A 57,671-nucleotide genomic window follows, 5' to 3' on the forward strand; every position below is an offset into this window, starting at 1 on the left:
ACAACCACCCTACCGGATGCCCTCAAACTCCTATGGGATCAAACACCAAGGAATCTGCACCGGCCTCGCCCAACCGCACCGTCACACCACTGGCACCGGTAAAGCGTTCCTCGAGCAGCAGCGTGGAGAGCGGATTTTCCAGCTGGCGCCGCAACACCCGTCGCAGTGGCCTCGCCCCGTACTCGGGTTCATAGCCCTGACGGGCCATGGCCTCGGCGACTGCATCATCCACAAGAAGAGCAAGACCCTGCTCGGCCAACAGGGCGGCGAGATCTTGCAGTTGCAACTGAACAATGCGCACCAGATCAGCCACCTCCAAGGGGCGGAAACGAATCACCTCATCGATACGGTTCAGGAATTCAGGCCGGAACTGACTCGACAGCGCTGCATCCACCTGCTGTTGAAGGGCTGACTCGTCCGTGGATCCCGAGCGGGCATGTTCCAGGATCGCCGGGCTGGCCAGGTTGCTCGTCATGACGACCACGGTGTGGCGGAAATCGACGGTGCGGCCCTGGGAATCGGTGAGTCGGCCGTCATCCAGCACCTGGAGCAGCAGGTTGAATACATCGGGATGCGCCTTCTCCACTTCATCGAGGAGCAGCACCGCATAGGGACGACGCCGCACAGCCTCAGTGAGCTGCCCGCCTTCCTCATAGCCGACATAACCGGGAGGAGCACCGATCAGCCGAGCCACGGCGTTGCGCTCCATGAACTCACTCATGTCGAGGCGAACCAGCGCCTCCTCTTCATCGAACAACGACGCTGCAAGCGCCTTGGCCAGCTCGGTCTTGCCCACGCCGGTCGGCCCGAGGAATAGGAACGATCCCACCGGGCGACGCGGATCCTTCATGCCAGCACGGGCACGGCGAATGGCAGCGGCAACGGCGATCACCGCCTCGCCCTGGCCAATCACCCGTTCGGCGAGATGGGCGTCCAGTTGCAGCAGCTTGCGGCGCTCACCCGCCAGCAGCCGCTGCACAGGGATCCCGGTCCAGCGGGCCACAAGATCAGCGATGTCACCGGCCTCCACCTGCTCGCGCAGCAGAGCAGTTCCGGAGGTCTGCGCCTCCGCCTGGGACGCCTCCAGTTCATCCCGACGCTGCTGCACCCGATGCAACTGGTCGTACTGCAACCGGGCCGCCTCCTCGAGGTCGCCATCCCGCTCGGCTTCAGCGATGGCATGGCGCAGGTCTTCATCCTGCTGAAGCAGCTGACCGAGTTCCTCCAGCTGACCGCGCTCCTGCTGCCAGCGACGCCGCAGATCGTCCAATCGCGTCGACACTTCAAGCCGGTTGCGCTGCAACTGAATCCGCTCCGATTCAGGCGCTTGCTCAGCAGCGAGCAATGCCAGTTCAACGCGGCGCAGATCTGCCTCGGCTTCCTCCACCACCTGCGGCTTGGAGGTGACCTCCATCTTCAGTTGAGCTGCCGCTTCATCGATCAAATCAATGGCTTTGTCCGGCAGACAGCGGTCGCTGATGTAGCGATCGGCGAGACGGTTGGCCGCCTGAATGGCTTCATCGGTGATCGTGACACCGTGATGAAGCTCGTAGCGCTCCTTCAAGCCCCGCAGAATCTCGAGGCTCAACTCCAGATCCGGCTCCCGGATCACCACCTGCTGAAAGCGACGGTTGAGGGCCGGATCCTTCTCCACGGTGAGCCTGTAATCCTCCGGAGTTGTGGCGCCGATACAACGCAGATCACCACGGGCGAGAGCTGGTTTCAACAGGCTGCCGGCATCGGTGCTGCTGCGATCGCTGCCGACAACGGTGTGCAACTCATCAATGAACAACACCACGCCGGAATCGGAGCCGCTGACCTCCTCAAGCACCGACCGCAGGCGTTCTTCGAACTGGCCACGGAACTTGGCGCCGGCGATCAGGGCCCCGAGATCGAGCGCCACCAGACGCAGGCCCTGGAGAGATTCCGGCACTTCACCCGCCACGATCCGCTGCGCCAGCAGCTCCGCAATCGCTGTTTTGCCAACGCCGGGTTCACCGATGAGTACCGGGTTGTTTTTGCTCCGGCGTGAGAGCACTTTGATCAGATTGCGAATCTCCGCATCGCGACCGATCACCGGATCAAGGCTGCCTGCTTCAGCCTCTTCCGTGAGGTCACGCCCGTAGGACTCCAACGCCGTGGGGGGCTCCTGTACCTGCAAGGGAGCCTCAGGGGCAGAGGGAGGCTCAAGGGGATCCGTCTGACGAGGCGGGGCTGACGGCGCTGCGGCTGCTGCTTCGCGCCCCCCACGGGAGGAGGACGGAACACGAGCCACCCGTTGACGGAGCGGCTCCTCTTTCGGGGACGTCGGCCTTGGCCGCTCCGGTGGAGGAGATGAAACCCCACCATCAACCCCCTTTTGGAGCAGCAGCTCCAGCTGATCGGCCGACAGCCCCAGCCCAGCGAACAATTCAGCTCCGATCCGCGGGTCGGCACCGATGGCCATCAACAGTTCCGACACATCGATGCAGGCACTGTTCCAGCGCCGACGGATGGCATCAGCCTCATCCAGCAGCTGCTCGAGGTCATCGCCGATGAACAACTCGTCGCCACGCCCGGACGGTTGATCGGCCAGCACATCCTCCAGCCGATCCAGCAAAAGATCACTGGCTAGAGGCAAAGCCTCCACCCAACGCCGAAAGGAGGGGTCGGTGAACAGCACCTGGATCAGATGCTCCACATCCAACTGCTCATGACGCCAGCGTCGGGCGACGTCCTGACCACTTAGCAGCAGATCCCAGGCTGAATCGCTGAAGCGATCCGGCTCATGGGTGAGGCTGCCGTTCAACGCTTGGGATGAGGTCATCCGGTTCAGACGGGGGCTTTGGAGGACAACTCGATCAATTCCACCTTGTAGCCATCCGGATCCTCAACAAAGGCGATGACGGTGGTGCCGTGCTTCATCGGGCCAGGTTCCCGCACCACGCGTCCTCCCTTGTCGGCAATACCGGCACAGGTGCTGCGGATGTCGTCCACCCCAAGGGCGATATGGCCATAGGCATCGCCCAGGGCGTAACTCTCGGTGTCCCAGTTGTGGGTGAGTTCCAGAACCGTGTGGTTCTCCTCTGATCCATAGCCGACAAAAGCCAGGGTGAAGCGCCCGCTGGGGTAATCCTTTCGACGCAGAAGCTGCATGCCCAGGACTTCGGTGTAGAAGCTCAAAGACCGCTCCAGATCAGCGACCCGAAGCATGGTGTGAAGCATCCGCATGGGAGAGCGTCGTGCAGCGAGAACCTGCCGTCATTCTGGCCAGGTATGGCGCGTCACAACAGGGGAGAGAGGGGCGACTCATAAGATCCCCGGGTTAAGCGTGCGTCCCAACGTGATCGATTCCCTCGACCTCGTCATCGACACCATCGTGGCCCGAGAGGTGCTCGATTCCCGCGGCAACCCAACGGTTGAAGCCGAGGTGCTTCTCGAAGGAGGTGCCATGGGACGGGCCATCGTTCCCAGCGGTGCCAGCACCGGCGCGCACGAAGCCCACGAGCTGCGTGATGGCGGCGACCGCTACATGGGCAAGGGTGTGAGCCAGGCCGTGAATCACATCGAGGAGCGGATCGCACCAGCCCTCTGTGGCCTTTCCGCCCTGGATCAGGCGGCCGTGGACGCCGCGATGCTGGAGCTGGACGGAAGCGACAACAAATCCAACCTCGGGGCCAACTCGATCCTGGCGGTGAGCATGGCCACCGCCCGCGCCGCCGCCAACGGTCTGGGAATTCCCCTCTACCGCTATCTCGGCGGCCCGATGGCCAACCTGCTGCCGGTGCCGTTGATGAACGTGATCAACGGTGGCGCCCATGCCGCCAACAGCCTGGATTTCCAGGAATTCATGCTGGTTCCCCATGGTGCTCCGAGCTTCCGCGAAGCGCTGCGCATGGGCACCGAGGTGTTCCACACGCTCAAGAAACTGCTCAGCGACAAGGGCATGAGCACCGCCGTTGGCGATGAAGGCGGTTTCGCCCCCAATCTCGGCAACGTGGAAGCTGGCGAAATCCTGGTGGAAGCCATCAGCAAGGCGGGCTACAAGCCCGGCGATCAGATCTCCCTTGCCCTGGACGTGGCCAGCACCGAATTCTTCGAAAACGGGCGCTATGCCTTCGATGGCGGCAGTTACACCAGCGCCGAGATGGTGGGCCAACTCGAGCAATTGGTGGATAAATTCCCGATCGTTTCGATCGAGGACGGCCTGGCGGAAGACGACTGGGATGGCTGGAAGCTGCTGACCGAACGCCTCGGCCGCAAGGTGCAGCTGGTGGGTGACGACCTGTTCGTCACCAACACCAAGCGTCTGCAGCAGGGCATCGACAGCTCCACAGCTAACTCGATCCTGATCAAGGTGAACCAGATCGGTTCGCTCACCGAAACCCTTCAGGCCATCGATTTGGCGGGCCGCTCCGGCTACACCAGCGTGATCAGCCACCGCAGTGGCGAAACCGAAGACACCACCATCGCCGACCTCTCCGTCGCCACCCGCGCGGGACAGATCAAGACCGGCTCCCTCAGCCGCAGCGAGCGGGTCGCGAAGTACAACCAACTACTCCGCATTGAAGACGAACTGGGAAGCCAGGCCGTCTACGCCGGCGCTGTTGGCCAAGGTCCCCGCGGCAAGGCCTGATCTCAGGCCCCCAAGAGAGATTCAACGGTTGGAACCGGGCAACTGCTCCAACCGTTGATCGCGACGGATCTTGACCTGCATTCGGAACCAGCCCAACCCCACCGGTAAGGAGGCAACAGCCGGAAGAATTGACCAAAGCGGACGGGCACTCGCACCAACAATGGCTGTGGCCAAAGCCAGGCATCCGAGCAACACCGATTGGCCGATCGACTGCTGGGCCAGGGCCATCCGACGGAACTGACGATCCGATTCCCCCAAACGCACCTGGAGCTGCAGATCCCCCTGCTCAAGGCGTTCAAGACTTTCATCAAGACGTCTTGGGAAAGCAGCAGCACGGCTGCTGAGAGCACCGACCTGACGGCCAAGTTCATTGAACAGATCGTTGCTGCCGGAGCCGCTTGAGGTCATGAGTGGAAGGAGGTAAGGCTTGGCAATCGCAACCAAGCTAAAAGCGGGATCCAGGCTGCGGCCAACACCCTCGAAGGTGGACAGCGCTCGCATCACAAAAATGAGTTCGACCGGCAGACGGAAGGGCTGCCCATAGACCAAGTCGTAGAGATCGCCAGAGAGTTTGTCGATCGCATTGGCTGTGAACGGTGGGGTCAGGGCCTCCTGCAGCATCAGCCGCACAAGACGACGGACCGGACCCACATCGATGCCTCCGGAGATCACTCCGGCAGCCTGCATTTCCTCCACCAGAGCTGCTGAATCCCTTGCGGCAGCAGCGCGAACCATGGCCCCGAGGCGTCGACGCAAGCCGTCCGACAACAGGCCCATCATTCCGAAGTCGTAGTAAATGAGAGCGCCATCGCTGGCAACGGCAAGGTTGCCGGGATGGGGGTCGGCGTGAAAGAAACCAAAGCGCACCAACTGCTTGAGATAGCTGGCCGCGCCCACCTCAGCCACTTTGACTGGATCAATACCGGCCTCAATCAACTCCGCACGATCATTGACCTTGATACCTGGCAAATAGTCGAGACAAAGAACACGGCGGGTGCTCAACTCCCAGATCACAGCGGGGATCCTGATCCGCTCATCATCCAGAAATTGTTGACGAAAACGCGCTGCATACTGGGCCTCGACGCGAAAATCGAGCTCACGCAACAGGACACGTCGACATTCCCGTGCCATTGCCGGCCAATCGCGACCACGCCCCCAACTGGGATGGCGTTGCAGCACAGCCGCCACCTGCTGCATGACCTCAAGGTCAAGACGAAAAAGTCGATCCAACCCAGGCCGCTGCACCTTGAGCACCACCTGCCGGCCACTGCGCAGACTGGCGCGGTGCACCTGAGCCAAAGAGGCAGCACCAAGGGGCTCTGGGTCGAGGTCAATGACCTCTGCACAGCGCTGACCAAGCTCTTCTTCGAGCACGGTCTGCACCTGATCAAAACTGAAGGCCGGAACGCTGTCCTGCAGAGCCGCCAGTTCGGCCACCCAGCCCGCCGGGAGAATATCTGGCCTGGCGGACAGCAGCTGCCCAAGCTTGATGAAGGCTGAACCCAGAGACAGCAGCTCGGTCGTCAACCAGCGAGCTCGACCTTGCTGGCGGCGAGCGCGACGCTCCGCAGTAACGCCACCGCGATAGGTCCAGGATTGAGCATCCCACCAAAGCAGCAGCAGCAAGGTCAGGACAGAGCGCCAGATCCGAAGCGCTCGCAGCAGTCCGAGCATCAGGGGCGTGCCTCGATCACTTGGCTCAGATCAGACACCGTGGCCCGGAGACGGTCGATCACCGCTTGAGGCGTCTCCGACGGTTCCGCGGACGACGTCCCATCAGTGCTCCCCATGGCCTGATCACCCCGTTCAATCCGTTCCGCCTCTGCAAGCACCTCGTCCTGAAATAAATCCCATTCCTGACGCAGCCGTTGTGGGGCATCTTGCGCCAACACCGCCAGCTCAGCCGCCGCATCCGCAAAGCCGTGGCCCAGGCGCGCGCTGATGCGATTCACGGTGGCGCGAATCAAGGCCTCCGAGGAACCCATGAACCGAGTGCAGACAGTCTCAACTGTGGCAGATCCGACAGGAGATCAGGGCTGGGGAGGAATCACAGGGTCGATGGATTCAAAAAAGGCTTCGGCGCCAGGGGGAACCACAACAGGTTCCGGATCAGCCACCAACACCGGTGAATCCTCGGCAGGGAAAACAGCTGCAGGGACAACAACCGCAGGAACAACGTCGGTGGCTTCAGGACCAACAACTGGCTCAGCATTCCTGTCGTCCGGCCCCTGCTCTTGAGCTGTGGATGGCTCCGCCTCGTCTGCTTCGGGCACCTCCGGCTGAAGATCTGGCGCGATGGATTGAGGGTCAGACCAGGCCGGAGCCGTCCACACGGGTGGTTGAGGCGTCTGCAGAGCGACATCAGGTTTGATCGCTGTCTTCACCTCTGGTTGGGGCGGTCGGCTCGCAGCCTTGGCAGCTTCGAGGGCAGTGACATCCACTTCCAAAGAAGCGTCGTCACCACCAAACCGGGTGCGGAGCTGCTGCAGGGAATCCCCCGGAAAAGCGAGCTCGGCGAAAGCCTCGGGGCTCGAATCTTCAGCATTGGTCTGAAGCGTCAGCACCCGATGGGTGATGCCATACCCGAGGGCAAAGCAACAACCCGCCACAAGAGGACCCAACCAGGCTGGGGCCTTGGTCGCGACGGGAGCGTCGGGGGAGCTGCTCTGGTCCACACGTGGTTCCAACTCGCAGCCGAATTGTGACAGGGATACAGAACGAACGCTCGACGACCTGGGGGCCTGGACTTATGCAGCAAAACTCCAATGCCTAAGGCAAAACCTTGACCCTGGTAATGTCAAGTAAATAATGAGACCCTGAAAAAGAATTGATTATTTCTAACAGCCATAAGTTTGTTTTCGTCAAAACAAATAAAACAGCTGGCTCCTCTTTCGAAGGATTACTTTCTCACTATTTAAATACTGGCGATTGGGTCACTAGAGCTCAAAAACAAGAAGAGCAGCATCGAGCCGCAGCCATCATCGCAAACAAAATCAATTATTTAAATGGAAAGAACGCCAGACCAGGCATCAAAGTCAAACAACACGCACGCCTCATCGCCGCCCACAAAAAATTTCCCGAATCAAAAGAATATTTTAGCTTTGGCATCTTGCGAAATCCCTTCAATCGACTGATATCATCGTTCCGATGGAGAAAGGGTAAACAAATTCAACAAATCCTGGGGAAAAAGTCTAATCCTTTACGCCAACAAGACCTGTTAAAAGAAAAGTTTCTCGCTCATATCACCAACGACCAGGGAGACCTCAACACTAGAGGGGTCAATCTGCTTTTCGGAATCAACAAGGACGGAACCACATGGGGTGTTGACCATGTCTTCAAATTGGAAGACCTTCAAAGCGCCAAGAAAATCCTCCATGATCAATTAGGAATTGCAATCGATTTAAATAAAATGCCAAGATTCAAGGAAAATACCGTAAAAATACCTTCAGAAATAAATCTTTGGGACCAAGAAACAATCAAAGCCGCAACGAAGATGTTTTCGTGGGAATTTGCAAATTTAGACTATCCAACCACTCCTTCATAAACCCAAAAGCAACTTCGCCTTGAAAGGCTACAGACGAAGAATTTCTTTACGTTCAGACACGGAATACACAGAACTCACTCTCCTTTGTCGAATGAACATTCATTCCGACAAGGCCATTAAATAGCTCAATCATGATCTCATTGCAAAATACCGGGTGACAATAACGCAATAACTTCATCCCCTACAGCATCGGAAATTGACGTTAGATGAATTGAACAGCAAACAAAACAGTCATTGCTTGTTTTGATCAACAGGAGGCGTAACCACCCCTTTTTTAATTCATAGCAACGACTGTAGATGAGACAAACAGGCTTGAACTAAGTCGTGTAGTCGGCGTTGATGCGCACATATTGATCTGACAGATCACAGCCCCAAGCCTGACTGGATCCGGAACCATCACCCAGTGAAAGGCGTATCAGAACATCCTTCTGCCTCAACACGTCACTGGCGGCTTGCCGATCAAACTCCAAAGGCTGCCCCCCCGCCATGAGCTGATGGGAGCCAATCCACAAGGCAACCGCTTCAGGATCGAAGGTCACGCCGGAGCGACCTGCTGCCGCCACAATCCGCCCCCAATTCGGATCCCGCCCATGAATCGCGGTCTTCACAAGGGACGATCCACAGACTGTGCGCGCCACTTGCAACGCCGCGGCCTCATCCACAGCTCCCTCGACCTGCACTTCAATCAAACAGGTCGCCCCTTCACCATCCCGAGCAATCGCCTGGGCCAACTGCTGCATCGCATGCGTGAGACCCTGCTCCAAGGCGGGATGGTGTTGCTCCGCCAGCGGGTCTCCAGCCGCAAAGGCCAGCACCGTGTCGTTGGTGCTGGTATCACCATCCACCGTGATGGCATTGAAGGATCGCTGCACCGCACGCCGCACCATCCCCTGCCAGATGCAGGCGTCGACTCCGGCATCGCAGCTGAAGAAACCAAGCATGGTGGCCATATCGGGATGAATCATTCCCGAACCTTTCGCCATGCCGCCAATGCGGACCCGCTGTCCACCAAGGTCGGCCTCCAAGGCCACCTGCTTGTCGACCAAATCAGTGGTGAGAATGGCCTGGGCTGCCGCACCACCTCCGTCTTCGCCCAAGGCATCGATCAGCGGACCAAGTCCGGCCAGCAAAGTTGGCATCAGGATCGGCACACCGATCACTCCCGTGGAGCAGATCAACACTGACTCCGGATCCAAGCCCAGGTGATCGGCAAGCACCTGGGTGGCGCGCTGACTGTCCACCAGGCCGCGATCACCTGTACAGGCGTTGGCCTGCCCGGAATTGATCAACACCGCACGGGCTCGACCGCCGCTGCTGGAGAGGCGATCACTGCAAAGATCAACACAGGCCGCTCGAACCACCGACCTGGTGAAGGTGCCAGCACAGACCGCCAATGCCGGAGCGAGAAGCATGGCCAGATCGCGCCTGCCCGAGGGCTTGAGGCCTGCGACGATGCCCGCCGCCTCGAACCCATCCGGTGCCGTGACACCACCCTGGATCGATTGCCAAGACATAGCCATCGCCACCGCTAACAAGCCGCGAGACACTGAGTGCATCCTGCTCCGACACCATGGCGCCTGGCGAGCAGTTCTCGCAACGACGCATCGGGCTCACCGGCGGAATTGCAAGCGGCAAAAGCTGCGTGGGCCGTTGGCTGGCTGACGAAGGTTTGCCTGTTCTCGACGCCGATCAATACGCCAGGGACGTCCTCAAACCTCAAAGCACAGCCACGACGCTCGTTCTCGAGCGCTATGGACAACGCGTCCGTAACGCCGAGGGGAACGGAATCGACAGAGACGCCTTGGGCCAGATCGTCTTCAACGACACGGGGGAACGCCGCTGGCTGGAGCAGCTGATTCATCCCGCCGTGCAGCAACGATTTGACGTCGCCTTGGACGATTTGAAAGAGGCGCCAGCCGTGGTGCTGATGATCCCGTTGTTGTTCGAATCGGGTTTGGAGTCGCTCTGCAGTGAAATCTGGCTTGTGGACTGCACTGCCCCCCAGCAGCTGGAGCGGCTCATGAACCGTGATGGGATGAATCGGGATGCAGCTTTGGCACGGATTGACGCGCAATGGCCTCTCAGCCGCAAACGCGACTTAGCAGACCACGTGATCACCAATTCGGGCCAACCAGGGGCCTGGGAACAACAGGCAAGAGCACTGCTTCAGATGAGCCCCGCAGCCGGACTGTGATCAGGGTCACAAACTTGAGAGACCGGGATCAACTCCAACAGCGACGACTGCGCGGAAGGTGAAGTCAGCTCGTGCAACGGGCCACTTAACAAGCACTTCATCACCATGTCTTTCAACACCGTCGCCGCCGCATGCCTGGCCCTTGGCGCCTCCGTGATGTCGCTGGCGGCTCCTGCTCACGCCTACTGACAGCCGCGATCTGACAGCCGCTAACTGACACCTAACGGCAGTCCTGGATATGGATCAGGGCTGCTTGATTCCAAACCAAAGAGAACAACATTTACGCCCATTCGAAATGAGGCTTATCCCAAACAATCTTCAACCAATTGCACTCATCCTACTGAGTTGCTTTTTGGCATCAAACTCTGCTGCTGCAGACGACAAACGCATTCACATCCAAGCCAGGAGCACATCAACAATGGTGCAATTTTGCAGCACTGGAGAGACCTGCCAATTCATCCAATTTTCCGCCATCAGCCCCAAGGAGACCAGACAGCAGGAGACCAAACCAACACAAGAGCCAGACCACAACTCCAACCTCATTGAGCACATCAACATTCAACTTTTTGGCTTCTAAGCAACCCCCAATTATCTCAACTTCACTCCAAAAACCATGACCTTTCCACGCCTTTTGCTGGCCATTCTTCTGCTCAGCCCAGCCCTCAATCTTCCAGCCCCTGCACGGGCACAGACCGACTCGATGGCACCAAAGCGCGCCCTCAATCTGGCGCGCGACGCAGCGATTCGCATGAATGGCGGCCTCAGCAACTATCGACCAGGTCGCTGCATGTACCAGGGAATTACCAACAATCCGTGCCTTGCTCAGCGGGATGCCACAGGATTCATCTTCCACTTCCCAGGCGGACAACCCGGCTGGCAGGAAGCCGGGATGCCACCGAGTCAAGTCACCGTGCTGCGCATTGCCCCTGATGGACGGTCAATCACGCAAACCATTCACAACGGATCTCTCACCCATGCCGCAAGCGCGGGGCTGATGCATTGAATCAACCGTTCCGCCCGAATTCGGAGCGGAACCATTTTGTGATCACCCATTTGTGCCCCGCCTCCACGGGAAGGGCTTCATGCAGGGTGAAGGGATTGGGGGTTCCATCGGCCTGGAGATTATTCCAGGCCAATGCCATGCCAGGAACGGGCGTAAACGAACGACCCAGGCGACGGAACAGCGTCTCTCCACCACGTTCAACAGCGTTGAGGTAAACCATCAACGTCCATGTGCGTTGCCCACCACTGTCGGTGTGGGTTGCGTATTCCTCCGTCCCCGGAGAAAACCAATCTGTGTGTTCTTTGAAGTACTCACCTGGGTCATAGCGCTGCCCTTGGATGGGTTCCGACAGGCGCGGATCCACCCCGAACAGCGCCGAAAACCGCCGATCGAGGCTGGCAGCAAGCTCCGGATTGTTCTGACGCAGATGGCAGGTGCGGCTGGTGCGGTAATCGCTGGTTCCACGGGTCACCGTCGATGGCTGCAGTGACGCATTGATAGCTTCGATCACCGCCTCGCATTCCTCGTGGCTGAGCAGTGCAGGTAACTCATACACCTGGGCAAGGGACGTATCCAGACGCCAGGCGCGCGGCCGATGGTCAGGACGGGTAAGGGGAGACTCGAACCAGGCGAGCCAATCGGCCGTGGGTGCACCCGTCGCCGCCAGACCTTGGGATGACGACTGGAGAACAGCCGCAATCGCATCGCGTGGAAAACCCTGATCGAGGGCCCGCTGCATTAACCCTTCGGGATCACAGCCACGATCCCTGTTCTGCAGCAACCACTCCTTCCAGGCGTCGGGAATGGCTGCCGCTCCGCTCATCAACCCTTGAGTTTCTTGCTGAGAATCTGGTTGGCCAGCTTGGGATCGGCCTTACCACCAGTCTTCTTCATCAATTGTCCGACGAAGAAGCCCTGCAACTTGGTCTTGCCGCCTCGGAAGGCCTCCACCTCATCAGGATGGGCCGTCAGCAGCTCGTCCACGATGGCCTCAATCGCAGCCGGATCACTGATCATGCCGAGGCCGCGCTCATCGACGATCGCCTTGGGAGACCCCCCCTTTTCCAGAAGCTCCGGCAGGATCTCCTTGGCAATCTTGCCGCTGATCTTGCCCCCATCGATTAGTTGCACCATCTCCGCCAGCTGGTCCGGCCGGAACGGCAATTCGGCATAGCAAAGCCGGTTGCTGTTCACATAGGCGGCGATATCGCCGGTGATCCAGTTCGCTGCAAGCTTGGCGTCGGCACCGGCGTTCACAACGGCTTCGAAGTAATCCGCCATCGGCCGCTCATCGGTGAGCACCCGTGCGTCGTACTGGGATAGACCGAGATCATCGGCATAGCGATGCCGCTTGGCCGCCGGCAGCTCTGGCAATTCAGAGCGCCACGACTCCCGCTGATCGGCCTTCACCTCAATCGGGCCGAGGTCAGGATCCGGGAAGTAGCGGTAATCACTGGCTCCCTCTTTGCTGCGCATGCTCTTGGTGAGCTGCTTGCCTTCATCCCAGAGCCGCGTCTCCTGCACGATCGGCTCGCCAGTCTCGTAGGCCTTGATCTGGCGTTTGATCTCGTAGTCACACGCCTTTTGGATGGCGGAAAACGAGTTCATGTTCTTGATCTCCACCTTCGTGCCGAAGGGGGCATCCGGACCCCGACGCACAGAGATGTTCACGTCACAACGCAGGGATCCCTCCTGCATGTTGCCGTCGCTCACACCCAGATAGCGCATGATCCGGCGAATCTCCGAGGCATACTCAGCAGCCTCACGACCGGTGCGCAAATCCGGCTTGCTGACAATCTCCGCCAGGGCCACTCCGGCGCGGTTGTAATCCACCAAGGAATGGGTAGATCCTGCCAGGCGGTCGCTGCCGGCATGCACCAACTTGCCAGCGTCTTCCTCCATATGAAGGCGCTCGATCCCGATCGTTTTCAGGTAGGTGTCTTTTCCCTTTTCGGCCACTTCCACCTCAATCCAGCCCTCCTCGGCGATCGGCTGGTCGTACTGGGAGATCTGATAGTTCTTCGGGAGATCGGGATAGAAATACTGCTTGCGGTCGAACTTGCTGTGTTCCGCAATATTGAGGTTCAGCGCCATCGCCGCCTTGACCGCGTACTCGAGCACCTTCTGATTCAGCACAGGGAGCGTGCCTGGAAGGCCGCAGACCACCGGATCAATGTGGGTGTTGGGGTCATCGCCAAATGTGGTCGATGCCGCCGTGAAAATTTTGCTGTCCGTTCCCAGCTGAACGTGGGTCTCGAGACCGATCACGGCCTCCCAGGCCAGTTGAGTTGCTGCGTCGGCCATGCGCCCGTGGTGTGAAGCAATCTCGGGATCCTATGGAATCAGGCCCGAGCCGATCAGGATGGGTGTTGTTGCCTGGCCGGCATGGATCCCGCAACACAAGAGCCAGAAGCGATCAATCGCAGGCTGCGGAATCTGCTCCAGACCCATCTGAAGCTGCTGGACCCTGAGCTTCTCCACCCGGATCCTGATGCCGTTCTGATTGAACAGGGCGAGATCGCCGACTCCCTGCTCCTGGTGCAACAGGGCCGCCTCGCCGTCGAAATCCAGCAGACCGGCCATGCATCCAGAGTCATCGCTGAAGTGGGTGCTGGAGCGGTCCTGGGAGAAATGGCGCTTTTCGGAATCGGGGAGCCCCGCCACGGTGCGCGGGTCCGTGTGCTGGATACCAGCACGGAAATCCTGCGCTTCTCGCGGGAGGCGCTGCACGGAGCCGTGCTCTTCGACGCCGAACTCGCGGCCGAAATGCTGCTCATGAGCAGTGAACGCTGCCGCAACAGCAACCGGATGATCAACCTCTTGCTGGATGGCATTGATGCCACAACCCGCGGCGATGCCTCGGCACTGACGCACATCTGCAGCAGCCTCCGCAATGGGCCTGACAGCATGGGGGAAGCGGCGGCTCAGCTGGAGCAGCTGCTGAAGCACACAGATCCACCACGCCAGGAGAGTTGAGCCAGCCATGACTCCTGCAGACCATCCAGCCACGCTTGTGCTGGGGGGTGGCTTGATGGGCCTGGCGGTGGCCCATCAGTTGGCCCGTCGCGGACAGCACGTGACCGTGATCAGCCGCCGCCGCAGCGAAGCGGCCGGATTTGTGGCTGCCGGCATGCTGGCTCCTCATGCCGAAGGCCTCAGCGGCACCCTGCTGCAGCTCGGCCAGGCCAGCCTGGAGCAGATTCCACGCTGGGTGGCGCAGATTGAACGAGACAGCGGTCTTGGCTGCGGCCTGCGCACCAGCGGCATTGTGGTGCCGTTCCGAACAGCGGCAGAGCGCGACGCTTACCCCACAGCCCACCTAGGGCAAACCTTGGACCGCGCCGGCCTGGAACAGGAGATCCCGGACTTAGGTCCGGAGTGGACCACTGGATTGCTGTTCGAACAGGACGGGCAGATCGACAACCGCCGGCAACTGATGCGGGCGCTGGAGCGCGCCTGTGTCTCCCTGGGCGTGCAGTTCATGGAAGGCGCCGAGGTGTTGAACCTGCTCCAAGGGGAGCGTGGGCAACTCAGTGGTGTCGCACTGCGCAGTGCGGAGGGGGAGCAGCAGCAGCTGCACTGCCGACAAGCGGTGCTCTGCAGTGGTGCTTGGAGCCAACAACTGGTGCCACAACTCCCTGTGTTCCCGGTGAAAGGCCAGATGCTCTCGCTGCAAGGCCCGCGGGACGCCCTGAAGCGGGTGATCTTTGGCCCAGGCACGTACCTCGTCCCCCGAGAGGACGGATTGATCGTGGTGGGTGCCACAAGTGAACGGGATGCAGCCTTCGCCGAAGGACTGACCCCCGATGGGCAAAAGCAACTCCAACAGGGCATTGCAGCGTTGCTACCGATCGCAACCGGCTGGCCACCAATGGAACGCTGGTGGGGCTTCCGGCCCTGCACGCCGGATGAAGGGCCTCTGCTTGGCCCTGGCCCGATCCCTGGCTTATGGCTGGCCTGCGGACATCACCGCAATGGGGTGCTGCTTGCGGCGATCACTGCAGAGCTCACAGCCTCCAGCCTGCAGGACGCCCCCCTACCAGCAGACAACGTCGCCCTGCTCAAGAACTTTCACTGGAGCCGATTTTGAGGTTCAACGAGCGCCTGCGCGATGGCCTGATCCAGGGCGGCATCGTCGGCGCCGCAGCTCTGCTCCTGGGGGGACTGGCCACAACCGGGATCAGCGAATCGATCGATCTGCTGCTCTACGACGCCGTCATCAGCCTCAGGGCCACTGACTCCGCCCAACGGCACCCGGTGACCATCGCTGGAATCGATGAGGGAGACATCAGCCACTACGGATGGCCCATCGACGATGCCGTGCTGTGTCGCGCCATCAGCAATGCAGTAGAAGCCAAGGCCAGTGCGATTGGCCTTGATCTCTATCGCGACCAAGGCATCGGGGAGCAACAAACGTGCCTCCGCGCGTTGATCCAACGACACCCCAAGGTCGTTGCCATCTTCAATGCAGCAGAGGGCATCCAAGCTCCTCCAGGCACACCGCCTGAGCAGCAGGCGTTCAATGACCTGGTGGTGGATGCCGATGGCGTGATCCGGCGCGACCTGGTCCATGTGAGCGGGCAAGACGACGCCACCGTGAGCCTGCCGGTTCGTCTGGTGGAGACATCGAATCTTCAACCCGACCTTCTCGATGCCCTGAGGTCTCCGCAGAGGGCCGAACGGCTCGGGCCCTGGCTGCTACCGCATTCCGGGGGCTACCGAGACCTTGATGCCGCGGGCTATCAGCGGCTGCTTCCGTTTCAACAACCCGGCAGCTTCCGCACCATCAGCCTGCGGGCTCTGGCCAATGGAGAGGCCAAAACAATGGAGCAGCTGAGGGGTGAGATCGTGCTGATGGGCAGCACAGCCCCCAGCCTCCGTGATCTGTTCGAGATTCCGCAGAGCCGCTTCATCCGAACAGAACGTCAACTCCGCATGCCCGGCGTCGAGGTGCATGCGCTGCGGGTCGCAGCACTTCTGAATGGCCTGAGTGAGCCGTGGTCGCTCAAAACGCTGCCGCCTTGGAGCGATCGTGGCCTGGAACTGCTCGCGATCCTGACCGGGATCTACCTCGGCGAAAGCTTCCGCAAGCTTCGGCAAAGCATCACGGTCACCGCTGTCCTCACCGCAGCAGTGGCGAGCAGCGGCATCGCCTTGCTCTGGATGCAGGGGCTATGGATCGGCCTCACCCTTCCGGTGATCTCACTACCCGTCATGGCGGGGGTGGGTTGGCTGCGACGCGGTGCCCTGCATCAAAGGCAGAAACAACAAATCGAACGGCTCTTGGGGCAAACCACTTCCCCTGCAGTCGCCTCTCAGTTGTGGGATCAACGCGACGCGCTGCTGCGCGATGGTCAATTTGAAGGCAAACAGGTGGACGCCACCGTGTTGTTCACAGACACGCAGGATTTCACCAGCATTTCGGAACAGCTCGCCCCCGCCGATCTCCTGCTGTGGCTCAATCGCGGCATGGCCCTGCTGGTGAAAGAAATCACCGACCACGGCGGCATCATTAACAAGTTCACCGGCGATGGTCTCCTGGCGGTGTTCGGTGCACCGATCAGCCAGGGCAAGGCCGTGGATGCTCGTCACGCGATTGATGCTGCCCTGGCGATTGCCGCTCGGCTTGAGCAACTCAACCGTGAACTCAGCAGGGAAGAGGCACCCCCCATGCGCATTCGGATCGGCATCCATTCAGGCCCACTCATCGCCGGCTCGATGGGCAGCAGCACACGGCTGGAATACACCGTGATGGGAGACACGGTGAACTGCGCATCGCGGCTGGAAAGCCTGGCCCGGGTGCCCAGCGACCATGTCTGCCGCACGCTGTTCAGTCGGCAAACTCTGCAGCAGTGTGCGAACGATGACCTGATCTGGCACTCGGTAGGTCGGTTTCATGTGAAAGGACGCCAACAGGTCGTGGACGTGCTCGAACTAAACGGCGTGAAACCCGGTACAGCCTTCAGAACAGGCAACGCACCGGCAGACGATCCGGCCAAGAGCTGAGATCCAGAGGCGCAAGGTTGAAGTCCTGAATCAACCGCGCTTTGGCAACGGAGCCGTCACATCGGTTGGCAAGTGCCTTCAGTCGTTCCTGAAGGCTCAGATCCACCGGCGTGGGCTCAGCCAACAGCAAGGTGATGGCCGGTGGAGCATCAAAGCCCCCATCCCAGCTCAGGGGATCCACGCCAGAGTTTGGCTCGAGGCACTGGTAGCTGGATTCCCAGACGACTCCATCGGCCAACGGCGCACGGAACAGCGTGACCCCGACCGGCGAAGGATCGAGACGAATGCGTTGCACGCGATTCTTGGCACCGGCAACAGTGCCCGCTGAGGCCAGGCGTCGCAGATCCATGAGCAACGGCTTTGGAGTCTGGGTCGGACCCTGCAAAGTCCCCAGCAAGCGTTCAACATCCGGAGCAAAAACGCTGTTCTGCGGCACGAGGTGAATCAACAAGCGTGCGGTGCACTCACCACGCGTTCCACCCCCCACTCGGCGCCCCGGAAAACTGGAACGGAGCTGGGGACTGGCCGCTGCAGGGAGCACCGCTCCCAGCATCAGGACGCTTAACAACCGCTTCAGCAGACCGGAACAGCCCATGACGCCCGCACACCAAGACAACCCTTCTTTCAGGATCGGTCGTCATCCAAGGGAGGGGCTGTCTCTTGTAACCAAAGCCTTACAAATTCAGCCACACCCGACATTCAGAGCTAATCGAAGAAGACGTGCTGCCTCTGACCATGCTCAACAGGTTGACAACCCTTTCACTGGCAGTTGCCTTGGGATCTGGCTTGCTGGTGAGTGGCGGCCCGAGCCACGGTCAAACCTCTCCCGAGTTGACCAAGAAAGTGCTGCAGATGGAACGGGATCGCGAAAAGGAATTTGAGGATTACTTCGGCGAAGACCTTGCCTCGGTCAGCAAAACCGCTGATGAAACCGCCGCCGACCTGGAACGCCTCAGTGCCGAGACCGGCACCCGCTCAGCCCTGCTGTACGTGATTCCGCGGAAGACCCATCTGCACCTGGTGCTGATCCCCCCCAGCGGGACACCAATCGTGAAGGACTTTTACGACGTCACCGACCCGGAGCTCTTCGCCGTCTCTGGACAGTTTCACAAGGGCATCCTGCGGATGGATGCGGCCCAGAGCCAAACCAGCGGCCAACAGCTTTATGACTGGATCATCAAGCCCTATGAGCAGGAGCTGGCTGCTGCCGAGATCGATCTGCTGCTGTTCTGCCTCGGCGACGGGGTCAAGGATCTAGCCCTACCGGCCCTATCGAACGACGGCACCTATCTGATCGAGACCTATGCCATGGCGCGGATCCCCGCGTTCAACCTGATTGAGACGAACTACAAGCCGTTCAAGAGCGGCCAACTGCTGGCCATGGGAGCCAGTCAATTTCAGGATCCATCGATTCCAGCCTTACCAGGCACAAAGAAGGAAATCGCCGGGCTCAGCAAAAGCCTTAGCTCCACAGGCCAAGGCCAATGGGGCGTCACCCGTCTGGAGAACCAGGCCTTCACGCAAACACGGATCAACCAAAACCTGTCGAAGCAACCCTTCTCGGCACTGCACGTGAGCACCCACGCGCAATTCCAACCCGGCAAGGTCGAAGCCTCCTACATCCAACTGTGGGATCAGAAACTGACACTCAAGGCCCTCAATGCGATCGACTGGGACCAATCCAAAGCGGATCTGATCGTTCTCAGTGCCTGTCAAACCGCTCTGGGAGACACCGATGCTGCCAATGGCTTTGCAGGACTCGCCCTCAAGGCTGGCGTTCCATCCGCCATCGGCACGCTTTGGTCGATCAACGATCAATCGACCACAAATTTGATGAAGGCCTTCTACAGCGAACTGCCCGAAAGCCGGACCAAAGCACAGGCCCTTCAATCAGCCCAAGTGGCGGCAATCCGCGGTTCTGGCAGCTCAATCGCCATGAAATCTCCCTACTACTGGGCAGGCTTCAGCCTGATCAGCACACCGTGGTGAGCGGATCAGGCTGAAGCGGTCGGTCCCCTCAGGACTCGACGCGCCAAGTCTGGTCGGAAGGGGTCCAATCGTTCAGCTCAGAGGCATCGAACCAAAGACCAATTTCAAACGCAGCGGTTTCGGCGGCATCGGACCCATGGATGACATTGCGGCCGATGTTGATGGCCAGGTCGCCGCGAATGGTGCCGGGCTCGGCCTCGAGGGGCTTGGTGGCACCGATCAGCTTGCGGGCACTGGCGATGACGCCATCGCCTTCCCAGACCATGGCCACGACAGGGCCAGATGTGATGAAGTCGACGAGGCCAGCAAAGAAGGGACGCTCCTTGTGGACGCCGTAATGCTGTTCAGCGAGGGCACGGCTGGGGGTGATCTGCTTCAGACCCACAAGCTTGAATCCCTTGCGCTCAAAGCGGCCGAGGATCTCGCCCACCAGACCACGCTGGACGCCGTCGGGCTTAATGGCGATGAACGTGCGTTCGGCCATGGATTGGTGTGAATGAAAAGCGCCGCCATCGTCAGTGCTGGCCACCCCGCTTGGCAAGCACCAACGATGGGAATCGCATGGGATGTCCCTAGATTCCAAACAATCTCTTCAGGCAAACGCAGGTGTCAGACAGCGAACACTGGTCGATTCAGGACAGTGCTGCGTTGTATGGCCTTGACCGCTGGGGCGATCCGTACTTCTCGATCAACGGCCGCGGGCATGTCAGTGTTCAGCCACAGGGGGAGCGTGGCGGCAGCCTGGATCTGGTGGATCTTGTGGCCGAACTGCGCGGTCGAAATCTCGGTTTGCCACTTCTGATTCGTTTCGACGACATCCTGGAAGACCGGTTGGAGCGCCTGCACGCCGCCTTTGAACGCGCGATCGCGCAGTACGACTACCGCGGTCGTTACCAAGGGGTCTTCCCCGTCAAGTGCAACCAGCAGCGGCATGTGGTGGAGGAGCTGGTGAGCTGTGGCCACCGCTGGAACTTCGGACTCGAAGCAGGAAGCAAGGCCGAGCTTCTGATTGCCCTCTCGTTGCTGGATGACCCGGAGGCACTGCTGATCTGCAACGGCTACAAGGATCGGCTTTACATCGAGACAGCGATTCTGGCGCGCCGCTTGGGACGCCAACCAGTGGTCGTGATCGAACAACCCGATGAGGTCGACCGCATCATCGAAGCCAGCCGCAGCCTTGAGGCCGCTCCCTACATCGGCGTGCGCGCCAAGTTGTCGAGCCGCAGCACCGGGCGATGGGGCAGTTCCGTGGGAGACAAGGCCAAATTTGGACTGTCCATCCCCGATCTGCTGGCCACTGTTGAACGCCTGAAGCAACACGATCTGCTGCAGGATCTGCGGTTGCTCCATTTCCACATCGGCAGCCAGATCAACGACATCGCTGTGCTGAAGGACGCGCTGCAGGAAGCCGGCCAGATCTACGTGGAGCTGACACGGCTCGGTGCGCCGATGGGATTTCTCGACGTCGGTGGGGGCCTGGGCATCGACTATGACGGCAGCCGCACCGCGTCGGCCGCCTCAACGAACTATTCCCTGCAGAACTACGCCAACGATGTGGTGGCCACGGTGCGGGAGTGCTGTGAACCGAATGGGGTTGCGGTACCCACCCTGGTGAGCGAAAGCGGGCGAGCCATTGCCAGCCATTTCTCGCTGCTGGTGTTCGACGTGCTGGGAAGCAGTGCACTGCCTGCTTCCGTTCCCAGCCACCGCAACGATGAACCTCTCACCGTTCGCAATCTGCGGGAGACCCTGGCCACGATCCAGGAGCTCTCAAGCTCAGCGGAGGCCGAATTGGTTCGACTGCAAGAGGCTTGGAACGATGCACTGAAGTTCAAACAGGACGCCCTCGCAGCGTTCCGACTCGGCTACATGGGGCTGCGCGACCGCGCGACAGCAGAGCAACTGACCTGGGCCTGCGCCGATGCGATCGCCAGCCGACTTCCAGCGGATCAGACCGTGCCCGAGGAGCTGTCTGCCCTCCGTGGAGCCTTGGCCGGGACGTATTACGCCAACTTTTCGATCTTCAGGTCAGCGCCTGACACCTGGGCCATCGACCAACTCTTCCCCGTCCTGCCGATTCAGAAGCTCGAGCAACGCCCGAGCCGCCTGGCCAGCCTGGCCGACCTCACCTGCGATTCCGACGGGCGCCTCGATCGCTTCATCGGTGAAGGTCAGCCCAAAACCCTTCTGGAGCTGCACGCTTTGGAAGGCGACGAGCCCTATTTGATTGCCCTCTTCCTCAGCGGCGCGTACCAGGAGGTGATGGGCAACCTCCACAACCTGTTCGGCACCACCAACGCTGTTCACATCCGTCTCAGTCCTGGAGGCAGCTACCGCATCGATCATGTGGTCCGTGGCGACACCAATGCCGATGTGCTCGAGGCCATGGAGCACGATCCGCGCGCGTTGCTGGAACGGCTGCGGGTGGCTGCAGAGGCAGCCATCAACAACGGAAAGCTCCGCATCGACGAATCACGACGTCTTCTCGATCATCTGGAGAGCAGCCTGCGCCAGACCACCTACCTTCAAGACTGAGGCAACAGGCCCCGTTTCACGAGGGGCTGAAGGTCGGCGAGCTGCAAAGCCCCCTCGTCTGTAACCGTCACCGTTGCCCGCGTCCGCAGTTTGCTGAGCGTTCTTGAGGCTGTTTCCCGGGCCAGACCTGCAACAAGTGCAATTTCCTTCTGAGCCAATGGTGGGATGACAGCAGTGGGCTGCGCGTCAGGGCCGGTTTTGCGCGCCAGATACGCCAAGGTGTCGAGCAATCGTGTTGTGGCGTCAGCGCTCTGCAAGGCGAAGCGCTGATTTAAATCCCTCAATCGCGACGCCTCAAGGCGTGCCAAGGCCAGAGCAAAACCAGCCTCACGCTGCAGGAGCGATGCAAAGGGTGCTGCACGCAACTTCACCAGATGAAGCGGCGTCAGAGCGACGACGTCGGCGGAGCGAACTGCTCCATCCAGTGCTGCCATTTCGCCGAAGACATCGCCCGAACCAAGGAGAGACATCACCACTTCATCTCCATCCGCGGTGTAGGTGCGCACCTTCGCCAAACCGGAGCGGAGCAGAAACAAAGACTCGCCCCAGTCCTGCTCCATCACAATTAACTGCTCTGCCTGATGGGTGGTTTCACGGTGGCGATCCAGCAGCTGCTCCAGCTGTTCGATCGCCAAATCGCTGAACAGAGGCATCAACTTCAGGTCAGCCGAGGTCAACGCAGACAAAGGACAACTCCACGAGAGCTCGTCCAATCAGCTTGCTGTGAATCAAAGCCCCTGGCTAGGGCAACGACACCAATGAAACAGCTGATTGAGACCAAGGCTCTTAAGGTCCGTTTAATTCCTTATCGCAGATGGATCGCAACGCCCTGATCGAGGCCCTGCAAGACGAGGGCAACCTGAAGCATTCCTTCAGCACCAAAGAGATTGCGAGCCTGGCGGAACATTTGACGATCGAGGAGATCCCCAAAGAAACCATCTTGATGAAAAAGGGCGAGCCCTCAGACAGCATGGTGTTCATTCTTGATGGACTGGTACAGATTCTTGACGGCAAACGACAAATTGCAATCGAAAAAAAAGGAGCATTTATTGGCGAAAGCCTTTTCTCAGACGAGGCGACACGCGGAGCAGATGTTGAAACGATAGAACCAACAACAGTTGGGCGATTTTCATTCTTCAACTTCAACGCTTTTCTCGATAAAAACCAACCTCTCGCCCTGAAATACCGTGAATACTTCAGGGCGATAGGACGCGCACGTGATGAACAGCTTTTAGCAGAAAGCTACAACGACAAACGCAAATATCTTGCCCTGATAGCGCACAACAACATGAAGGCAAGTTTGATGGAATTCTGCAGCATTCACACCAAAAAGCTTGAGAAATTTCCCTTGATTGCAACCGGCACCACCGGCAGCATGCTCTACGCCAAAACAGGCCTCTCTCTAAGCAAAAAGGTGGCGTCTGGCCCTCTGGGTGGAGATCAGGCGGTTGGCACGCTGATCTCAACAAAGAATATTTGCGGGGTGATCTTTTTCAGGGATCCACTGTCTGCTCACCCCCACCATGCCGACATCGAAGCCCTGGGACGCCTCTGCGATGTATATCAGATCCCCTTTGCCACCAATCCCCAAAGTGGAGAAGCCATTCTCGACTACCTCCTCTCAGGCAAATCCGAATATGAATTGATCCCCAATCATGTTCTTGAAGCCTATGTTCAAGGGCAGAGAAAGGTTGTTGAAGCCGGCTGAGCCAATTCCACTGTTCAACCCGATCAAAAATCGGAGCGCAGTGAGATCAAGCCAAAAACGGCGATGGGATCCGGCCAGCCTTTCACTACATGGGAGCCCAAGTCATGCACCACAACATCCTCGGCGATCAGATCTCTGACATCTCCACTCATCAGAACCGGATAGTTCGGGAATTGCCTTGTGAGAGATTCCAGCCGGCTGGCCAGATTCACTGCTGCACCAATCACGGTGTACTCCAGTCGATGGCTTGATCCGAGATTGCCAGCAATCACTTCACCACAGTGGATGCCAATTCCCTGACGAAGCGGCTCCACCCCCTCCTGTTCCAGTTCTCGATTGAGAGTCTCAAGATTGGCCTGCATGGCCAGAGCGGCCCGTACTGCCGCGAGAGCCTCAGCTCGATCGCCCCGATGCACGGGGACCCCAAATTCCGCCATCAGGGCATCTCCGATGAATTTGTCCAACAACCCCTGCTCCTGCAAAACCGGAGCCGCAATCGCCTCGAAGTAGCGATTCAACAAACCAAACAGGGCCTCCGCATCCATCACATTGCTGCGGGCCGTGAATCCCACCAAATCGGTGAACAACACCACACAGCGCTCGCGACGACCTCCAAGACGTGTCCAACTGTCCTGCCCCGAGCGCAGCATGTCGCGCATGAGATTCGGTGACACCCGACGGGACAGCACCGAATGCAGAAATCTGCGTTGCGCGCTTTCCCTCTGAAACTGATCCCCCGCTCTGAGACTTCCCGCGACCAACGGCATCAGCATCAAGGCTGCCCCAGGCAGCCAGAGGCCGTTGAACCACGCCACAACAACGAACCCCGTGGCGAGAGCCTCCAGAGCAGCGGTCGTGATCGCTGTCCCGAGGGCAGTCGATGGAGAAGCGATGCGCCACTGACACAACAGCAACCAGATCACCATCAACGCCACCAGATGAGAGACATCAGGTGATCGAAAGCCGCGGCCGCTCTGCAAACCGGCAATGGCGGACAACAAAACCTCGGAGCCACTTTGCTGTCCAAAAGGCGTCTCCAGCTGATCGCCCAGGGATGGCGCCGTAGAGCCGAAAATCACGGTCTTGTCACGCCAGCTGTCGTCCGAAAGCGTCCCCACCGCCCAGGCGGGGATCACGGGAACGTGGCCACTGGGACCCAGAAAATCAATGCCATCGTCTCCTGGCGAGGACGCCACCCCCGCCGCCAAGTGCGCCAGAGGTCGCGGATGAGGCTCGGGGAATGCACTGAGCATCCCTTTGAGGCGAGCCAGCCCTGGAACAGCCTGCACAACCCCGAAGGCATTCATCGAAAACGCCGACAGGCCGACGGGATAGCTCGCATCCCAGGGACGTCGCAGTTGAACCTGCTCGAAACCATCCAACTGCTGACGCACCAGCGAGGCACTCAACACAATCCGGTCTTGCCACGGTTGCAGTGCGTCTTGAAACGCGCGGTCGTCGCTTAGTCCAAAACTGCTTGGCCCGACATGGACGATGTTGAAGACAACACGGCGGGCACCCTTACGGAGGACCGCACGGGCCAGCTCTGCCTGCAGGGCACGCGGCCAAGGCCACGGGCCGAAATCGGACAACTGCGGATCCAGAGACGCCTCGTCAATGCCCAGCAGCACCACGTCATCAGGAGGCTGAATCGGGCCACGCCACTGAAAGAGGAGCTGCCGGCCTGTGGCGTCCAACCGCGTCAGCAACGGCAGCAAGGCCAGGGGCAACAGCAGTGAAGCCCGCCAAAGAGACGCAACAAGATGCCGTCGGATCAAACGTCTCAACGGGCTGGAGCCGTAACCCCCAGTTCCCGCTCAATATCAGGCAACGTCTCCAAGGGGGTCGAGAAACCGTTGATCAGAAGGCTCTTCTGGAGGCGTCGCTCCGCGTCCTGCCTGGAAATCGGCTGAGGGGGCTCCCAATCGAACGCCTGCGCATCCTGTGCACGCGACCGGGGACTGCGGGATCCGTCTCGACCTGGCGTCGACGGCGTCACGACACCACTGCGCTGCCCCAAAGCGGCTTCAAGACCATCCAAGCGCCCACTGACTTCGACCAGTTGGCGCTTCAGATCCAACAGAAGCTGCTGACCGCTCTTCAACGTGAAACGTCGTCCATTGCTGGTCTTCACCTGCACCGTGCCTTCCCAGCTGAACACTTTGAACTGCTGATCCGTAAACTCCAGGAAAACAGTGGTCCCCTGAATCGAGGCGGTGGCCAAACGAGTTTTGATCGTGAAGGGATTGAGACGGGGCGTCCCTGGCTTGATCCAGCCAATGATGGACCCCTTCAACAGTTCGACGTTAGACGAACCCAGGCGCAACTGGGCATCGCCCCCCATCCGGAACTGACGACCGTTGCCCAACATCACCTGCATACGACCAGGCTTGGTGGTGCGCAACAAGGTGTTCGTCTTCAGCGACTGACCGGAGCGGGCCTTGATCTCTAAAGCGCCTGGCAGCTTGACGAAGGCAGGACCAGACGGAACCTCAACAATGCGCGGCTGCGCAGCACGGGACGGCTGCAACCAAAGGGCGCTACTTAGGAGCAGTAAGGCACTGGCTTGAACAAAAACTGCTTGTTTTGACACCTGCAGCCAACATTTGTTCAAGGTTGGCAGCGTGTCACTAATCGCGCCACCAGACGAGAGGGAAAAGAACGACACGCCGCCGTTGGTTGCCGAGTGAAAAAGCTGGAGTCAGATTACAAGCATTCAGTGTCGTCACACGCATGGCCTACGAGAACGTTCTGGCGAATCCAAATGCATTCGACTTTGACGTTCAACAACTCGGGGATCCGACGCACATCAATCCAAGCAGCCACGAAGTTTTTATCAACGACGCAGAGAGAATTATTTTTTCCAGCCAAATCGAGAACCTGAATCATCAACTCAAAACATGCGAAAAACTACCTGCCTTCGAAAAAGGAGGTGCACGACAAAAAATCTTCCACGATCCGAAATCAACTCGCGCTGCAATCATCACCTGCGGAGGCCTCTGTCCTGGGTTAAACAATGTGATCAAGGGGCTGGTAAATGAACTCGAAAAGGACTACGGAGTTGAAAACATTCTCGGCATACGTTATGGATACAAGGGGCTAACCAAGGCATCGAAACATGAACCGATGCAATTAAACTCCTCAGTGGTTGATCAAATTCATAAACAGGGAGGAACCATTCTGGGGTCATCACGGGGCAATCAGGATCCAGAGGCCATGGTGGACGAGCTTCAGAGGAGAAACATCAATCTCCTGTTCTGCATTGGCGGAGATGGGACGCTCAAGGGAGCTCAAGCAATCGCAGAAGCTGCCAACAAACGCCAAGCCAACATCAGCATTATCGGCGTACCAAAAACTATCGACAATGATCTTGGCTTTGTCGAAAAAACCTTCGGCTTCGAAACCTCTGTACAGGTGGCCTCTGAAATCATCACGTCGGCCCACCACGAAGCGGAAGGCGCTGAAAATGGTATAGGCATCGTGAAGCTGATGGGGCGTGACTCTGGCTTCATAAGCGCCACAGCATCGCTAGCAAATTCGGTTGTAGATTTCTGCCTCATTCCGGAGACTCCTTTTCAGTTCGATGGACCCGACGGCATTTGCACAGCCATTCATTGCAGACTCAAACAAAACAACCACGTGGTAATTGTTGTCGCAGAGGGCGCAGGTCAAGAGCTTTTTAAAAATAGCAAAAAAATGATCGATGCATCCGGCAACGTCCTCAAGGAGGACATTGGAGAATTGCTTAAGCAGGAAATCACGGCCCACTTCAAACAAAAGAATATTCCTATCAGCATCAAGTACTTTGATCCGAGCTATCACATCCGGAGTGTTTCAGCAAATGCAGCTGATGCGGTGTATTGCCACCTACTTGCCGAATACGCTGTTCATGCTGGCATGAGCGGAAAAACCAATCTTGTGATTGGCTACTGGAACAATTTCTTTACCCATGTTCCTATTCACTTGGCAACAAAAGAGCGGCGAATGGTTGACCTTGATAGCGCCTTATGGCGCGGCGTCATCAGCTCAACTCAGCAGGACAAAGCATCTCTCCAGCAAGTAGATTTCTTGCCATAGGGAAATCATTGATTATTAGAAGGTAACTCCAGGAAAAAATATATACCCAAAACAAGCTGAGATTAGTTCTCACCCAAAGCCCGCAAGATCGAAAAACGTTCTGCCATGACCATGAGATTCGCTCAAAATGAGATGAAACGGGTCAGTGGACCATGAACCTGGCACTTCAATGGCTGTGCACGATCGCTGCGCCCTTGGCAGGACTGTTGATCAAGCGAATCTGCCAACGATTTGGCGTACCGCTTTTTCCGTGGCGCATACCCTGGATCGCACTGCTGGCATCCACGACGGAACAGTCCATCCAAGCCCTCCAGATTCCAATCTCAGCAGGCATTGATGCCAGCATCATCAGCGGCATTCTCTCTTCGATTGCCATCAGCCGTTGCCTGGTTTGGCTGATCCTCGAACTGCTGCCCACACTTCGAATCTTGCCATCCAGCCCAAAGATTCTGCGAGATGTGATTTTCATCATCGGGAGCATGCTCCTGATCGCACTCAACCTGAAGGAACAGGCCCGTATCGACCTGGTGGGCCTGGTCACAACGTCGGCAGTCCTCACGGCTGTTCTTGGATTAGCAGCACAGGATCCGCTCAAAGACCTCATCGGAGGATTAAGCCTTCAACTGGAGCAGGTGATCCGGGAAGGAGACTGGGTCGAAATCGATGGACAGATTGGACGCGTTGCATCGATCAGCTGGAGAGACACAGAAATCAACAGCCTCCACGGCTCAAAACTGACGTTCCCTCATACCAGTTCCAACTCCAGCACGATCAAAAATTTCACGAGCAATGGAGCCCACGGCAACCGTTTAATTGTCGGCCTTGACTACAACATGCCGCCAGACATTGCCAAGAAATTAATGCAAAAAATATCCGACAATCACCCCCTGGTTCTTCGCAAACCAGCCTGCATCATCAGAATCAGATCATTCGAAGAGAGCTGCATCAACTACGAATGGATTAATTGGCAAGAAGACTATGGCCAGAGTCGTGCGCTTCGAGGCGACCTGCAAGAACAGCTTTGGTATGCACTTCAACGCGAAGGCTTTAGCTTCCCCTTCAGCGTTCGGGATGTGCGGCTGAGCAAAAACAGCCAACCACCCAAATCCATGCATACCAATAAAGCAAAATTACTTAAAGCAGCAGGCAAACTTCTCCAGAAAAATCCACTGTTTTCCATTCTTTCTGATCAACAAATCCAAAAGATGATGGAGATGAGCTCACTATGCTCATATGGACCTGGAGAAATTATCGTCACTGAAAATGAAAGCGGCAACTCGCTTTTCATGCTGATCGATGGACATGTATCCATCAGGAAGCCAGCAATCGCACAAAACAACTCAGAAATAGCTCGGCTTAAAAGCGGCGATATTTTCGGAGAAATGACTGTTTTCGCAGGCACTCCACGCAGCGCAACTATTCAAAGTATTTGCAAAGTCGATCTGCTTGAAATAGACCGACAAGCCATCGCCGAATTAATTGAAGAAAAACCTGGCTTGATTGAAACCTTTGGTCAGATGATCAGTACTCGACAAGCCCAGCTGGACCAATTGAGTATCACACCACAACCTTCAGCGAGTCGTGATGTGGTGAGACGAATGAAAGCCCTCTTTCAAAATCTGATCTCTTAATGCAGCACCTCAACGCAGGAGCGGTCGTTGTTCAAATGGCCCGAAGCGTTTGCTCCAATTCGGCTTGAGCGGCCTGCAGAGCATCAGCTAGAGCCGCGCCATCCCGACCACCGGCCTGAGCCAGGTTCGGGCGGCCACCACCACCGCCGCCACAGCGCTTGGCGATTCCGCCAATGAACTTGCCGGCCTGAAGCTTGGCGGCGATCACCTGCTTGCCGAAGGCCGCCACCAGAATCACTTTGCCCAGGTCGCCGGGATCAGGCAAACCGCCGATCACTACAGCAGCGCCATCCCCCAGCTGATCCGCCAGGCTCTGGGCGGCTCCCTGCAAACCTGCGCCATCGACCCCGTCGAGGCGTTCCACCAGCAGCTGGAAGTCACCCACCGCCTCGGCCTTGGCGGCCAAAGCTCCTGCCTTGGCCACCGCCAGTTCCGCCTGAGCCGCCGCCAGGGCCTTGCCAGTGGCCTTGAGCTCTTCTTGCAAAGCGGCAACACGATCAACGATCTCAGCGGGCTGGGCCTTGAAGCGATCCCCCAGCTGCTTCACCACCGCATCGCGCTCGTTCAAATAAGCGAGCACGGCTGGGCCCGCAACGGCTTCGATCCGGCGAATACCAGCAGCGACGCCACTTTCCGCCACGATCTTGAACAGACCGATCTCTGCGGTGTTGGCGACGTGGGTGCCACCACAGAGCTCCATGGACACACCGGGAACGTCAACGACGCGAACCACATCGGCGTACTTCTCCCCAAACATCGCCACGGCACCGGCCGCCTTGGCCTGATCAATCGCCATCTCCTGCACATCAAGCCCATGGGCTTCGGCGATCCAAGCGTTGATCAGTGCTTCGATCTGCAGCAACTGCTCCGCCGTCACCGCCTTGGGGCAGTGAAAGTCAAAGCGCAGTCGATCGAAATCCACCAGCGAGCCGGCCTGACCGATTCCCGGATCCACCACCTGCTTGAGCGCAGCCTGCAGAAGATGGGTGGCCGTGTGATTCGCCTGGGCCCGGCGCCGGCAGGCGCGATCCACCTGAGCTGTCACGGTCTCACCCAAGGAGAGCTCACCGCGTTCCACCCGCCCGGCATGCACGAACACATCACGGCTGCGGCTCACCGACTCAACCCGCACGATCAGGTCTGTACCGGCCAGCACCCCGCAATCGCCCACCTGGCCACCGCCTTCTCCATAGAACGGTGTGGTGTCGAGCACCACCTGAACAGCATCACCCGCCTTTGCGGTGGTGGCGGGTTCGCCATTCACCACCAACGCCTGCACGCAGGAGGAGTGGTCGAGGGCCTCATACCCCCGGAAACAAGTAGACGCCTGATCCTTCACCACCTGATCGATCGCATCCTGAAGCGTGAGATCAATGCTCACCGCCGCCGCCTTGGCCCGCTGACGCTGTTCTTCCATCGCCGCCTCGAAGCCATCGAGGTCAACGACCAAGCCCTGCTCCTCAGCAATTTCCTGGGTGAGCTCCAGGGGGAAGCCATAGGTGTCGTAGAGCTCAAAAGCCTGGGCGCCGCTGATCTGCTTCGGCTTGGAGGCCAGCACCTCCGCCAGCAGCTTCTCGCCACGCTCGAGGGTCTCAAGGAAGCGAGCTTCCTCTCGCTGGAGTTCGGCCAGAATCACCTCTTGCCTCTCAATCACGCTGGGGTGGGCCCCCTTGAGCAGGGCAATCGCCGCTTCCCCCATGGTGACCAGGAAGGGTTTGTCGATGCCCAGGAGGCGACCATGGCGCACCACCCGGCGCAGTAGGCGTCGAAGGATGTAGCCGCGGCCGAGGTTGCTGGCGGTGACGCCATCACAGATCAGCTGCGTCACAGCCCGGCTGTGATCACCGATCACCTTCAACGACGTCTTGCCCTTGTCGTCGAGCTGGTGGTAGTCGACCTCCGCCAGGTCCGCGGCTGCTTTGATCAGCGGAAAGATCAGGTCGGTTTCGTAGTTGTTGGGAACCTTCTGCAAGATCTGGGCCATCCGCTCCAGCCCCATGCCGGTGTCGATGTTGCGGTTGGCCAACGGCGTGAGGGTGCCCTCAGCGTCGCGGTTGTACTGCATGAACACCAAGTTGTAGAACTCGATGAAGCGGTCGTCGTCCTCGAGATCGATCCCCTCATCGCCCAGCTCCGGCTTGAAGTCGTAGTAGATCTCCGAGCAGGGACCACAGGGCCCGGTGGGACCGGACGCCCAGAAGTTGTCGGCCTCGTCCATACGGATGATCCGCTTGGGGTTCACCCCCACCACATCGCGCCAGATCTGCTCGGCTTCGTCGTCCTCACGGAAGACACTCACCACCAAGTTCTTGGGGTCGATGCCGTAAACACCGGTGCTGAGCTCCCAGGCCCACTCAATCGCCTGCTGCTTGAAGTAATCCCCAAAGGAGAAGTTGCCGAGCATCTCGAAAAAGGTGTGATGCCGGGCCGTGCGCCCCACGTTCTCGATGTCGTTGGTGCGGATGCACTTCTGTGAACTGGTGGCCCGGGGCGCCGGTCTCTCCTGCTGGCCGAGGAAGACAGGCTTAAAGGGCAGCATCCCCGCAATGGTGAGCAACACCGTTGGGTCATCCGGAATCAACGAGGCGCTGGCCATCCGCTTGTGGCCGCGCTCGGCATAAAAGTTCAGGAAAGCCTCACGGATCTCCTCACCGCTGCGCGGTGCAGACGCTGCAGAAGACGACGATGCGGCGGCGACCATGACAGGAAAGGGGGATCCTGCCGTCATGATCGCCTTTGAACCGCCGGCGCCCGTGGCCGTTCCACCCAATGATCCTGAGATTCGCCAGCGACTGAGACTGCAGTCGATCGGCTGGGCTCTCGCTGCCGGCATCAGCGCTGGCCTGCTGAGCTTGCCCTGGGGTTTGGAAGCCGCCGTGCGCTCCGGCGGATGCGGTCTGTTTTACGGACTGCTGGCCTTCCACCTGCAACGGGTGGACCCCGATGACGGGCATCTGCAAGCGGGTCTGGTGGGGGCGGTCTGCGGGCTGCGCAGCCTCGGGATGCCGCTACCCCTTGACAACTGGCAGGTCGATGACCTGGCATTATTACTACTGGAGCTTTTTCAGGCCTGGCTGCCGTTGATCGGCAGTGCTCTCCTGCTCCACGGCACCCTCCGCTTCCTGCCCGCGTCGCGGCCATGAGCCTGCTGCACGCCACCTGGCTTCCCGCCATCCGTACCTCCAGCAGTTCCGGTCAACCGGCACTGCTCGTTTGGGCTGACACCTGGCGGGTGGCCACCCCGGAAGGCCCAGGCCTCACCCCGGCGCTGCATCCCTTCACCCTCAGCCACGACGATCTCAAGGCCTGGCTCAGCGAACGCGACCTGCTGCCGGGAGGCAGCATCGATGCCACGGCTTGTCTCACCCTGCCGAGCCGCACGGTGAAGCCGCGCAAAAGCCGAAGCAAAACCGCTGAGCCAGCACCGGAACAACCGGGCTGGACCGGGCTGCCGATGCAGGCCGGCGAGCCCATCCCGAAGCAGGTCGAATGGTGGCCCTGGCAGGTGCAGGGTCTTGCGGTGGAACCATCCGCGGCCACGGAGTGGCTGTCCCGGTTGCCGCTGTCCGGGACCAACCCTGACCTGGCCGATGAACTGCGCTGGTGGAGCCATCTGCAGCGCTGGGCCCTGAGCCTGGTGGCTCGCGGGCGCTGGATCCCTCAGATGGAACTAAGCAAAGGCGAGGGGTATCCCCACCGGGCCCGTTGGGTGCCGTTGCTGAACCGAGAAGAGGACAGGCGCCGGCTGGAGGATCTTGCGGCAAGCCTGCCGCTGGTGGCCACCTGTGCCTTGCCCTGGCGCGAACCACTGGGGCGCCGGAGCAACCGCACCACCCGGCTACGGCCGGAGGCGATGCGGGCCGCCAACCCCGTGGCCAGCTGCCGGCCCCGCAGCGGACGCCTGCGGGTGGCGACCCTGCTGGAAGATCTGGTGGACGCGCAGCTGCGCAAGGACTTTGAGCCCTCCACTGATGGCCTTGATCCACTGCTGACGCTCTGGCAAGAGGCCCTGGGGTCGGAGACCGGAGTGATCGAGATCGGTGATGAAGAGGCCGAACGACTGGCCACCGCCAGCAATCACTGGCGGGAAGGCATCGCTGGCGGATTCGCCGCCGCTCGCACCTGCCTTGAGCTGCACACCCCTCCGGATGGGGAGGATCTCTGGGAACTGCGCTTCGGGCTGCAGGCGGAGGCCGACCCAAGCCTGAAGCTTCCTGCCGCCGCGGCCTGGGCCTCGGGTGCCGAGATGCTGCAACTGGGTGAGATCCAGGTGGATCAACCCGGCGAAGTGTTGCTGGAGGGTCTGGGACGGGCACTCACGGTGTTCCCGCCCATCGAGCGGGGCCTGGAGAGCGCCACACCGGACACGATGCAGCTGACCCCGGCGGAGGCTTTCGTGCTGGTGCGCACGGCCGCCCGACAGCTGCGGGATGCCGGTGTGGGTGTGGAACTGCCCCCCAGCCTCTCCGGGGGTCTGGCCAGCCGGCTGGGTCTGGCGATCAAGGCGGAACTGCCGGAACGATCCCGGGGCTTCACCCTCGGTGAGTGTCTGGATTGGGAGTGGGATCTGATGATCGGCGGGGTGACGCTCACCCTGCGCGAACTGGAGCGACTGAGCGGCAAGCGCAGCCCCCTGGTTCGGCACAAGGGGGCCTGGATCGAACTTCGGCCCAATGACCTCAAAAATGCCGAACGGTTCTGTGCCGCAAAACCGGAACTGAGCCTCGACGATGCGCTGCGGCTCACGGGAACGGAAGGGGAGCTGATGATGCGGATGCCGGTGCATCGTTTTGATGCAGGCCCACGGCTTCAGTCGGTGCTGGAGCAGTACCACCAGCAGAAGGCCCCTGATCCGTTACCGGCCCCGGAGGGGTTCAGCGGCCAGTTGCGGCCTTATCAGGAGCGGGGCCTGGGCTGGCTGGCCTTCCTGCACCGCTTTGACCAGGGGGCCTGCCTGGCCGACGACATGGGACTGGGCAAAACGATCCAGCTGCTGGCCTTCCTGCAACACCTCAAAGCGGAGCAGGAACTGAAACGCCCGGTGCTGCTGGTGGCCCCCACATCGGTGCTCACCAACTGGCGACGAGAGGCGGAATCGTTCACGCCGGAATTAGCCGTAATCGAGCACTACGGTCCGCGCCGACCCTCCACCCCCGTCGAACTCAAGAAGGCGTTGAAGGACGTGGATCTGGTGCTCACCAGCTACGGCCTGCTGCAACGGGACAGCGAATTGCTGGAGACCCAGGACTGGCAAGGGGTGGTGATTGATGAAGCCCAGGCGATCAAGAACCCCGGCGCCAAGCAAAGCCAGGCAGCCAGGGATCTGGCCCGCTCCGGCCGCAGCAAGAGCAACCGCTTCCGCATCGCCCTCACCGGCACGCCGGTGGAAAACCGTGTCAGCGAACTGTGGGCGTTGATGGACTTCCTCAACCCCAAGGTGCTGGGGGAAGAAGACTTCTTCCGCCAGCGCTACCGCATGCCGATCGAGCGCTACGGCGACATGTCGTCACTCCGGGACCTCAAAGGCCGTGTAGGCCCGTTCATCCTGCGCCGGCTGAAAACCGACAAGACGATCATTTCCGACCTGCCCGAAAAGGTGGAACTGAGCGAATGGGTGGGGCTGAGCAAAGAGCAGAAATCCCTGTACAGCAAAACCGTGGAAGACACGCTGGATGCCATCGCGCGAGCACCGCGCGGCCAACGTCACGGCCAGGTGCTGGCCCTGCTGACCCGACTGAAACAGATCTGCAACCACCCGGCCCTGGCCCTCAGCGAAGGGGCGGTGGACGATGACTTCCTGGGCCGTTCCGCCAAGCTGCAGCGACTGGAGGAAATCCTCGACGAGGTGATCGAAGCGGGCGATCGGGCCCTGCTGTTTACCCAGTTCGCCGAATGGGGGCATCTGCTGCAGGCCTGGATGCAACAGCGCTGGAAGGCGGAGGTGCCCTTCCTGTATGGCGGCACCCGCAAGAGCGAACGCCAGGCGATGGTGGACCGCTTCCAGGAGGATCCCCGCGGTCCGCAGCTGTTCCTTCTGTCGCTTAAGGCCGGTGGTGTGGGCCTCAACCTCACCCGGGCCAGCCACGTGTTCCACATCGATCGCTGGTGGAACCCGGCCGTGGAGAACCAGGCCACCGACCGGGCCTATCGGATTGGCCAGACCAACCGGGTGATGGTGCACAAATTCATCACCAGCGGCTCAGTGGAAGAAAAGATCGATCGGATGATCCGAGAGAAATCACGCCTGGCCGAAGATGTGATCGGCTCCGGGGAGGATTGGCTGGGCAGCCTCGGTGGCGATCAATTGCGCGATCTCGTTTCCTTAGAGGACACCTGACCATGAGCATCAGCAACGGCAGCACCAACGGCAGCACCGCCATCGGCGACGACGGCCTGGGCCAACAGCCCTGGTGGGTTGAGCAATGGATGGAGCTGATCAACGGCTACCGCTTCAAGAAACGGTTGGAGCGGGCCTGGGGCTATGCCCGAGAAGGCCATGTGACCTCGATCCGCTTTGAAGGCCGCCGGGTGCATGCCCGCGTGCAGGGCACAGATGAAGCGCCTTACAAGGTGAAGCTCTGGCTCGACGTGCTGAACGATGAGGACTGGGGCTACGTGCTGGAAGCCCTGACCCAGAAAGCCCGCTGGTCGGCCCAGCTGCTGGCAGGAATCATGCCCTCAGACATCGAACGGGCCTTTGCTGCCAGCGGCAAGCGGTTGTTCCCGTTCAAGCTGCAGGAGGTGCGCAGCGAGTGCAGCTGCCCGGACAAAGCCAACCCCTGCAAACACATCAGCGCGGTGTATTTCCTGATGGGGGATCGCTTCAGTGAAGATCCCTTTGTGCTGTTCCAGTTGCGGGGCCGCAACCGGGCTCGGCTGCTGGAAGACCTGGCGGAACACCGGCGCAAGGCCCTGGCAGAACGGGCTGCGGAGGCCAAGGAAGCAGGCATTACCAGCACCCCTGAAGAAGCTGCACCCCTGCCACCCCATGCAGCCGTGGAGGATCCCGCCCTGTGGTGGCGCTACAACCGCAGCCTGGATGGAGACCTGGTGGTGATCACTCCTGCCATGGATGGCGATACAGGGCTTGATGCCGCCGGAGACCTGCCGCTGGCGGAAGACCCGCGCTTCGCCGAGGCCCGCAGCACCTTCCTCAGCAACCTCAAGGCCCATGGCCAAGCCAGTGCCCAACGAGCGATGCTGCAGGCCATGGCGGCCGGCAGCTGAAGCGAGGGGAGCCATGGCCAGCGAAGCCACCTGGCTCACCACCGAAAAACAAGGGCTCGCCGGAGTGCTGCTGCAATCCCACCAACGGGCCTTCAACCGGCCGCTGATCGCGGCTGCCCAACCGGGTCGCTCCAGGCGTCTGCTCTGCCAGGAGCTGTTCGCCTGCGGCTTTCCGGTGCTGGCCCATGGCACGGAGAAGGATCCCAGGCTCAGCTATGCCAATGCCGCAGCGCTGCAGCTGTGGGAGACCAACTGGGATGAACTGATCGGCCTTCCCTCACGGCTCACAGCACCCGACAGCGAACGTGCGGAGCGCAGCAGTGCCCTGGGCCAGGCCCAACGCCTGGATGCGGTGCAGAACTATCGCGGCATTCGCATCAGCCGCCAAGGGCGGCAATTCATGATAAACAACGCCAAGATCTGGACCCTCTGGGATGCAGAAGAGCGGGTCTGCGGGCAGGCGGCTTGCTTCAGCGATTGGTGGTGGGTGAATAGATAGCTGTAGCCGCAACAGGCATACTCTCTACATTCCGAACGGCACAGACAGATCGATGGTATTCGAAGGCGACACAATAGAATTCACACTTATCAATCAAACGCAACAATGGGGGAGCTTTTATTGGGGGATAGAAGCAACCAAAGGATTCATAACAGATAGTGATTTTGAGAATCCCCCGAACAGCAATTTCACTTATCTATCATTGTCATACGACCTTCTCCCAGGAGAAAGCAAAACGTTTCAATTAAAGACTAAAAATGACAAACTAATTGAAGGCCTGGAGCAGTTTAGAATCTTCAGCACCAGAGGAAATTCAAATGAGAGAATAGAAAATAAGACGATCATAGCCGACTTCTCAATTAAAGATACAGAGCAACCGTTACTATCGGTTACCTCAACTTCCCTCCACAAGGGAATAAGCCGAGGCCTCGATCTGGCGGCACCCCCCGGAAAAACGAAAAGCCTTATAAGTGATGACTTCCAATTCGCCATCCAAGAACAACAAACTTCTGACGGAGACACATTTACAACCAATCCCATTAAAAATATTATTAGCCTATCGCCATCATCCTTCATCCTCCAATACAACGAAGGATACGGAACATCAGAAAGCAATCGCCTGGTGCTCGCGACAAAGAACAAACAAAAAAATCTCCAAGCAAGCATTTCCTACCAAGAATTACCCAAATTCTCAACCCACCGATACTCACAAACCATCAACGCAGCCTTTGATTCCAAAGGAAATCTTTATAGCATTCACAACTACTATCCAAACAACAGCACCGAAGAGAGAAAAAGGCTTCTCCTCAAGCACAATCAAAAAGGGAAGGAAGTTTTTCAAACCGAGCTTTCCTCATATAACCCCGCAACCATCGCAGCAGACAACAAAGGCGGACTGTTAATCAGCTCCACCAATTACAATAATGACAGAATTTCAATTGAGCGACGAAACAGTAGAACTGGAAACCAGATATGGTCAAGCGAGCCATTTTTTTGTGGATTTACATACACCTGCGGGAGCTTTAATAAAAGTTCTCGATCCATCCAACCCCTAGACGACGGATCATTTCTTACCGCAGCCAGCGGCTATTTGGACCTCTCCGAGCGTCAATCAGCGAGCCACATCGCGAAAGTCTCCCTTAAAGACGGAAGCCTTCAAGCGCTTCTTGAAGTAGATAACGACCCCACCTATACAGATCACGAATTCTTTATCAATGAGGGCCAAATCATCTTCCGGACCTCAATCAGAGCCTATGAAGTAAGCGTTGATGCGAAACCAATTCATCCTTTCGAATTCCCCACAATTCAAGCAGACGAAGATTCCAACAGAAAGAGCCTCATCCACCAACTAACTAAACCCAAGCGATTCAGAAGACAATTCGTCGACAAAATCACAAACTTCAAACCAAACGAGGACACACTCTCCGTTTTGCGGTCTGATTTCGACGTCGGAAAGCGAATCAAATTTGCTACCGGCAAAAACAAGCGAGCAGCAAGAGCACTGAGCAACCAAGAGCTCGACTTCATCTATGACCAAAAGAAAGGAGGTCTTTATTACAACGAAAATGGAGCCGATCGAGGCTTTGGCAATGGCGGCCTGATTGCAATTCTCAAAGGTGCACCAGACATCAGTACTGAACACATTCAATCCATCTGAGCCAGACGTTCTCAAGCTCGGACGGTTCTCCCACCATCCCTGTGGTGCCAACCGAACCCTGGGGTAGAGACCGAATCAAAACGGACGGTTCCCCCGCTTCTGGTTCTCATCCAAGCGGCGCAGATTGTGATGGCGGGCAAGCAAGCAAGTCCGCAGATGTTCATTCTTCAGAGCAACCATCATGCTGACCCTCCGCCAATCTCCCTTTGATCTGTTCGAGCGTCTCGAGCAGCAACTGGCCACCGCAGAGCGCGTCCCCAACGCTGAAATCCATGAGGCCGAATCCAGCTACAGCGTGCGGCTGGAACTGCCTGGCGTGGACCGCGACTCCATCGACATCAAGGCCACCGATCGCAATCTGGTGATCACTGCCGAGCGCCCAGCAGCAAGCAGCGACGACAACAACGCACCTCTGCTGAACGAATTCCGCAGCGGCACCTGGAGCCGCAGCTTCCGCTTCCCCCACAGCCTCGATCGTGATCAGCTCAAGGCCAGCTACCGCGACGGCATTCTTGAAATCAACGCCGGCAAAGCTGTGGAGCACACCAGCGTTTCAGTGAAAATCGACAGCTGATCAGGACCCGGGCACTGAACAGCCTTGGGCTGGACAAGCTCAACACACCAAGACGAGAAGAACGGAAGCCCAACCCCTGCCCATGGCAGGGGTTTTTTGCTGGCAAACGCTTCAGCCACCCATCATCTCTTCAAAAGCAGCAACCGAGAGATCACGGGGCCCCATCAAATCGCTCTGAAGCATCCAGCTCGGTTTGATCCGGGCAGACACCGAACCAAGGCCACGTTCCAGATCAGCTTCCGAGGGGTCAATGGTGACGTAGTACTTGAAGGTTGCCGAAGACTTCCCATTCTTGGAACGCGTCTTCGCATCAGCTTTGAAGGAGATGTCACCAAAGGCATTATTCAGTTCATAACCTTTGGGTACACGACCACGGCCAATCACACGATCCTTGCGAGAGAGTTGGGCATTGTCATCGGAATCTTCCCGAACAGTAATTCTGCGTTTTTTGGAATCAATCGTGAAATAGCCAGAGATCACCTCGTCACGATCACGATTATTCACATTTGGATCTACATTCCAATAATAATTCTTTTGATTTTTTCTTTTGCTGAATGTCTCAATCCAGAGGGACTGTTGCTCACCAAATGCAAAACCTTTGAAAGACCCTGATGATCCGGACGACTTCATTTTTTAGTGCTGTTTACAGGCTCTTCATAACACACAAACATGATCTACACACTCCTGCTCATGCCCCCAAGCCGAAGAAAAAGCGACCAATGAACAGCAGGCTGAAGCCGCTGAAAAACACCAGACCAAACCAGCAGAACGCCTGGGTGAGGCGCCCGTAACGGTGCTCAAGCGGAACCAAGGAACTGTTGATCGTGTCCATCGCCATCCAGGCAAACAACGGTGCAGTTAGGAAGCTGCCGGTCATCGCAGCGAAGACAAAATCCTTCACTCCGATGCCGCCACCTTTGGCCACCAACAGGGCCAACACGGCCACCAACAGGTGCAAGACAACCCAAAACTGGAAACGGCGCCGCTGAGGGCCAGGGGATGCATCACCACGGTCCTGCCCCCGCAAGAGCCCTTGGATCGCAGCAATGCTGCGGGGATAGGCATCAAGGCAGGTGAGTGTGGTGCTGAACATGGCGAAAAACGCCGCCGGAATGATCACCCAAGCCGCCCAGCCGCCCATGGCAGCGGTGTAGAGCTTGATCAGCTTCTGAGCAAAAGACAGACCACTGCCGGCGAGCATTCCGTCACCCGTGCCGTACATCGTGTAGGCGCCCAGGATCACGAAGAACATGGCCGTCACCACGGTGACGCCATAACCAAGGTTGAAATCGAATTCCGCTTCCTTCGGCGTTGCGGTGTGGTCGGTGTCCCGGGCACGGGAGAACATCCACAGCGACGGCCACACGCACATTTCCACCGGTCCGGGCATCCAGCCCATCAGTGGAATCAAGAAGGCCAGGTTGGCCAGGGTCCAGGGGCTGGGATCGGCGCCCACCCAGCTGGCGGCCACATCGCCGACGGGACCACGGATCAACAACGATGCCGCCCCGATCCCGGTCAGCAACGTGAGCAACACCACCAACAGCTTGGAGAGACGATCCAAAGCGCGGTAATGCCCCAACAGCAGCACCAGGCCACTCACCACCAGCACGGCGATGGACAGTCCGTAGGGATCCAACCCGGCCAGCAGCGGAATGTTGGTGAGCAGCAGCCCCGCCACAAAACTCACCGCAGCGATGGTGAAGGTCCCCGTCACCAGACTCACCACCAAATACAGCGGGAGGTACAGGGGATTGCGTTGCTGAAAACCCTCCAACAACGAGAGCCCAGTGGCTGCCGTGAAGCGGGTGCCCACCCGAAGGAACGGGTACTTGATCAGATTGGTGAGCAGGATCAGCCCCACCAGCGCAAAGCCGAAACGGGCTCCCGCCGTGGTGGACGACATCAGATGCGATCCACCGATGCAGGCACCGGCCAAAAGGATCCCAGGCCCAATGCTGCGTTGCAGCGTCGATGACGCCATCACAAGGTTGCGGTTGTCACCAGTCTCCGCCGCCTTCCCCCGCTGAATCTCCGTAGAGTCGACTTCCGTCACGGTCGGTTTCATGGTCGTTGCTCCCGCTGCTCCGAAGCTGTCGCTGCAGTGCGAGGCCATTGCAGCCGACACCATCACGCTTCGCTCCCTCGATTGGGACCGAAGCCGTTTCGACATCGAATTCGGCCTGCGCAACGGCACCACCTACAACGCCTTCCTGGTGCGTGGCGAACGCACGGCTCTGATCGACACCAGCCACGCCAAGTTCCGCGACACCTGGATCCCACTGCTCAAGGAACAGATCGATCCGAGCGCGATCGATGTATTGATCGTGAGCCACACGGAACCCGACCATTCCGGCCTGATCGGAGATCTGATCGACCTCAATCCCGACATCGAAATTGTGGGCTCGAAGGTGGCACTTCAGTTCCTGCAAGACCAGGTGCACCGACCCTTCAAGTCCCGTGCGGTGAAATCAGGCGAAGAACTGGACCTGGGCACCAACCCCAACAGCGGCATCCAGCACCGCTTCAAATTCCTCAGCGCCCCCAACCTGCACTGGCCGGACACGATCTTCTCCTTCGATCACGGCACGGGAATCCTCTACACCTGCGACGCCTTCGGCCTGCACTACTGCTCGGACGACGTCTTCGACGCCGACCCCGGCGCCATCGCTCCCGATTTCCGCTTCTACTACGACTGCTTGATGGGCCCCAATGCCCGCAGCGTGCTCCAGGCCCTGAAGCGCATGGATGGCCTGCCGGAGATCAACACGATCGCCGTGGGGCATGGGCCGCTGTTGCGACATCACCTCAGCCACTGGATCAGCGATTACCGCGAGTGGAGTGGCCAGCGCAGCAAAGGGGAAAGTTATGCCGCCGTCTGTTATCTCAGCCAGTACGGCTTCTCTGATCGGATCAGCCAGGCGATTGCCCATGGCATCGGCAAGGCAGATGCCCAGGTGCAACTGGTGGACCTGCGGGCCACCGACCCCCAGGAACTCACCGCATTGATCGGCGATGCCAAGGCAGTGGTGGTGCCCACCTGGCCATCGGAACCGGAAGCTGACCTCCAAGCCTCCATCGGCACCTTGCTTGCAGCCCTCCATCCCAAGCAATTGGTGGGGGTCTACGACGCCTTCGGCGGAAACGATGAACCGATCGATGCCGTCGCCGATCAACTCCGCAGTCAGGGGCAGAAACCAGCCTTCAGTCCATTGCGGATCAAACAACTCCCCCAGGGCAGCGACTACCAACGCTGTGAAGAGTCGGGCACGGACCTGGGTCAGCTGCTCACCAAAGAGAAGACAATCGCAGCGATGAAAAGCCTCGATGGCGAACTCGACAAAGCCCTCGGTCGCATCAGTGGTGGCCTTTATGTGGTGACGGCAAGCCAGGGAGACGGCGAGTCGCAGCGCCGCAGCGCCATGGTGGCCAGCTGGGTGAGCCAAGCCAGCTTCACACCACCGGGCCTCACCATTGCTGTGGCCAAAGATCGTGCCATCGAGGCCCTGATGCAGGTCGGCGACCGGTTCGTGCTGAATGTTCTACGGCAGGACAACCACCAGGAGCTGATGCGCCATTTCCTCAAACGCTTCCCCCCCGGTGCTGATCGTTTCGCCGGGGTGAATGTGCTGGAAGGAACAGCCGATGGAGGCCCGGTGCTTGCCGATGCCCTGGCGTTTCTCGGCTGCCGGGTGGAGCAGCGGATGGAAGGGCCCGATCACTGGATCATCTATGCCGTCGTGGAGCAAGGCAATGTGGCCGATGCCGAAGCCAGCACTGCGGTGCACCACCGCAAGGTGGGCAACCATTACTGAAATGGCACCAAAATCTCCTGACATCATACAAAGTTCACAGCAAAAAATAAAAGAAGAGGACAATTACACGAACAAATTAATTATCAAAATGCATGCCAATATTACATAGAATCACCGAATCTATTGAATAGCAAACAGCAATCAATTTACGAGGCACCAGACCGCAAAATCATTGACAAAGCTAAAGATCATCACACGTGTCAACATTGAATAAATTTCAGTCAAGCCAAAAAAGAAACGCGAAATCGATAGCGCCTAAGCCTGCATCGAAGAACTACGACAAAATCAAAAGACTTGTCCCGACCTTCTCTCAAGCCAGCCACCTGACCCAATCATGCTAAAATTATAAAAATGAAGTATTTTAATGCTTAGAAGGTATTTGCAAAGATACAACGAAATTCATGCTATGAATGGTTATTCTTCGAAAGATACTGCATATTGCTACAAAATGCAAATGCTCATAAGCCAGGGTGGATTTCCCAAAAAGCCTTATTTAACTACCAATACATTTGACTTCGACGGAAGATATATACATTTTGGCCATATCGGATGCATGCTGAATTATGCTCGATGGAAGTCTGACTACAATCACCGCCTATTTCTCAGCAAAGCAGAATATGAGCAATCAAAAAATTACATAAATCAAATTCTCCCGGAAAACATTGAATTAGTAAAAGGTGAAATAAGTGATTATGTCAAGCTTCCCATGTGCCCAGATGTCCTTAATCACGTCGACAAAGATGTACTTGATCTACATACAAGTAGAAAGAGCAAAATAATGATGCCACCAATTGCATTTTGCCACAACCACATAAATAATTTATTCAAACAAGTGACAAGCAGCAATCCTTTTCCAAGTTGCAGAGAGTTGCCAAGCTGGGCAAAAAGACCATACATAGTGCTCCACCTTCGTAATGCCGAGCAAGATATAGTCAACAGAAACTTTGAAGAAGAACATACATTTCAAGAGGCTCTTGATTTCCTTGGCCATAAAGGTATAAATGTGATTCAAATTGGAAAATCACGCAACCAGCTTCGGGGGAAGAACTTAATTGCAATTAATAAATTTTCCAGCGAGCATGATGTAGCTATCCTTAAAAACTGCATAGCTTTTATTGGATCTGCGTCTGGACCTTCAAGTTGGGTCGAATACTTAAAAAAACCATCACTTTTGATCGATATACCAGTACCACTTTCCCTATTAAATATGCATGTAAGCTCCAATACATATATTTTACCCAAGAAGTTTCCAACAAGCGATGTTCCATTGGCCTCAATGATGCTTAACATTTCCGATCTTCAGGAAACAGGACTTTTGTGGTGGCATAAATGCACAAATATTGAGACCAAATCGAATATCTTGAAATTATTTCCTGCTCATATGACAAGATCAAATAATGCATTAGTCGTCAAAAATGCAGTTGAATATTTTTACAATACAGCCATTTCAAAGACACATCCACAAATCATCGAAAAACATATTGACTGTAGGCAATATATCAGCGACGCTGGCATCCAAACAGATGCGGCAATGCTCAACCCATATAGCCTTAGTACTACACACTGAGCCAATACAAAATCAAACAAGCATCAAGAAACAAAAGATCAGAGTGCATAGATAAGACCTTCTAAACAACTCTTCCATCAGGCTGCATCATTTCAACATCAACGAGCCTAAAGGGCGAAAGATAAGAATTCCCTAGCTTCATTTCAACTGATGTCAAAGGCGAATAGCTATATGTGTCCCAAGAATGTCTTTCTTCAAAATTAACCTGAGACTTGATTCTCCAATTTCTTATTGTAAGTGGCATACTTAATCGAGAATAGTTTCTTTCAGGCATAGGCGCTGATTTATGAAGAAGTAAGGGGTGAAAAATCAGTACATCCCCAAAAGATAGCTTTAATTTCGTTTCTTCATACTTATGAGGTAAGGCAACTGGCTTTCTATTCTCATTAGGAACTAAGCCCCATGTATGAGAACAATCAATTACAACAAGTTGACCATCATGATTTGACTCAATCAAAGGAGTCCAAAATTGCAATGAAGAAATTGAGTTGCCGCTCCAAAGCTCTTGATGATATTTCTTGAAAAGATAATTATTATGCTTTACAGATTGAGCCTTAGACAAAGAAATGGTCAAAGATCCACTTGATTGAAATTGAAGATCAGTGCCAATGATGGGCATAATTTTATTAACTACTGAATTGGTTAATAAAAATTTCTTTTGAATATCATTAAATAAAAAATTTTTCCAAATCTTGCTCTGAATATCAAAGGTTGACATCTCTGTCTCGTCAAGCAAAAGACTCAGAGCATGCTCAAAAAAAAGAGGCGCTTCGCATTTAATAAACATCTCCAAGGAATTATCACCTACACTTCTTATCTTATTAGAAAAAAGCAAAGTGTAAAGCTTGCCAACGAGATTATATTCCTTCAACAAGTCATATAAACAACATACAGTAACTTTACGAGCCTCATCTAGAAGAATTTCGCTTATTGCGCCTGGCAAAATCATATACCCTTTGTGCACGAAGCACTCTATTGTTTTGCCCCAATTCATGGCAACCTAACGATTTTTTACATTAGCACACAGAGCTGAATAGTTGTCAATGATTCATTTGTATCCACTCCGCTCTCCCGCTCTTCCATAGAGAGCAGCGGACAGCAATTGAGAAAAGACAAAATTTTATAGTTTAATGACCAGAGAAAAAGTGAATCAATGAAGCGTTTCAAGCCAAAGTCAATCTCAATAATATATAGAAGTAAGAGCTTAACTCAATGCATGTATAATGACATGAGCAATTTTCAGAAAATGTACGATTCAAGTTTATCTAAAATAAAAAATAACTGGTTGAGTGTTGTAAGAGAATGTGAATTGAACTGGGACCATATTGATGGCTCTGCTATTGAATATGAACTAGCGGTAAAAAAATGCAGGACATTATCTATGAAGACATTTGGTCTTGGCACACCTTGCCAGTCTAATTTTCGTGACAATGTTCGAATAGTTTTTCCATACAGATCATTCGGAAATATAGATACTGTAAATTTATTTCATTTCGACGAGATAAGATTATTTGCACTTTACTCATTGCTCTCTTCTACATATAAAAAATTTACAGATGTGGGTGCCAATGTAGGGTTGCACTCAATCTATGTATCCCAACTGGGCTACGAAGTAAATGCTTTTGAACCAGATCCAATACATATAAATTGGTTCAAAGAAAACCTAAGACTCAACAATTTAATGCACGATATAAAGATTCACCCAAATGCAATTTCAAACCGCTCTGGTACGTCCAATTTTACTAGAGTCTGTGGAAACACAACGGGCAGCCATCTGGAGGGAGCAAAGATCAATGCTTATGGTGTGTTAAATACATTTGAAGTCGCCATCGAAACTTTAAAGAAGGACCATATAGAAAATTCTGTCGTAAAAATAGATGCAGAAGGCGAAGAAGTGAAAATTTTGACTTCACTAAGTGCTAATTTGTTTGACAATTCGTGCTTTTTTGTTGAGGTCTCCTCGAGTCATAACAGTTTATTACTATTTGACTATTTTAAAAAGTCAAATATCTCATGTTATTCACAAAAAAATAAATGGAGAAAAATTAAATCGTCCAAAGATATGCCTAGAAGCTACAAAGATGGATTGATTTTGATCTCAAATGACGAACGATTGAAAACAATCGGCAAAAATTTTTCATAAATTTGTTTATGCAATATAGATGATTGTGTTAAAAATTCACATCATTTGATGTGTAATTTTTTAGAGCAAGGGTAGAGATATTCTAAACGTTTGTCAATTGCAGGTACTCCACCCAAGACTCTATACGGCGACGCATAGTCGGACCCTACCAATCTCATTACATAACTAAGAGGTCCATTTGATATGGACTTATATCCAAGAGATTTCTCCTGGCTACTAAAAGGAGTTTGCGTAGAAGTAAATCTCATTACAACTGATGACCGTCTTACTGCAGAAGTACCAGTTGTAAAATGCAGAAGGAAAGGATGCCATAAAACAACATTTCCCTGCTTAATTGTATCCAAAGCTATACAATCAAGGTTCAAACTACTAACATCTGCATCTAAGTTGCGATTCTTGACCGGTAAATTACCTAAAGCATGGCTCCCTGGACAAACACCTAGAGTGTTTTCTTTATTTGCATCTGTAAAGAACAAATTCCAAAAAATAGTATTTACAGATGTTCCCGTCCATGCATCAGAGTGGAGATTTTTGACGACAAGATTACTGGACTCTGTTGGTCGTATTAAGGAAAGATGATCGCCACCAAGCTTTGCAATATCGGGGCCCAAATATTCCTTCAAAATATTAATTTGCATTTCAGAATGCTCGATAGAATTAAATAAATCTGTTCGAGCCAGAGACTTCATAATCAGAAAATTAATATTACTATTGTCTATATGCGCTGAAGAATGAATTTGACAAGCATTATCGATAAATTCAGAACATTGACCAATCACTTCATTGCTATAGACGTCTTTATAAATTACGAATCCATTTTCAGCGAAAAAGCATAATGATTGCTGAATCTCATTGACAGTATATTTAGGAATTGATAAAGATGACGCCAACTTTGGTTGAATTGTCATCCTTCTAAAGAGCAAAAAATAATTATATCAAATTGAAGAGGAGCATCACGCCCCAACTGAGCATCCTTGGAGAAGGATAGTGGAAAGCAAAAATTTCACAATATTTCAAGCGAAGGATATCCTGAAGTAAATATTACAACCAAAAGCAACTATTTTTCCATGTCAAGTAGCATAAGCCAATTCTAAGAATTAATCACTACGTGAATGCGATAAAGAACCAGTCGATTCGAATAAATACGAGAATCTAATCTCGACATAAGGAGTATTATTCTTAACTTTTGCCAGTGGGGAAAACGACTTCTCTAAATAAACAGCTATTATTTAACCGTATAGCAATAAAGCAATGCACTCATCTCCTTGACAGGAAGGTCAACAGCAAATGACTTTCAATTGAAATAGTTATGTTATCAATCGGACTTGAGTAGTGACAACAATTAATAGATGGAACTAGCCTCCCAAAAGCAACGACATGCAACAATCTCTACATAATATATTGATAATAATGAATATGTCATCAATATGTTGCCCAAAAGCAGGAAAACGTGGTCCTGACGAAGGCAGATTCTAGGCAATCTTTTTATTGCAATAGCTGCTAAATATGTGTTTATTTCAATAGACTAGCTATTATGTAGTCGCTAGGAACAGAGCAAAACAACTGCGAAGGGCAGCTTCGTATAAATTAAAAATCAAGAGAAATAAAGATGCGAAGCAAAGTCTCAAATCAGGCATGATGAACTTAAAAATAATTTTCTTTTATTGAAAATTTTAATTTTCAATAAATTTAAAGATGTCCACTTCAGAGAAGAAATATTAGAAGTTTAATTTTTGCCACTTCATGGGAGCTTGCAGCCGCTTAATGGCCAAGAATCGCGACAACAACCACAATTTGACGCTTCATCAACAAGAGTAGATTTTTAAGGTGTTAATTTTTTACAAAGAGCTTCAGCAAGCCAGCGATTAAATTAAGCAATGGATTGATCAAGGTGCATGAAAGCAGATTAGACGCCATTGCAAATCAAATAAAACAGCATGATTGAGGTCATCATTTATAGGTAAATAAGGAATAAGATCATGTCCTAAAATCGTCGCTTTGCTGACAGGATCTTAAAAATGACTTCTCTCCTTGCTTCACAACTCTGCAGTACTTAGAGAAGAGATCACTTATCGATGATGATTTTTTACTCGTCTTTATTGTAAGTATTTATATGTGAGAGAGCCTGCTTAAGGTTGTGCAACGCCGCTCGCATATGCCAGCTCCGGAGATGCTCACGCTGATTGAAAAGCTGATCGACACACACACGCAACCAGCCGTCCGCTGAAGAGCTGCACAACCGAATGCTCTCGTGATGTGGGGCGACAAACATCGCCACGGCCAGCAAATTGGTGCCGAAACCCAGTACGGCCAAGCCAGAGTCAGCCGAGCTTTGCGACAAACGTGCTTCGAGCGATGCAATCGCCGGCAGCACCTGCACCAATCCACATGGATTTAGCGGCCTCAGCAACGCCTCTATCAAGTCATGGTGAGCTTCGTTTTTAGGATGGGCCTGTACCTGCCATGTCGTATTAGTCGGCAATGAGTCACGCACGGCCCGTATCAGGTAAGAAGGATTTTGAATCGCTGGAGCCTGACGCCATCCAAGCGAACGCCCCATCACACGCCAGCGAAATCGCCAAGTGCGAACCTTGAGATAAGGCAGGCACAGCAGCACCCCACACTCAGATCCCTGGGGCACTGGTTGTGCCGCCGCCAAGGCAGAACGCGAAGCCATGCACAGCTTGAGCAGACAACCCAGCCGTGCCAAATTAACAGGCTGATCCAAGGGAACAAGCGGATCCTGTCGGACCACAGCTCGCCCTTCAGAGCACCGCAATCGCTGCAGCACCCGTCGGCGTTCCCGACGGCCGGCAGGTGAATACAGGCAGGTCTCGACCCCAATCGATTCCCCCAGCTCCACCACCTCGGCAGCCTGATACTCAAGCAGCATTCGCTGCCCTTCGCGGTCGTCCAACCGCGGCAGCAGCAGCAGGCTGCACTTGAGCGGCTCGGGCCCAATCAACACGCTGTCCCCAGCGCTGAGCCGGAGCACTCCGAAGTGATCAGGGGGGATCTGAATGAACTGACATTGGTGCCCATCCTGGGCGGCGAGCTCCTGCAAAAACGGCTGGAAGGCCTTGGTCGAATGACTCAGATCGTCGCGATAGAGCGAGACAACGTGCAGCCGAGCCCCCCGGATTCCCCGCCAGCGCAGATAGGCCAGAGCCGAAAGGGTGGTGATCAGCTGGGAGGAGAGAACAACAACGCTCTGCGGCATAGATCTGCTGCTCTCATCAACAACACGCCTACATTCAACTTGCTTCGAAGATGAGCGTGACCACCACTGCACCCACGCGTCGCACGATCCAACTGCCGATCGACGATGGGGTCGTTGGTCTCCGCGGTCTGAGCCCTCAACGAAACCGCTTTGAACTGGAGTACGCCCTAGAGCGGGGAAGCACCGCCAACAGCGTGTTGTTTGAGGCCGGCGATGGTGCCCCTGCCGTGCTGGTTCACCCTCCGGGTGTGGCCTACAGCGCGGCCTTTCTTCCGGTGCTTGCAGACGCCCTGCCCAGCAGCGCCGCGCCGCTGCTGGTTGTTGTGGGACACGTGAACCCCAACCGCGTTGCCCTGCTGCGGGATCTAGCGGAGGCCTATTCCGGCTTGGAGCTGATCGTCTCCAACCCGGGCGCCAAGTTGATCGAGGAGCTGTGGAGCCAACGCAAGCCGGCCCCTCCTGGTGAGACATGCGAGCAACCTCCGCTGCCAGACCTGCCGCCTCTGCGGATCATTCGCCAAGAGCAAACGCTTCCCCTCAGCCAGCAGCGCAGCCTGATGCTGCTGCCGGCCCCAACCCCCCGCTGGCCAGGCGGGTTGCTGGCGTTCGAGGAAAGCCTCGGCCTGCTGATGAGCGACAAGTTCTTCAGTGCTCACCTCTGCACAGACAGCTGGGCCGAAAGCAACCGCAGCAGCACCGAAGAAGAGCGCCGTCATTTCTACGACTGCCTGATGGCCCCCATGGCCCGTCAGGTGGATGCCCTGGTGGAACGGCTCGAAGAGCTCGACATCCGCACCATCGCGCCGGGCCATGGCCCCGCGATCGAAGCCAGTTGGCGCAGCTTGCTGAATGATTACCGCCGCTGGGGAGAAGGCCAGCAAAACGCCACCCTGACGGTGGCCCTGCTGTTCGCCAGCGCCTACGGCAACACCGCAGCCATTGCCGATGCCCTGGCCCGCGGCGTCAGCCGCACCGGAATCCGGGTGAGCAGCTTGAACTGCGAATTCACACCGGCCGATGAACTGGTGAGCACCATCAAACAGGCCGACGCCGTGTTGATCGGCTCACCAACCCTGGGGGGCCATGCCCCCACGCCGATTGTTTCGGCCTTGGGAACCCTGTTGGCGGAGGGAGACCGCAACAAACCCGTGGGGGTGTTCGGCAGCTTCGGCTGGAGCGGCGAAGCAGTGGATCTGCTGGAAACCAAATTGCGGGACGGTGGCTTCAGCTTCGGCTTCGACCCGATCCGCGTGAAGTTCAGTCCGGATGCAGCTCGGGTGAAGGAGCTGGAGGAAACCGGCACCCGTTTTGCCCGCCAACTGCTGCAGAGCCAAAAACGAGCACAGCGGCGCAGTGCTGGCGGCTTGAGCGAAAGCCGCAGCGATCCAGCGGTGCTGGCCCTGGGCCGCGTGATCGGCTCGCTCTGCGTTCTCACCACACGCAAAGCTGATCTGAGCGGCGCCATGGTGGCCAGCTGGGTCAGTCAGGCGAGCTTCAGCCCTCCTGGCATCACCGTGGCCGTCGCCAAAGACCGCGCCGTGGAAGCCTTGCTGCACAAGGGCGATCGCTTCGCCTTGAACGTTTTGGCAGAAGGTCGCGAAACAGCAGCGATGAAGCAGTTCCTGCAACCGTTTGAACCCGGTGCCGATCGCTTTGCAGGCCTGGAGCTCGACGCAAGCCCCGCCGACCAGCCGTTGCTGCCGGATGCGCTCGCCTGGCTGGACGGCAAGGTGAGCCAGCGGATGGAATGCGGCGACCACTGGCTGATCTATGCCGAAGTGGATCACGGTGGGGTACTGGATGCCGAGGGCAGCACCGCGGTGCACCAGCGGCGCAGCGGCGCCAACTACTGAGCCGGCAACCCGTACCTACGCCTAACTCATACTCGGTATGAGTTAGGCGTAGTCTGATGTGACGATCGCTTCTCCAAGATGGACCTCTCCAAGCCATCCACCCACGCCAATCTCGAAGCCGCCTTCGGCGGCGAGAGCATGGCCAACCGCAAATATCTGTTTTTTGCGGATGTGGCCAAACAACTGGGTCACAAAGACCTGGCCAAGTTGTTTCAAGACACCGCAGCCCAAGAGACAGAGCACGCCTTTGCACACTTCCGGCTGCTGCACCCTGAGCTGGTGGCCAGCAATCCTGACCAACTCAGCGACGGCGAGAAACAGGCCATGCTGAGCCGCTGCCTGGAACTGGCCATTGGAGGTGAGACCTACGAATACACAACGATGTATCCAGAGTTCGCCGCCCAGGCCAAGCAAGACCGGGATAGCGGAGCCGAGGCGGAATTCGCTGATCAAAGCAGCGAATCCAAGGAACATGCCGGCATCTTCCGAACCGCCGCCAAAAACTTCGGCCTGCTGACCCCGATTGAACAGCATCACGCCGAAACCTATGGGGTCGCCCTTGAGGCACTGCAAGGCCAAGGGACAGCAGGCCAGGCCGATCAACCCATCCCGGGCAAATGGATCTGCAAGGTGTGCTCGGTGATCTACGACCCCGCCGAGGGAGATCCGGATTCCGGCATCGCCGCAGGCACCCCCTTCGAAACGATTCCGGACGATTGGCAGTGCCCGATCTGCGGCGTGCGCAAAGCCAGCTTCGTTCCCTACCGCGAAGCGGAGTTGAAATCAGCCTGACGCTCTCCCCAAGCGTGAAGGCCATCCAGCACGGGCAACAACGCAACTCCCAGGTCCGTCAGCGCGTATTCCACGCGCGGCGGAACCTCGGGATGCACGGTGCGATGGACCACACCATCCGTCTCCAGATCGCGCAACTGAGCGGTCAACACTTTCTGGCTCACCCCCTCCAGAGCCCGCTGAAGATCTGAAAAACGGCGAATGCCGTCCACAAGCTCACGCAAGATCAGCAATTTCCAGCGCCCCTGAATCACCTTCAAGGCCAGCTCGGCCATGCAAGCGCCCTGATCTTGCCCACCCTGAAAACCCTTCTGATCGTCCAAAGGTCACCCGAAGGTCACTGACCCACTTTGACGTGCGGTGTTGTGAAAACAGGCGAGAACTTGCACGATTCAATCAAGAGCCGAATCTTCCATGCCCTCTGATCTCATCGTTCTGACAGCGAGCAATGGCGAAAACCTGAAGCTGGCTGAACGCTTCATGAAGGCCGCAGCGGCTCAGAACGCCACCGCCGAACTGATCGATCTCACGCAGCTCGACCTGCCTCTGTTCACTCCAAGAGTGAAGGCAGCGGGAGCGGGCCCTGATCTTGAGACTCTGCACGACAAGCTGCACCAAACACCGCGCTGGGTGATCTGCGCACCGGAATACAACGGCTCCATTCCGCCATCCCTCACCAATGCCATTGCCTGGCTCTCAGTGACGGGAGACGACTTCCGGGCCCTCTTCAACGGACGACCGATCGCGATGGCCACCTTCTCCGGCGGTGGCGGCATGGAACTGCTCCTGTCTCTTCGCATCCAACTCACCCACCTCGGGGCCCAAGTCGTTGGACGTCAACTGCTGAGCAACAACGCCAAACCACCGCAAGACGACACCATCAGCGACCTGGTTCAGCGGCTTCTGCAAATGTCACCGCTCGCGCTCTAAGTCGACCTCCAACCATCGGTTCTCCCCCCCCCCAACAACCCATGTCAGCAGCACCATCCATCAGCACTCCTGCAGCCGTGATGCGCCCGGCTGCCGAGCGCTTTCACAGCCAACTCGACTGGCTCGATTCCTGGCACAGCTTTTCATTCGGCAGCCATCAGGATCCGAACTGGATGGGCTTCGGGCCCTTGCGGGTGATCAACGACGACACCATCGCTGCTGGCCAGGGTTTCGGCATGCACCCCCACCGCGATATGGAAATCATCACCGTGATGGTGGACGGGGACCTGACCCATGCCGACTCCATGGGCAACAGCGAGGTCCTGCGCGCCGGCGAAGTGCAACGGATGAGTGCCGGAACGGGCATCGTGCACAGCGAAATGAACCAAACCAACGCTCCATGCAGGCTGCTGCAGATCTGGATTGAGCCAGCCCAGCTGGGCATCCAACCCGCTTATGAACAAAAGCCCTTCGCGATCAGCGAAAGCTGGACGCCACTGATTGAGCCCAGCGCATCCGGCGAGGCGATGGCCATCGCACGTCCCCTCCGCCTCTGGCGTGCCCAGCCGCAACGACAGCAGCAGTTGCCCTTGCCAACAGCCGAAGAGCGGTTGCTGTGGATTCAGGTGATTGATGGGGAGCTGCGCTTGCAAAGCGATGGCACAAGACAGCAGGTGCTGCGGCGCGGCGACGGGCTTGGACTGGTCCAAGACACGACAACATCACGTGAGCTGATCGGAATCAGCGACACCGCTGACGTCCTGCTCTTCGCCATGGCCTAAGACACCATCTGTAGTGGGGAGGGCATAGGGCCCGACCCCGCTGTAGCGATGCACACACCCCATTAAAAGAGCCTCCAGAGAGGTTCCTGCATCAGGGCAGTGAGCAGTTTCAATCTCGCAATCTCATCTCAGTTTGATCACCTGAACAAAGCAATCCGAAAGAGATTCGGTGCAAGCGCGAGACACCAGATCTTGTGCCCTGAAATAACGGGGTCACTTTCAAACAATCCCTTGAGCGATGGGATTCATGAACGGTCATGAGACCGCGGTGCGTTACCGCGGGTTCCTTCTGATGCCTCAAACCAATCGAAGCTGGTTGGTGCGACCTGAACGCAGTCCGATGCGGCTTCTGCCGTTCCGCACACCGACCTGCTCATTGGCCGACGTCAAAGCCCTTGTGGACTGGCGTCTTTCGCAGGAAGCATCAGAAATCGGAGTGGCCTGAATTCAGGCGGCTGCCGGTGGTGGGGTGGGATCGCCCACCGGTTGAAGAGGAATGACCAGGGTGGCCCAGTGATCGGGCCGCTCAGGGCGAGTACGACGGGAACGGCGGGTGCCGAACGGAACCCGAATTACATTCGTCCCTTCAATCGACAAAGTATGACCACGATTGAAGGCCGACTCGAGACCGTCCGGAAGATGAGGAAGGGCAGGCCCTTCAACGCTAGTGAGTGCAGATTTCTTGATGTTGTCCCGATCCATGGTGTCCCCCGACATACGAATCAGTTGTCGATCAGTTTGGCCGAACCCGCAAGGGCGATGAACGGAATCAAACCAATTTTTCCACTTTCAGTGAAAATTTACACGCTCACCCCCCTGCACCAGGGCTTCAAGCCGCCACAGCGACCGCTTCCACAGAGGGACAGGTGCAGATCAAGTTGCGATCGCCGAAAGCGTTATCAATCCGCGCCACAGCTGGCCAAACCTTGTTTTCGTGCTGGCCCTCCATGGGAAATGCGGCTTGCTGACGGCTGTAGGGACGGTCCCATTCATCCGCTGTGACTGCAGCAAGAGTGTGCGGAGCACGCTTCAACGGGTTGTTCTGAGGGTCACTGGCGCCGGTTTCAACGGCGCGAATCTCCTCACGGATCGCCACTAACGCATCAGCAAAGCGATCCAGCTCAGCCAGGCTTTCGCTCTCGGTGGGCTCCACCATCACCGTTCCAGCCACCGGCCAGCTGACGGTCGGTGCGTGGAAGCCGTAATCCATCAAACGCTTGGCGATGTCATCAACGTCGATCCCCGCATCCCGTTTCAGCGGCCGCAAATCAAGGATGCATTCATGGGCCACCCGACCGGTGCTGCCCCGAAACAGCACGGGATAAGAGCGGTCGAGCCGATGGGCCAGATAGTTGGCCGACAACAGCGCCACGGCACTGGCCTGCCGCAAGGCATCCGCCCCCATCATCCGCAGATACATCCAGCTGATCGGCAGGATGCTGGCGCTGCCGAGCGCTGCTGCGGAAACAGGACCGATTGCCGACGAGGCGCCGGCCTGCAACGGATGCCCCGGAAGAAATGGCGCAAGATGCGCGGCCACACCGATCGGTCCCACGCCAGGGCCACCACCCCCGTGGGGGATGCAGAAGGTCTTGTGCAGGTTGAGATGGCACACATCGGCACCGAAGGCACCAGGACGGCACAGCCCCACCTGCGCGTTGAGGTTGGCGCCATCGAGATACACCTGCCCACCGTGCTGATGCACCACGGAGCAGATTTCTCGGATGCCGGTTTCAAACACGCCGTGGGTGGAGGGGTAGGTCACCATCAGCGCCGCCAGCCGGTCGGCGTGCTCGGCTGCCTTCGCCGCAAGATCCTGCTGATCGATGTTGCCTTGGTCATCACAGGCCACGGCCACCACTTTGAGGCCGGCCATCACGGCACTGGCGGGGTTGGTGCCATGGGCACTGGTGGGGATCAAACAGATGTCGCGATGGGCCTCACCACGAGAACGGTGCCAGGCGCGAATCACCAGCAACCCTGCATATTCCCCTTGCGAGCCGGCATTGGGCTGCAACGAGACAGCTGAAAATCCCGTCAAAGCCGCCAGCCATCCCTCCAGATCGTCGGCCAAGTGGTGATACCCCGCCGCCTGATCCATTGGGGAAAACGGATGCAATCCGGCAAAGGCAGGCCAGCTCACCGGCAGCAGCTCAGAGGCAGCATTGAGCTTCATGGTGCAACTGCCCAGCGGGATCATCCCGTGCACCAGGGACAGATCACGGCTCACCAACCGCTGGATGTAACGCAACAGCTCCGACTCGCTTCGGTACTGATGGAACACGGGCTGGCTCAGCCAGGGCTCGGTGCGCTGCTGCAGGGACAGGGACTGGGGCAGCGCAGCCTCCAGCTTCGGCACGGCCTGACCGCTGGCCTCGGCCAGGATCCCAAGGAGAGCTTGCAGCTCCCGTTCATCCGAGAGCTCATCCAGGCTGATGCCGAAACCGGTGGCGTCCGCTGACGTTGCGCCATCGGGCAGCACGCGCAGATTGAAGCCTACTGCTGCTGCTGCACGGTGGACGGCAGGCGCCGACGAGCAGTTCACGGTGACCGTGTCGAAACGGTCTGCCATCGCCAGCGGATAGCCGAGATCCCGCAGGCCCTGCTCCAGCTGGCTGCGCAGCCCAACGATGCGCTGAGCAATGGCCTGGAGGCCGTCAGGCCCGTGATGCACGGCATAGAAAGAGGCCATCACGGCGAGCAACACTTGAGCGGTGCAGATGTTGCTGGTGGCTTTGTCGCGGCGAATGTGCTGCTCACGGGTCTGCAACGCCAGCCGCAGGGCCGAGCGGCCTTCCGCATCCTTGGACTGCCCCACCAGACGGCCCGGAATCTGGCGCTTGTAGGCCTCAACCGTGGCGAAGAAAGCAGCATGGGGACCACCAAATCCCATCGGCACTCCGAAGCGTTGGGCACTGCCCACGGCAATGTCTGCACCAAAGGACGCCACTGGCGCCATCAGGGTCTGCGCCAACGGATCGATCGCCACGGTGGCCAAGGCACCGGCCGCGTGGGCCAATTCGATCACGGTGGTTGGATCCCAGAGGCATCCATCGGCTCCGGGCAACTGGAGCAGAACACCGAACACAGACGCATCAATCGGCGCCGTCGCCGGATCGATGCGCTCCAGGGTGATGCCGAGGGGTTCGGCGCGGGTCTGCAGCACGGCCCAGGTCTGCGGCAACACATTGATATCCACCAAAAACCGGGTCGCCTCAGAGCGACGGCACACCCCGAAACTGAGGCTCATGGCCTCCGCGGCTGCGGTGGCTTCATCCAGCAGTGACGCGTTGGCGATCGGCAAGCCCGT

Annotated in this window: 48 protein-coding genes (1 of these 48 cut by a window edge); 26 read left to right on the forward strand and 22 right to left on the reverse strand. The window is 57.0% G+C overall.

What is annotated here, in order from left to right; translation table 11 throughout:
* Positions 1-22: 22 nt before the first annotated feature.
* Positions 23-2,806 carry an ATP-dependent Clp protease ATP-binding subunit gene (locus SynPROSU1_RS12800; RefSeq protein WP_186570827.1) on the reverse strand — a complete coding sequence of 928 codons (2,784 nt, stop codon included), beginning with the start codon at positions 2,804-2,806 and terminating at the stop codon, positions 23-25.
* 5 nt (positions 2,807-2,811) lie between these two features.
* Entirely contained in the window at positions 2,812-3,210 is a 399-nt protein-coding gene (gene gloA, locus SynPROSU1_RS12805; RefSeq protein WP_186570828.1) for a lactoylglutathione lyase, read from the reverse strand.
* A gap of 112 nt (positions 3,211-3,322) precedes the next feature.
* On the opposite strand from gloA, the gene eno reads away from it, so the two are divergent.
* Positions 3,323-4,615, forward strand: a complete 1,293-nt coding sequence (gene eno / locus SynPROSU1_RS12810) for a phosphopyruvate hydratase (RefSeq protein ID WP_186572401.1) — start codon at positions 3,323-3,325, stop codon at positions 4,613-4,615.
* A 21-nt stretch (positions 4,616-4,636) separates the two neighbouring features.
* Here the strand turns inward: eno and SynPROSU1_RS12815 are convergent, their stop codons facing one another.
* From SynPROSU1_RS12815 to SynPROSU1_RS12825, 3 genes are read right to left on the reverse strand one after another with little or no spacing between them, the layout of a single operon-like run.
* Positions 4,637-6,289, reverse strand: a complete 1,653-nt coding sequence (locus tag SynPROSU1_RS12815; RefSeq protein ID WP_186570829.1) for an AarF/ABC1/UbiB kinase family protein — start codon at positions 6,287-6,289, stop codon at positions 4,637-4,639.
* Positions 6,289-6,600 carry a DUF6825 family protein gene (locus SynPROSU1_RS12820; RefSeq protein ID WP_186570830.1) on the reverse strand — a complete coding sequence of 104 codons (312 nt, stop codon included), beginning with the start codon at positions 6,598-6,600 and terminating at the stop codon, positions 6,289-6,291. Before SynPROSU1_RS12820 ends, SynPROSU1_RS12815 begins: the two co-directional genes overlap by 1 nt.
* A gap of 45 nt (positions 6,601-6,645) precedes the next feature.
* On the reverse strand, positions 6,646-7,302 hold the full coding sequence (locus SynPROSU1_RS12825; RefSeq protein ID WP_255444687.1) for a hypothetical protein: 657 nt from the start codon (positions 7,300-7,302) through the stop codon (positions 6,646-6,648).
* Between the two features lie 140 nt (positions 7,303-7,442).
* On the opposite strand from SynPROSU1_RS12825, the gene SynPROSU1_RS12830 reads away from it, so the two are divergent.
* Positions 7,443-8,159, forward strand: a complete 717-nt coding sequence (locus SynPROSU1_RS12830; RefSeq protein WP_186570831.1) for a sulfotransferase family 2 domain-containing protein — start codon at positions 7,443-7,445, stop codon at positions 8,157-8,159.
* Between the two features lie 317 nt (positions 8,160-8,476).
* Here the strand turns inward: SynPROSU1_RS12830 and argJ are convergent, their stop codons facing one another.
* The gene (gene argJ / locus SynPROSU1_RS12835) at positions 8,477-9,679 is read right to left on the reverse strand and encodes a bifunctional glutamate N-acetyltransferase/amino-acid acetyltransferase ArgJ (RefSeq protein ID WP_186572403.1); all 1,203 of its coding nucleotides are present in this window, start codon (positions 9,677-9,679) and stop codon (positions 8,477-8,479) included.
* A 50-nt stretch (positions 9,680-9,729) separates the two neighbouring features.
* Between argJ and coaE the strand changes: the two genes are divergently transcribed.
* Both coaE and SynPROSU1_RS12845 read left to right on the forward strand, forming a co-directional pair.
* Positions 9,730-10,353, forward strand: coding sequence for a dephospho-CoA kinase (gene coaE, locus SynPROSU1_RS12840; RefSeq protein WP_186570832.1), 624 nt, complete (start codon positions 9,730-9,732; stop codon positions 10,351-10,353).
* Between the two features lie 613 nt (positions 10,354-10,966).
* Positions 10,967-11,356, forward strand: coding sequence for a transcriptional regulator (locus tag SynPROSU1_RS12845; protein WP_186570833.1), 390 nt, complete (start codon positions 10,967-10,969; stop codon positions 11,354-11,356).
* Between the two features lies 1 nt (position 11,357).
* Here SynPROSU1_RS12845 and SynPROSU1_RS12850 read toward each other — a convergent pair whose 3' ends face one another.
* Together SynPROSU1_RS12850 and gatB are read right to left on the reverse strand one after the other, a co-directional pair.
* On the reverse strand, positions 11,358-12,179 hold the full coding sequence (locus SynPROSU1_RS12850) for a 2OG-Fe(II) oxygenase (RefSeq protein ID WP_186570834.1): 822 nt from the start codon (positions 12,177-12,179) through the stop codon (positions 11,358-11,360).
* Entirely contained in the window at positions 12,179-13,660 is a 1,482-nt protein-coding gene (gene gatB / locus SynPROSU1_RS12855; protein WP_186570835.1) for an Asp-tRNA(Asn)/Glu-tRNA(Gln) amidotransferase subunit GatB, read from the reverse strand. Before gatB ends, SynPROSU1_RS12850 begins: the two co-directional genes overlap by 1 nt.
* An 81-nt stretch (positions 13,661-13,741) precedes the next feature.
* On the opposite strand from gatB, the gene SynPROSU1_RS12860 reads away from it, so the two are divergent.
* Genes SynPROSU1_RS12860 through SynPROSU1_RS12870 form a run of 3 tightly spaced genes read left to right on the forward strand, consistent with a single transcriptional unit; the run spans position 13,742 to position 17,362 of the window.
* The gene (locus SynPROSU1_RS12860) at positions 13,742-14,332 is read left to right on the forward strand and encodes a cyclic nucleotide-binding domain-containing protein (protein WP_186570836.1); all 591 of its coding nucleotides are present in this window, start codon (positions 13,742-13,744) and stop codon (positions 14,330-14,332) included.
* Between the two features lie 7 nt (positions 14,333-14,339).
* Entirely contained in the window at positions 14,340-15,446 is a 1,107-nt protein-coding gene (locus SynPROSU1_RS12865) for an FAD-dependent oxidoreductase (RefSeq protein ID WP_186570837.1), read from the forward strand.
* Positions 15,443-17,362 carry a CHASE2 domain-containing protein gene (locus tag SynPROSU1_RS12870; protein WP_186570838.1) on the forward strand — a complete coding sequence of 640 codons (1,920 nt, stop codon included), beginning with the start codon at positions 15,443-15,445 and terminating at the stop codon, positions 17,360-17,362. The genes SynPROSU1_RS12865 and SynPROSU1_RS12870 overlap by 4 nt, the downstream gene beginning before the upstream one ends.
* Here SynPROSU1_RS12870 and SynPROSU1_RS12875 read toward each other — a convergent pair.
* A complete protein-coding gene (locus SynPROSU1_RS12875) occupies positions 17,319-17,978 on the reverse strand; it encodes a hypothetical protein (RefSeq protein WP_186570839.1) in 660 nt (219 codons plus the stop codon). The two genes, SynPROSU1_RS12870 and SynPROSU1_RS12875, sit on opposite strands and share 44 nt — an antisense overlap.
* 119 nt (positions 17,979-18,097) lie before the next feature.
* Here SynPROSU1_RS12875 and SynPROSU1_RS12880 point away from each other — a divergent pair, with 119 nt between their 5' ends.
* The gene (locus SynPROSU1_RS12880) at positions 18,098-19,351 is read left to right on the forward strand and encodes a CHAT domain-containing protein (protein ID WP_186570840.1); all 1,254 of its coding nucleotides are present in this window, start codon (positions 18,098-18,100) and stop codon (positions 19,349-19,351) included.
* 28 nt (positions 19,352-19,379) lie between these two features.
* Here the strand turns inward: SynPROSU1_RS12880 and ndk are convergent, their stop codons facing one another.
* Positions 19,380-19,835, reverse strand: coding sequence for a nucleoside-diphosphate kinase (gene ndk / locus SynPROSU1_RS12885; protein WP_186570841.1), 456 nt, complete (start codon positions 19,833-19,835; stop codon positions 19,380-19,382).
* 122 nt (positions 19,836-19,957) lie between these two features.
* Between ndk and speA the strand changes: the two genes are divergently transcribed.
* The gene (speA, locus tag SynPROSU1_RS12890) at positions 19,958-21,886 is read left to right on the forward strand and encodes a biosynthetic arginine decarboxylase (protein WP_186570842.1); all 1,929 of its coding nucleotides are present in this window, start codon (positions 19,958-19,960) and stop codon (positions 21,884-21,886) included.
* On the opposite strand, the gene SynPROSU1_RS12895 is transcribed toward speA, so the two are convergent.
* Positions 21,877-22,539, reverse strand: a complete 663-nt coding sequence (locus tag SynPROSU1_RS12895) for a Crp/Fnr family transcriptional regulator (protein WP_255444688.1) — start codon at positions 22,537-22,539, stop codon at positions 21,877-21,879. The genes speA and SynPROSU1_RS12895 overlap by 10 nt on opposite strands.
* Before the next feature lie 161 nt (positions 22,540-22,700).
* On the opposite strand from SynPROSU1_RS12895, the gene SynPROSU1_RS12900 reads away from it, so the two are divergent.
* Positions 22,701-23,594, forward strand: coding sequence for a methylglyoxal synthase (locus SynPROSU1_RS12900; RefSeq protein ID WP_186570844.1), 894 nt, complete (start codon positions 22,701-22,703; stop codon positions 23,592-23,594).
* Positions 23,595-23,617: 23 nt separating this feature from the next.
* Here SynPROSU1_RS12900 and SynPROSU1_RS12905 read toward each other — a convergent pair whose 3' ends face one another.
* Both SynPROSU1_RS12905 and SynPROSU1_RS12910 read right to left on the reverse strand, forming a co-directional pair.
* Positions 23,618-25,324, reverse strand: a complete 1,707-nt coding sequence (locus SynPROSU1_RS12905; protein ID WP_255444689.1) for an adenylate/guanylate cyclase domain-containing protein — start codon at positions 25,322-25,324, stop codon at positions 23,618-23,620.
* Positions 25,325-25,377: 53 nt separating this feature from the next.
* Positions 25,378-26,187 (reverse strand): FecR family protein, encoded by an 810-nt coding sequence (locus SynPROSU1_RS12910; protein ID WP_186570846.1) that lies wholly within the window; start codon positions 26,185-26,187, stop codon positions 25,378-25,380.
* A 140-nt stretch (positions 26,188-26,327) separates the two neighbouring features.
* Here SynPROSU1_RS12910 and SynPROSU1_RS12915 point away from each other — a divergent pair, with 140 nt between their 5' ends.
* Together SynPROSU1_RS12915 and SynPROSU1_RS12920 are read left to right on the forward strand one after the other, a co-directional pair.
* A complete protein-coding gene (locus tag SynPROSU1_RS12915; RefSeq protein WP_186570847.1) occupies positions 26,328-27,671 on the forward strand; it encodes an ATP-dependent 6-phosphofructokinase in 1,344 nt (447 codons plus the stop codon).
* A gap of 152 nt (positions 27,672-27,823) precedes the next feature.
* Entirely contained in the window at positions 27,824-29,302 is a 1,479-nt protein-coding gene (locus SynPROSU1_RS12920; protein WP_186570848.1) for a mechanosensitive ion channel family protein, read from the forward strand.
* Positions 29,303-29,333: 31 nt separating this feature from the next.
* Here the strand turns inward: SynPROSU1_RS12920 and alaS are convergent, their stop codons facing one another.
* Entirely contained in the window at positions 29,334-32,003 is a 2,670-nt protein-coding gene (gene alaS, locus SynPROSU1_RS12925; RefSeq protein ID WP_186572404.1) for an alanine--tRNA ligase, read from the reverse strand.
* Positions 32,004-32,028: 25 nt separating this feature from the next.
* Here alaS and SynPROSU1_RS12930 point away from each other — a divergent pair, with 25 nt between their 5' ends.
* The 6 genes from SynPROSU1_RS12930 to SynPROSU1_RS12955 all read left to right on the forward strand — a co-directional run bounded on the left by SynPROSU1_RS12930 (position 32,029) and on the right by SynPROSU1_RS12955 (position 39,259).
* On the forward strand, positions 32,029-32,445 hold the full coding sequence (locus tag SynPROSU1_RS12930; protein ID WP_186570849.1) for a hypothetical protein: 417 nt from the start codon (positions 32,029-32,031) through the stop codon (positions 32,443-32,445).
* On the forward strand, positions 32,442-35,639 hold the full coding sequence (locus SynPROSU1_RS12935) for a DEAD/DEAH box helicase (protein WP_186570850.1): 3,198 nt from the start codon (positions 32,442-32,444) through the stop codon (positions 35,637-35,639). The genes SynPROSU1_RS12930 and SynPROSU1_RS12935 overlap by 4 nt, the downstream gene beginning before the upstream one ends.
* A gap of 2 nt (positions 35,640-35,641) precedes the next feature.
* Positions 35,642-36,529 carry an SWIM zinc finger family protein gene (locus SynPROSU1_RS12940; protein ID WP_186570851.1) on the forward strand — a complete coding sequence of 296 codons (888 nt, stop codon included), beginning with the start codon at positions 35,642-35,644 and terminating at the stop codon, positions 36,527-36,529.
* 13 nt (positions 36,530-36,542) lie between these two features.
* Positions 36,543-37,028 carry an MEKHLA domain-containing protein gene (locus tag SynPROSU1_RS12945; RefSeq protein WP_186570852.1) on the forward strand — a complete coding sequence of 162 codons (486 nt, stop codon included), beginning with the start codon at positions 36,543-36,545 and terminating at the stop codon, positions 37,026-37,028.
* A gap of 52 nt (positions 37,029-37,080) precedes the next feature.
* Positions 37,081-38,685 carry a hypothetical protein gene (locus SynPROSU1_RS12950; protein ID WP_186570853.1) on the forward strand — a complete coding sequence of 535 codons (1,605 nt, stop codon included), beginning with the start codon at positions 37,081-37,083 and terminating at the stop codon, positions 38,683-38,685.
* Positions 38,686-38,866: 181 nt separating this feature from the next.
* Positions 38,867-39,259 carry an Hsp20/alpha crystallin family protein gene (locus tag SynPROSU1_RS12955; RefSeq protein ID WP_186570854.1) on the forward strand — a complete coding sequence of 131 codons (393 nt, stop codon included), beginning with the start codon at positions 38,867-38,869 and terminating at the stop codon, positions 39,257-39,259.
* Positions 39,260-39,370: 111 nt separating this feature from the next.
* On the opposite strand, the gene SynPROSU1_RS12960 is transcribed toward SynPROSU1_RS12955, so the two are convergent.
* The gene (locus SynPROSU1_RS12960) at positions 39,371-39,889 is read right to left on the reverse strand and encodes a hypothetical protein (RefSeq protein ID WP_186570855.1); all 519 of its coding nucleotides are present in this window, start codon (positions 39,887-39,889) and stop codon (positions 39,371-39,373) included.
* 58 nt (positions 39,890-39,947) lie between these two features.
* Entirely contained in the window at positions 39,948-41,243 is a 1,296-nt protein-coding gene (locus tag SynPROSU1_RS12965) for an NRAMP family divalent metal transporter (protein ID WP_186572405.1), read from the reverse strand.
* An 82-nt stretch (positions 41,244-41,325) separates the two neighbouring features.
* Between SynPROSU1_RS12965 and SynPROSU1_RS12970 the strand changes: the two genes are divergently transcribed.
* Together SynPROSU1_RS12970 and SynPROSU1_RS12975 are read left to right on the forward strand one after the other, a co-directional pair.
* A complete protein-coding gene (locus SynPROSU1_RS12970; RefSeq protein ID WP_186570856.1) occupies positions 41,326-43,074 on the forward strand; it encodes a diflavin flavoprotein in 1,749 nt (582 codons plus the stop codon).
* 379 nt (positions 43,075-43,453) lie between these two features.
* Positions 43,454-44,641: a hypothetical protein gene (locus tag SynPROSU1_RS12975; protein WP_222929886.1), complete on the forward strand. Its 1,188-nt coding sequence runs from the start codon at positions 43,454-43,456 to the stop codon at positions 44,639-44,641.
* 61 nt (positions 44,642-44,702) lie between these two features.
* On the opposite strand, the gene SynPROSU1_RS12980 is transcribed toward SynPROSU1_RS12975, so the two are convergent.
* Complete coding sequence (locus SynPROSU1_RS12980; RefSeq protein ID WP_222929887.1) at positions 44,703-45,635, reverse strand: phytanoyl-CoA dioxygenase family protein; 933 nt, start codon at positions 45,633-45,635, stop codon at positions 44,703-44,705.
* A 234-nt stretch (positions 45,636-45,869) separates the two neighbouring features.
* On the opposite strand from SynPROSU1_RS12980, the gene SynPROSU1_RS12985 reads away from it, so the two are divergent.
* Complete coding sequence (locus SynPROSU1_RS12985) at positions 45,870-46,784, forward strand: FkbM family methyltransferase (protein WP_186570859.1); 915 nt, start codon at positions 45,870-45,872, stop codon at positions 46,782-46,784.
* A gap of 41 nt (positions 46,785-46,825) precedes the next feature.
* Here SynPROSU1_RS12985 and SynPROSU1_RS12990 read toward each other — a convergent pair whose 3' ends face one another.
* Together SynPROSU1_RS12990 and SynPROSU1_RS12995 are read right to left on the reverse strand one after the other, a co-directional pair.
* A complete protein-coding gene (locus tag SynPROSU1_RS12990) occupies positions 46,826-47,692 on the reverse strand; it encodes a phytanoyl-CoA dioxygenase family protein (protein WP_186570860.1) in 867 nt (288 codons plus the stop codon).
* A 1,178-nt stretch (positions 47,693-48,870) separates the two neighbouring features.
* A complete protein-coding gene (locus SynPROSU1_RS12995; RefSeq protein WP_186570861.1) occupies positions 48,871-50,004 on the reverse strand; it encodes a hypothetical protein in 1,134 nt (377 codons plus the stop codon).
* A 50-nt stretch (positions 50,005-50,054) separates the two neighbouring features.
* Here SynPROSU1_RS12995 and SynPROSU1_RS13000 point away from each other — a divergent pair, with 50 nt between their 5' ends.
* Positions 50,055-51,857: a diflavin flavoprotein gene (locus tag SynPROSU1_RS13000; protein ID WP_186570862.1), complete on the forward strand. Its 1,803-nt coding sequence runs from the start codon at positions 50,055-50,057 to the stop codon at positions 51,855-51,857.
* A 78-nt stretch (positions 51,858-51,935) separates the two neighbouring features.
* Positions 51,936-52,649 carry a rubrerythrin family protein gene (locus SynPROSU1_RS14125; protein ID WP_186570863.1) on the forward strand — a complete coding sequence of 238 codons (714 nt, stop codon included), beginning with the start codon at positions 51,936-51,938 and terminating at the stop codon, positions 52,647-52,649.
* On the opposite strand, the gene SynPROSU1_RS13010 is transcribed toward SynPROSU1_RS14125, so the two are convergent.
* The gene (locus tag SynPROSU1_RS13010; protein WP_186570864.1) at positions 52,619-52,924 is read right to left on the reverse strand and encodes a helix-turn-helix domain-containing protein; all 306 of its coding nucleotides are present in this window, start codon (positions 52,922-52,924) and stop codon (positions 52,619-52,621) included. The two genes, SynPROSU1_RS14125 and SynPROSU1_RS13010, sit on opposite strands and share 31 nt — an antisense overlap.
* Positions 52,925-53,063: 139 nt before the next feature.
* Here SynPROSU1_RS13010 and SynPROSU1_RS13015 point away from each other — a divergent pair, with 139 nt between their 5' ends.
* The 3 genes from SynPROSU1_RS13015 (at position 53,064) to SynPROSU1_RS13025 (ending at position 54,806) form a co-directional block, all read left to right on the forward strand.
* On the forward strand, positions 53,064-53,579 hold the full coding sequence (locus SynPROSU1_RS13015) for an NADPH-dependent FMN reductase (protein ID WP_186570865.1): 516 nt from the start codon (positions 53,064-53,066) through the stop codon (positions 53,577-53,579).
* Between the two features lie 41 nt (positions 53,580-53,620).
* Complete coding sequence (locus SynPROSU1_RS13020; RefSeq protein WP_186570866.1) at positions 53,621-54,361, forward strand: pirin-like bicupin family protein; 741 nt, start codon at positions 53,621-53,623, stop codon at positions 54,359-54,361.
* Positions 54,362-54,599: 238 nt separating this feature from the next.
* Positions 54,600-54,806 (forward strand): hypothetical protein, encoded by a 207-nt coding sequence (locus SynPROSU1_RS13025; RefSeq protein WP_186570867.1) that lies wholly within the window; start codon positions 54,600-54,602, stop codon positions 54,804-54,806.
* 2 nt (positions 54,807-54,808) lie between these two features.
* Here SynPROSU1_RS13025 and SynPROSU1_RS13030 read toward each other — a convergent pair whose 3' ends face one another.
* Positions 54,809-55,063, reverse strand: a complete 255-nt coding sequence (locus SynPROSU1_RS13030) for a hypothetical protein (protein ID WP_186570868.1) — start codon at positions 55,061-55,063, stop codon at positions 54,809-54,811.
* A gap of 127 nt (positions 55,064-55,190) precedes the next feature.
* On the reverse strand, positions 55,191-57,671 hold the 3' portion of the coding sequence (gene gcvP, locus SynPROSU1_RS13035; RefSeq protein WP_186570869.1) for an aminomethyl-transferring glycine dehydrogenase. Its footprint extends 390 nt past the window's final position; only the last 2,481 of its 2,871 coding nucleotides appear in the window; its start codon lies off the right edge, out of view — the gene reads right to left on this strand; its stop codon occupies positions 55,191-55,193.

The sequence above is a fragment of the Synechococcus sp. PROS-U-1 genome (genome assembly GCF_014279755.1).
GTDB lineage: Bacteria > Cyanobacteriota > Cyanobacteriia > PCC-6307 > Cyanobiaceae > Parasynechococcus.

Bases quoted from the DNA above. Each gene is read 5' to 3' on its own strand.
- SynPROSU1_RS12860 (WP_186570836.1), top strand. From the start codon at position 13,742: ATGGATCCCGCAACACAAGAGCCAGAAGCGATCAATCGCAGGCTGCGG.
- SynPROSU1_RS12990 (WP_186570860.1), bottom strand. From the start codon at position 47,692: ATGACAATTCAACCAAAGTTGGCGTCATCTTTATCAATTCCTAAATAT.
- SynPROSU1_RS13010 (WP_186570864.1), bottom strand. From the start codon at position 52,924: ATGGCCGAGCTGGCCTTGAAGGTGATTCAGGGGCGCTGGAAATTGCTG.
- SynPROSU1_RS12800 (WP_186570827.1), bottom strand. From the start codon at position 2,806: ATGACCTCATCCCAAGCGTTGAACGGCAGCCTCACCCATGAGCCGGAT.
- SynPROSU1_RS12935 (WP_186570850.1), top strand. From the start codon at position 32,442: ATGAGCCTGCTGCACGCCACCTGGCTTCCCGCCATCCGTACCTCCAGC.
- SynPROSU1_RS12965 (WP_186572405.1), bottom strand. From the start codon at position 41,243: ATGGCGTCATCGACGCTGCAACGCAGCATTGGGCCTGGGATCCTTTTG.
- SynPROSU1_RS12970 (WP_186570856.1), top strand. From the start codon at position 41,326: ATGGTCGTTGCTCCCGCTGCTCCGAAGCTGTCGCTGCAGTGCGAGGCC.
- SynPROSU1_RS12815 (WP_186570829.1), bottom strand. From the start codon at position 6,289: ATGCTCGGACTGCTGCGAGCGCTTCGGATCTGGCGCTCTGTCCTGACC.
- SynPROSU1_RS12980 (WP_222929887.1), bottom strand. From the start codon at position 45,635: ATGAATTGGGGCAAAACAATAGAGTGCTTCGTGCACAAAGGGTATATG.
- SynPROSU1_RS14125 (WP_186570863.1), top strand. From the start codon at position 51,936: ATGGACCTCTCCAAGCCATCCACCCACGCCAATCTCGAAGCCGCCTTC.
- SynPROSU1_RS12960 (WP_186570855.1), bottom strand. From the start codon at position 39,889: ATGAAGTCGTCCGGATCATCAGGGTCTTTCAAAGGTTTTGCATTTGGT.
- argJ (WP_186572403.1), bottom strand. From the start codon at position 9,679: ATGGCTATGTCTTGGCAATCGATCCAGGGTGGTGTCACGGCACCGGAT.
- SynPROSU1_RS13030 (WP_186570868.1), bottom strand. From the start codon at position 55,063: ATGGATCGGGACAACATCAAGAAATCTGCACTCACTAGCGTTGAAGGG.
- SynPROSU1_RS12920 (WP_186570848.1), top strand. From the start codon at position 27,824: ATGAACCTGGCACTTCAATGGCTGTGCACGATCGCTGCGCCCTTGGCA.
- SynPROSU1_RS12945 (WP_186570852.1), top strand. From the start codon at position 36,543: ATGGCCAGCGAAGCCACCTGGCTCACCACCGAAAAACAAGGGCTCGCC.
- gatB (WP_186570835.1), bottom strand. From the start codon at position 13,660: ATGGCCGACGCAGCAACTCAACTGGCCTGGGAGGCCGTGATCGGTCTC.
- coaE (WP_186570832.1), top strand. From the start codon at position 9,730: ATGGCGCCTGGCGAGCAGTTCTCGCAACGACGCATCGGGCTCACCGGC.
- SynPROSU1_RS13025 (WP_186570867.1), top strand. From the start codon at position 54,600: ATGGGATTCATGAACGGTCATGAGACCGCGGTGCGTTACCGCGGGTTC.
- SynPROSU1_RS12820 (WP_186570830.1), bottom strand. From the start codon at position 6,600: ATGGGTTCCTCGGAGGCCTTGATTCGCGCCACCGTGAATCGCATCAGC.
- SynPROSU1_RS12985 (WP_186570859.1), top strand. From the start codon at position 45,870: ATGAGCAATTTTCAGAAAATGTACGATTCAAGTTTATCTAAAATAAAA.
- alaS (WP_186572404.1), bottom strand. From the start codon at position 32,003: ATGGTCGCCGCCGCATCGTCGTCTTCTGCAGCGTCTGCACCGCGCAGC.
- SynPROSU1_RS12915 (WP_186570847.1), top strand. From the start codon at position 26,328: ATGGCCTACGAGAACGTTCTGGCGAATCCAAATGCATTCGACTTTGAC.
- SynPROSU1_RS12940 (WP_186570851.1), top strand. From the start codon at position 35,642: ATGAGCATCAGCAACGGCAGCACCAACGGCAGCACCGCCATCGGCGAC.
- SynPROSU1_RS13000 (WP_186570862.1), top strand. From the start codon at position 50,055: ATGAGCGTGACCACCACTGCACCCACGCGTCGCACGATCCAACTGCCG.
- SynPROSU1_RS12850 (WP_186570834.1), bottom strand. From the start codon at position 12,179: ATGAGCGGAGCGGCAGCCATTCCCGACGCCTGGAAGGAGTGGTTGCTG.
- SynPROSU1_RS12895 (WP_255444688.1), bottom strand. From the start codon at position 22,539: ATGCCTCTGTTCAGCGATTTGGCGATCGAACAGCTGGAGCAGCTGCTG.
- SynPROSU1_RS13015 (WP_186570865.1), top strand. From the start codon at position 53,064: ATGCCCTCTGATCTCATCGTTCTGACAGCGAGCAATGGCGAAAACCTG.
- SynPROSU1_RS12900 (WP_186570844.1), top strand. From the start codon at position 22,701: ATGGATCGCAACGCCCTGATCGAGGCCCTGCAAGACGAGGGCAACCTG.
- ndk (WP_186570841.1), bottom strand. From the start codon at position 19,835: ATGGCCGAACGCACGTTCATCGCCATTAAGCCCGACGGCGTCCAGCGT.
- SynPROSU1_RS12950 (WP_186570853.1), top strand. From the start codon at position 37,081: ATGGTATTCGAAGGCGACACAATAGAATTCACACTTATCAATCAAACG.
- SynPROSU1_RS12845 (WP_186570833.1), top strand. From the start codon at position 10,967: ATGACCTTTCCACGCCTTTTGCTGGCCATTCTTCTGCTCAGCCCAGCC.
- SynPROSU1_RS13020 (WP_186570866.1), top strand. From the start codon at position 53,621: ATGTCAGCAGCACCATCCATCAGCACTCCTGCAGCCGTGATGCGCCCG.
- SynPROSU1_RS12955 (WP_186570854.1), top strand. From the start codon at position 38,867: ATGCTGACCCTCCGCCAATCTCCCTTTGATCTGTTCGAGCGTCTCGAG.
- SynPROSU1_RS12865 (WP_186570837.1), top strand. From the start codon at position 14,340: ATGACTCCTGCAGACCATCCAGCCACGCTTGTGCTGGGGGGTGGCTTG.
- gloA (WP_186570828.1), bottom strand. From the start codon at position 3,210: ATGCGGATGCTTCACACCATGCTTCGGGTCGCTGATCTGGAGCGGTCT.
- SynPROSU1_RS12880 (WP_186570840.1), top strand. From the start codon at position 18,098: ATGCTCAACAGGTTGACAACCCTTTCACTGGCAGTTGCCTTGGGATCT.
- SynPROSU1_RS12995 (WP_186570861.1), bottom strand. From the start codon at position 50,004: ATGCCGCAGAGCGTTGTTGTTCTCTCCTCCCAGCTGATCACCACCCTT.
- SynPROSU1_RS12930 (WP_186570849.1), top strand. From the start codon at position 32,029: ATGATCGCCTTTGAACCGCCGGCGCCCGTGGCCGTTCCACCCAATGAT.